General features: G+C 70.3%; 44 protein-coding genes, 1 tRNA gene and 1 pseudogene (1 of these 46 only partly in view). 27 read left to right on the top strand and 19 right to left on the bottom strand.

From position 1 onward, the window contains the following. Positions 1-224: 224 nt before the first annotated feature. The 5 genes from AC2YHJ_RS20275 to AC2YHJ_RS20255 form a co-directional block, all read right to left on the bottom strand. Positions 225-632, bottom strand: a complete 408-nt coding sequence (locus AC2YHJ_RS20275; protein ID WP_487397961.1) for an META domain-containing protein — start codon at positions 630-632, stop codon at positions 225-227. A 70-nt stretch (positions 633-702) separates the two neighbouring features. Further along, positions 703-1,173, bottom strand: a complete 471-nt coding sequence (locus AC2YHJ_RS20270) for a hypothetical protein (protein WP_487397960.1) — start codon at positions 1,171-1,173, stop codon at positions 703-705. A 9-nt stretch (positions 1,174-1,182) separates the two neighbouring features. Further along, a complete protein-coding gene (locus AC2YHJ_RS20265) occupies positions 1,183-2,487 on the bottom strand; it encodes a sulfite oxidase (protein WP_487397959.1) in 1,305 nt (434 codons plus the stop codon). Positions 2,488-2,576: 89 nt separating this feature from the next. After that, positions 2,577-3,266, bottom strand: a complete 690-nt coding sequence (locus AC2YHJ_RS20260) for a J domain-containing protein (protein WP_487397958.1) — start codon at positions 3,264-3,266, stop codon at positions 2,577-2,579. Continuing rightward, positions 3,263-3,973, bottom strand: a complete 711-nt coding sequence (locus AC2YHJ_RS20255; protein ID WP_487397957.1) for a vWA domain-containing protein — start codon at positions 3,971-3,973, stop codon at positions 3,263-3,265. Before AC2YHJ_RS20255 ends, AC2YHJ_RS20260 begins: the two co-directional genes overlap by 4 nt. 136 nt (positions 3,974-4,109) lie before the next feature. On the opposite strand from AC2YHJ_RS20255, the gene AC2YHJ_RS20250 reads away from it, so the two are divergent. Then, complete coding sequence (locus tag AC2YHJ_RS20250; RefSeq protein ID WP_487397956.1) at positions 4,110-5,621, top strand: hypothetical protein; 1,512 nt, start codon at positions 4,110-4,112, stop codon at positions 5,619-5,621. A gap of 31 nt (positions 5,622-5,652) precedes the next feature. On the opposite strand, the gene AC2YHJ_RS20245 is transcribed toward AC2YHJ_RS20250, so the two are convergent. Continuing rightward, entirely contained in the window at positions 5,653-7,926 is a 2,274-nt protein-coding gene (locus AC2YHJ_RS20245; protein ID WP_487397955.1) for an NADP-dependent malic enzyme, read from the bottom strand. Positions 7,927-8,043: 117 nt separating this feature from the next. Here AC2YHJ_RS20245 and AC2YHJ_RS20240 point away from each other — a divergent pair, with 117 nt between their 5' ends. The 7 genes and pseudogenes from AC2YHJ_RS20240 to AC2YHJ_RS20210 all read left to right on the top strand — a co-directional run. After that, positions 8,044-9,480, top strand: coding sequence for a tetratricopeptide repeat protein (locus tag AC2YHJ_RS20240; protein WP_487397953.1), 1,437 nt, complete (start codon positions 8,044-8,046; stop codon positions 9,478-9,480). A gap of 153 nt (positions 9,481-9,633) precedes the next feature. Then, positions 9,634-10,143, top strand: a complete 510-nt coding sequence (locus AC2YHJ_RS20235; RefSeq protein WP_487397952.1) for a c-type cytochrome — start codon at positions 9,634-9,636, stop codon at positions 10,141-10,143. A gap of 27 nt (positions 10,144-10,170) precedes the next feature. Then, entirely contained in the window at positions 10,171-10,824 is a 654-nt protein-coding gene (locus AC2YHJ_RS20230; protein ID WP_487397950.1) for a hypothetical protein, read from the top strand. Positions 10,825-10,837: 13 nt separating this feature from the next. Next, positions 10,838-11,503 (top strand): glutathione S-transferase family protein, encoded by a 666-nt coding sequence (locus AC2YHJ_RS20225; RefSeq protein WP_487397949.1) that lies wholly within the window; start codon positions 10,838-10,840, stop codon positions 11,501-11,503. Then, positions 11,503-12,003 (top strand): VOC family protein, encoded by a 501-nt coding sequence (locus tag AC2YHJ_RS20220; protein WP_487397963.1) that lies wholly within the window; start codon positions 11,503-11,505, stop codon positions 12,001-12,003. Before AC2YHJ_RS20225 ends, AC2YHJ_RS20220 begins: the two co-directional genes overlap by 1 nt. A gap of 80 nt (positions 12,004-12,083) precedes the next feature. After that, entirely contained in the window at positions 12,084-12,827 is a 744-nt protein-coding gene (locus AC2YHJ_RS20215) for a hemerythrin domain-containing protein (protein WP_487397947.1), read from the top strand. Between the two features lie 94 nt (positions 12,828-12,921). Next, positions 12,922-13,806, top strand: a pseudogene (locus AC2YHJ_RS20210) (glycosyltransferase family 87 protein); the annotation flags it as partial. Positions 13,807-14,135: 329 nt separating this feature from the next. On the opposite strand, the gene AC2YHJ_RS20205 reads toward AC2YHJ_RS20210, so the two are convergent. After that, a tRNA-Leu gene (locus AC2YHJ_RS20205) sits at positions 14,136-14,221 on the bottom strand. Positions 14,222-14,251: 30 nt separating this feature from the next. Here AC2YHJ_RS20205 and lipB point away from each other — a divergent pair. Both lipB and AC2YHJ_RS20195 read left to right on the top strand, forming a co-directional pair. After that, entirely contained in the window at positions 14,252-14,920 is a 669-nt protein-coding gene (lipB, locus tag AC2YHJ_RS20200) for a lipoyl(octanoyl) transferase LipB (RefSeq protein WP_487397946.1), read from the top strand. A 135-nt stretch (positions 14,921-15,055) separates the two neighbouring features. Next, entirely contained in the window at positions 15,056-16,120 is a 1,065-nt protein-coding gene (locus tag AC2YHJ_RS20195) for an exo-alpha-sialidase (protein WP_487397945.1), read from the top strand. A 162-nt stretch (positions 16,121-16,282) separates the two neighbouring features. Here AC2YHJ_RS20195 and AC2YHJ_RS20190 read toward each other — a convergent pair whose 3' ends face one another. From AC2YHJ_RS20190 to AC2YHJ_RS20175, 4 genes are all read right to left on the bottom strand, one after another. Beyond that, positions 16,283-17,701, bottom strand: coding sequence for a DEAD/DEAH box helicase (locus AC2YHJ_RS20190; RefSeq protein WP_487397944.1), 1,419 nt, complete (start codon positions 17,699-17,701; stop codon positions 16,283-16,285). A gap of 312 nt (positions 17,702-18,013) precedes the next feature. Then, complete coding sequence (locus tag AC2YHJ_RS20185) at positions 18,014-18,976, bottom strand: Bug family tripartite tricarboxylate transporter substrate binding protein (protein WP_487397942.1); 963 nt, start codon at positions 18,974-18,976, stop codon at positions 18,014-18,016. Positions 18,977-19,021: 45 nt separating this feature from the next. Beyond that, positions 19,022-19,966 carry a Bug family tripartite tricarboxylate transporter substrate binding protein gene (locus AC2YHJ_RS20180; protein WP_487397941.1) on the bottom strand — a complete coding sequence of 315 codons (945 nt, stop codon included), beginning with the start codon at positions 19,964-19,966 and terminating at the stop codon, positions 19,022-19,024. Between the two features lie 75 nt (positions 19,967-20,041). After that, positions 20,042-21,019 (bottom strand): tripartite tricarboxylate transporter substrate binding protein, encoded by a 978-nt coding sequence (locus AC2YHJ_RS20175; RefSeq protein ID WP_487397940.1) that lies wholly within the window; start codon positions 21,017-21,019, stop codon positions 20,042-20,044. 39 nt (positions 21,020-21,058) lie between these two features. Between AC2YHJ_RS20175 and AC2YHJ_RS20170 the strand changes: the two genes are divergently transcribed. After that, entirely contained in the window at positions 21,059-22,426 is a 1,368-nt protein-coding gene (locus AC2YHJ_RS20170; protein ID WP_487397939.1) for a replication-associated recombination protein A, read from the top strand. Here AC2YHJ_RS20170 and AC2YHJ_RS20165 read toward each other — a convergent pair whose 3' ends face one another. Next, a complete protein-coding gene (locus AC2YHJ_RS20165; RefSeq protein WP_487397938.1) occupies positions 22,427-23,089 on the bottom strand; it encodes a hypothetical protein in 663 nt (220 codons plus the stop codon). A 212-nt stretch (positions 23,090-23,301) separates the two neighbouring features. On the opposite strand from AC2YHJ_RS20165, the gene AC2YHJ_RS20160 reads away from it, so the two are divergent. Then, positions 23,302-23,670 (top strand): fluoride efflux transporter FluC, encoded by a 369-nt coding sequence (locus tag AC2YHJ_RS20160; protein WP_487397937.1) that lies wholly within the window; start codon positions 23,302-23,304, stop codon positions 23,668-23,670. Here the strand turns inward: AC2YHJ_RS20160 and AC2YHJ_RS20155 are convergent. Then, positions 23,660-24,814 carry a 4-oxalomesaconate tautomerase gene (locus tag AC2YHJ_RS20155; RefSeq protein WP_487397935.1) on the bottom strand — a complete coding sequence of 385 codons (1,155 nt, stop codon included), beginning with the start codon at positions 24,812-24,814 and terminating at the stop codon, positions 23,660-23,662. The two genes, AC2YHJ_RS20160 and AC2YHJ_RS20155, sit on opposite strands and share 11 nt — an antisense overlap. 173 nt (positions 24,815-24,987) lie before the next feature. Here AC2YHJ_RS20155 and AC2YHJ_RS20150 point away from each other — a divergent pair, with 173 nt between their 5' ends. The 6 genes from AC2YHJ_RS20150 to AC2YHJ_RS20125 all read left to right on the top strand — a co-directional run bounded on the left by AC2YHJ_RS20150 (position 24,988) and on the right by AC2YHJ_RS20125 (position 32,679). Further along, positions 24,988-26,487, top strand: a complete 1,500-nt coding sequence (locus tag AC2YHJ_RS20150; RefSeq protein ID WP_487397934.1) for a DUF1254 domain-containing protein — start codon at positions 24,988-24,990, stop codon at positions 26,485-26,487. Positions 26,488-26,528: 41 nt separating this feature from the next. Continuing rightward, positions 26,529-28,079 (top strand): DUF1254 domain-containing protein, encoded by a 1,551-nt coding sequence (locus AC2YHJ_RS20145; protein ID WP_487397933.1) that lies wholly within the window; start codon positions 26,529-26,531, stop codon positions 28,077-28,079. 122 nt (positions 28,080-28,201) lie between these two features. Further along, positions 28,202-29,176: an RluA family pseudouridine synthase gene (locus AC2YHJ_RS20140; RefSeq protein WP_487397932.1), complete on the top strand. Its 975-nt coding sequence runs from the start codon at positions 28,202-28,204 to the stop codon at positions 29,174-29,176. A gap of 10 nt (positions 29,177-29,186) precedes the next feature. Further along, on the top strand, positions 29,187-31,637 hold the full coding sequence (locus AC2YHJ_RS20135; RefSeq protein WP_487397931.1) for an AsmA family protein: 2,451 nt from the start codon (positions 29,187-29,189) through the stop codon (positions 31,635-31,637). Between the two features lie 62 nt (positions 31,638-31,699). Then, positions 31,700-32,407, top strand: a complete 708-nt coding sequence (locus tag AC2YHJ_RS20130; RefSeq protein ID WP_487397930.1) for an ATP12 family protein — start codon at positions 31,700-31,702, stop codon at positions 32,405-32,407. After that, entirely contained in the window at positions 32,404-32,679 is a 276-nt protein-coding gene (locus AC2YHJ_RS20125; protein WP_487397928.1) for an acylphosphatase, read from the top strand. Before AC2YHJ_RS20130 ends, AC2YHJ_RS20125 begins: the two co-directional genes overlap by 4 nt. A gap of 49 nt (positions 32,680-32,728) precedes the next feature. On the opposite strand, the gene AC2YHJ_RS20120 is transcribed toward AC2YHJ_RS20125, so the two are convergent. Beyond that, a complete protein-coding gene (locus AC2YHJ_RS20120) occupies positions 32,729-33,805 on the bottom strand; it encodes a branched-chain amino acid aminotransferase (RefSeq protein WP_487397927.1) in 1,077 nt (358 codons plus the stop codon). A gap of 239 nt (positions 33,806-34,044) precedes the next feature. Here AC2YHJ_RS20120 and AC2YHJ_RS20115 point away from each other — a divergent pair, with 239 nt between their 5' ends. From AC2YHJ_RS20115 to AC2YHJ_RS20100, 4 genes are all read left to right on the top strand, one after another. Beyond that, a complete protein-coding gene (locus tag AC2YHJ_RS20115) occupies positions 34,045-34,590 on the top strand; it encodes a MarR family winged helix-turn-helix transcriptional regulator (RefSeq protein ID WP_487397925.1) in 546 nt (181 codons plus the stop codon). Beyond that, positions 34,587-35,297 (top strand): response regulator, encoded by a 711-nt coding sequence (locus tag AC2YHJ_RS20110; protein WP_487397924.1) that lies wholly within the window; start codon positions 34,587-34,589, stop codon positions 35,295-35,297. Before AC2YHJ_RS20115 ends, AC2YHJ_RS20110 begins: the two co-directional genes overlap by 4 nt. 142 nt (positions 35,298-35,439) lie before the next feature. Beyond that, positions 35,440-36,777: an ATP-binding protein gene (locus AC2YHJ_RS20105; RefSeq protein ID WP_487397923.1), complete on the top strand. Its 1,338-nt coding sequence runs from the start codon at positions 35,440-35,442 to the stop codon at positions 36,775-36,777. A gap of 114 nt (positions 36,778-36,891) precedes the next feature. Next, on the top strand, positions 36,892-37,584 hold the full coding sequence (locus tag AC2YHJ_RS20100; RefSeq protein ID WP_487397921.1) for a CBS domain-containing protein: 693 nt from the start codon (positions 36,892-36,894) through the stop codon (positions 37,582-37,584). A gap of 30 nt (positions 37,585-37,614) precedes the next feature. Here AC2YHJ_RS20100 and AC2YHJ_RS20095 read toward each other — a convergent pair whose 3' ends face one another. Genes AC2YHJ_RS20095 through AC2YHJ_RS20085 form a run of 3 tightly spaced genes read right to left on the bottom strand, consistent with a single transcriptional unit; the run spans position 37,615 to position 40,601 of the window. After that, positions 37,615-38,589, bottom strand: coding sequence for a tripartite tricarboxylate transporter substrate binding protein (locus AC2YHJ_RS20095; protein ID WP_487397920.1), 975 nt, complete (start codon positions 38,587-38,589; stop codon positions 37,615-37,617). 36 nt (positions 38,590-38,625) lie between these two features. Next, a complete protein-coding gene (locus AC2YHJ_RS20090; protein ID WP_487397919.1) occupies positions 38,626-39,591 on the bottom strand; it encodes a tripartite tricarboxylate transporter substrate binding protein in 966 nt (321 codons plus the stop codon). Positions 39,592-39,602: 11 nt separating this feature from the next. Next, positions 39,603-40,601: a Bug family tripartite tricarboxylate transporter substrate binding protein gene (locus tag AC2YHJ_RS20085; RefSeq protein WP_487397918.1), complete on the bottom strand. Its 999-nt coding sequence runs from the start codon at positions 40,599-40,601 to the stop codon at positions 39,603-39,605. Positions 40,602-40,770: 169 nt separating this feature from the next. On the opposite strand from AC2YHJ_RS20085, the gene lpdA reads away from it, so the two are divergent. Then, entirely contained in the window at positions 40,771-42,162 is a 1,392-nt protein-coding gene (gene lpdA, locus AC2YHJ_RS20080) for a dihydrolipoyl dehydrogenase (RefSeq protein WP_487397917.1), read from the top strand. Between the two features lie 112 nt (positions 42,163-42,274). Here the strand turns inward: lpdA and AC2YHJ_RS20075 are convergent, their stop codons facing one another. Continuing rightward, the gene (locus tag AC2YHJ_RS20075) at positions 42,275-44,038 is read right to left on the bottom strand and encodes an arylsulfatase (protein ID WP_487397916.1); all 1,764 of its coding nucleotides are present in this window, start codon (positions 44,036-44,038) and stop codon (positions 42,275-42,277) included. Between the two features lie 433 nt (positions 44,039-44,471). Between AC2YHJ_RS20075 and AC2YHJ_RS20070 the strand changes: the two genes are divergently transcribed. Further along, positions 44,472-45,443: a formylglycine-generating enzyme family protein gene (locus tag AC2YHJ_RS20070; RefSeq protein WP_487397914.1), complete on the top strand. Its 972-nt coding sequence runs from the start codon at positions 44,472-44,474 to the stop codon at positions 45,441-45,443. Positions 45,444-45,586: 143 nt separating this feature from the next. Further along, entirely contained in the window at positions 45,587-46,459 is an 873-nt protein-coding gene (locus AC2YHJ_RS20065) for a transporter family protein (RefSeq protein ID WP_487397913.1), read from the top strand. A 49-nt stretch (positions 46,460-46,508) separates the two neighbouring features. Here AC2YHJ_RS20065 and AC2YHJ_RS20060 read toward each other — a convergent pair whose 3' ends face one another. Further along, positions 46,509-47,852 carry an aminotransferase-like domain-containing protein gene (locus AC2YHJ_RS20060; protein ID WP_487397912.1) on the bottom strand — a complete coding sequence of 448 codons (1,344 nt, stop codon included), beginning with the start codon at positions 47,850-47,852 and terminating at the stop codon, positions 46,509-46,511. A gap of 83 nt (positions 47,853-47,935) precedes the next feature. Here AC2YHJ_RS20060 and AC2YHJ_RS20055 point away from each other — a divergent pair, with 83 nt between their 5' ends. Both AC2YHJ_RS20055 and AC2YHJ_RS20050 read left to right on the top strand, forming a co-directional pair. Further along, positions 47,936-49,201, top strand: a complete 1,266-nt coding sequence (locus tag AC2YHJ_RS20055) for an aspartate aminotransferase type Ic (RefSeq protein ID WP_487397911.1) — start codon at positions 47,936-47,938, stop codon at positions 49,199-49,201. Then, positions 49,198-49,340: the beginning of a glutathione S-transferase family protein gene (locus AC2YHJ_RS20050; RefSeq protein WP_487397909.1), read on the top strand. The gene runs 487 nt beyond the window's last position; 143 of the gene's 630 nt are visible here — the first part of the coding sequence; the start codon lies at positions 49,198-49,200; its stop codon lies beyond the right edge, outside the window. Before AC2YHJ_RS20055 ends, AC2YHJ_RS20050 begins: the two co-directional genes overlap by 4 nt.

Below are 49,340 nucleotides of genomic sequence, written 5' to 3'. Positions count from 1 at the left end.
CGACGACGCGGCGCAGCAGGCCGTCCTGCGTGCCCCAGGGACGGGCCTCGGCCTGGTGCTCGCGACGCGGTGACGTAGCCATGCGCGCAGTGAGCACGGGCTTTGGTGAAGGAAGCCTTGCCGCGAAGCCCTGGCCTTGGGATCGGCGACGCGTCAGCCCGCAGGCATTCGAGCCCCTGCCGAGGTCGCCGCCGAACCATCGGGCGGCGCGCCTCGGGGAAGGATCATCCCGCGCCGCCGCGCACCAACCGCAGCACCGCAGCGCCCGTGCCATCGGTCAGCAGCAACGCGTCCCCATCCGCCCGCCAGCCGCGCACTGCCTCCAGAGCCTCATGGAAGCGCCGTTCCTGTTCCATCGCCGGCGGCGGGCAGGCCATGCGCGTGCCGGCGGCCGGGCCGAAGCGCAGGGACGCGCCATCCAGCGTGAAGCCGCCGGTGAAGCGATTGCAGCCCGTGGTGCCATGGGCGCGGCCCTCGGCGGTGAAGGTGATGTCGGCACGCGGCGCGCCGGCCAGGGGCGTCGCGCCGATGGCCTCGACGACCCAGGCGCCGGCGGGGCTGGCGCTGCCCTGGGCGAATGCGCCCGGGGTCGGGAGGGCGAGGCAGGCGAGCAGGGCGGTGCGGCGGGTCATGTCCATGCGTCCATGATAACGGCGCGTCGCGGCAAAGACGTGGCGAAAGCAGGGGGTCTCGCCGCCCGCCTCAATTCAGGAAGGGATTGCCGCCGCGCGGCCCGCGCTGCCGCGGCCCGTACTGCCTGGCCAGGTAGTCCACGATGGTCTGGCGCATCTCGCCTTCCAGCGGGTTCATACCGTGCTTCTCGGTCATCCAGTCCATCAACTCGTCCCAGCGGTCGCGCGTGAAGGCGCTGCGCCGGATCAGCACGGTGTTGTGGCAGGCGGTGCAATAACCGAAGACCTCCGCCCGGCCGGGGCCTTCGGCAAGGACCGTCTCCTCCTCGGTGCGCGCCGCCGCGGCGGCGGCGGCCTCGGCCTGGCGGCGGGCGGTCGCCGCGGTCTGCTCGGCCGCCCGCTGCGCCTGCTCGAAGGCCAGGCGGGCCGGCGTGGGCGGATATGGGAGCGGGGGCGCGCGTCCGAGCAGCCTCGCCTGGTGCGCGGCGAGGCTCAGCGTCAGGACGATGAAGCCCACCGCCATCACTCTCGTCAACGACATGCCGGCGCGTCAGCCGACCAGGATCGCGGCGCGGCTGATCGGATTGGCCCCGTAGCCCTGCGGGTTCCAATTCGCGGCGGCATGCGGCTGCATGCGCCCGTTGCTGTCGGTGGCGCGGTACCAGATCTCGAAATAGCCGTCTGAGGGCAGGGTGATCCGCCCCGACCAGCGCTGCCAGGAATGGCTGTTGGGCGGCGGGTTCACGGTCGCCGCCTGCCAGGACGCGCCGAAATCCACCGAGACATGCACGGCTGATACTGCCAGGTCGCCGGCCCAGGCCTGCCCGCGGAGATCGAGGCCGCGGGTGCCCGCCGGCAGGCGCGTGCCATGGGCGTGGCTGGTCAGGACGGAGCGTACCGGCATGCTCGTCATATCCGCGAAATCCGCCCCGTTGTTGCGGCTGCCGGGCACGATCGGGCGTACCGGCATGCGGTAGGAGGTGCCGCCCATGCCGCGGCCGGTATGTGGCTCGGGCTTCAGTTCGATGCGGTTGAACCATTTCTGGCTGAGCGAGCCCGGCCAGCCCGGCACCAGCAGGCGCGCCGGCGCGCCATGCAACTGCGGGATGGGCCGGCCGTTCATGCGCACGGCGATCAGCGTGTCGTCGTCCATCGCCTTGGCGACCGGCATGCCGCGGCTGATCGCCTCGCCCTGGGCCGAGAGGTGGCTGTCCGCCCCATGATGCCCGGTGAACTTGGCAGTGTCCTTGAGGCCCGCGGCGCGCAGCACGTCGCGCAGGCGCACGCCGGTCCATTCGGCGTTGGAGATGGCGCCATTGCCCCATTGGTTGCCTGCCGCCTGCGGCGAGAAACCGGACCGGCCATTGCCGCCGCATTCCATCTGCAGCCGGCGCGTCACGACCTCGAAGCGCGCCTCGAGGTCCCCCAGCGAGAGTTCGAGGGGCGTGTTCACCTCGCCCTCGATGCGGATCTTCCAGGCGCGCGCGTCGGCCACCGGCTCGGGCACGCTGCCGTTGTTGCGGATAAAGAACTTCTCCGCCGGGGTCACATCGTCGTCGAGCAGGTGTTCCGGCGTCTCTGCATTCAGCGGCCGCTCACCCTGCAGGATGAGGCGCGCCTTGCCTTCCATCTCAAGGAATTGCGGCCCGCCGGTGCCCTGCGCCAGGGCCGCGGGAAGCAGGCCCTGCGGCATCCGTGCCGCGAAGGGGATCGCGCCGCCGAGGGCGGCGCCCATCGCCGCCAGCGCCGCGCCCTTCAGCGCGCCGCGCCGGCCCCACACCAGGGCATCCGCGCGTTCCGCATCATCGGCGTAGAGTTCCGCGAGAGACCGTTCCCCACCATCGCGCCCCGGCATTGCTGGCTCCATTCGGGTTTGCGAAATGAGTCTAGTTATCGTGCAGGATGCCGGTCAATCGTGCAGTCCTGTGGCCGTGCGGCGTAGCCCTACTCCCCCAGCAACAGGTCCCGTGCGGCATTGAGCCGTGCCGCAAGCCAGGCGCTGCCGCCCTGGTCCGGATGCGCGCTGCGCATCAGCCGCCGATGCGCGGCCTTGATCTCGGCCTCCGTCGCGCCTTCGGCCAGCCCCAGCACGGCCAGCGCCTCGGCGCGGTCCATCGGTGCCTCGGCGGTCAGCGGCACGGCCTCCCGCCAATCGGGGTGGGCGCGGTCGAGCCAGGCTTCCAGCAGGGGCACGCTGTCCGGGTCCGCCCCCGCGCAGTCGTCGCGCAGCGCCAGTATGTCGGCCAGCGACAGCGCGGCGAGGTCAGCACCCGCGAAGCGCCCGCGCGTGACCGTCCCGGTCATCCGCCCGCTGTCATGATGCAGCACCATGTTCAGCGTCGCGGTCTCGACGCGCGTTTCCTGCCCCGGGCTGGCCTGCCCGCCGCGCGAGAAGGTCCGCGCGCTGCGCCAGGACCGCCAGGCCTGCAGCAGCAGCGGGGCGAAGAAGGCGGTGGCCCAGATCGCCTGCAGTCCTCGCCCGCTGAACAGCAGCGCCGCCAGCAGCGCGGCGCCGATCCCGCCGGCCATCCAGGCGAAGGCGACCTTCACCGTGCGGACCGGCGCATTGGCGAAGGCGCGCAGCGCGATCACGACCGCCACGAACGCGAGGCCACCGAGTGCCAGCCAGGTCATCGCGCACCACCCGGTGCGGGCAATTGCCCGGCGATGCGGGTGGCAACGGGCCCGCCAAGCCGTGCCAGCGCACCGCGCCCGCCCGCGACGAAGACCGCGACGGCGCGCAGCAGGTCGCGCAGCGTCTCCGCCGCCGAGGAGTCGAAGGGCGCATAGGCGCCGCCTGAAACCTTGGCGATCTGGCGGAGGGCATTGCCGGCGACCGCGTTGCCGCCTTCATGGAAGCAGAAGACCGGCGTGCCGCGCAGGCCGAGTTCCCCCGCCGCCTGGCACAGCACGTCCACATCCTCCTCAACCGCGTCGCCCACCAGCACCAGCGCGCCGACCTTCTCGCGCTGCGTCTCGGCCAGCGCGAAGCGCAGCGCGCGCAGGATCTGCGTCTGCCCACCGAGGCAGCTCACGCCCGACATCCGCCGCGCGAGTTCCGCTCCATCCGTCAGGAAGGGCGTGGCCGCGAATTCAAGGTAGCCGCGCCAATAGGCGAGCGAGACCGCGAGGCCGCCGAGGTCGCGGGTGGCGAGGAACATCTCCCCGGTCAGGGCGCAGGCACGGTCCCAGCTCGGCTGGCGCGAGGCGGTGGCGTCCACTGCGAAGACGAGCCGTCCCGGCCGTGCGCTCGCGGCACGCACCGCCGGCATGCGCGCCACCTTGTCGAGGAAGGCGGCCACTTCGGCTGTCGGGCCCGGGGGCGCTGGGGGGCGGGGCATGGTCGGATCCGATGCTGGCATTCGTTGTCTGTGATGTGAAATGCCTCACTCGCCATGCCAAGGGCCGGCGGGCGATGCTGGCGGCGATGGGGGCCGTGGGCTTTACTGCGGCGCCGCAACAGGAAGGGGCGTCGGGATGCACGCAGCACGCAGCACGGGGTTCAGGGCGCTTGCGCTCGCGACGGTTGCGGGGCTGACGCTGTCCGGCGTCGCGCTGGCGCAGAAGCCGCCGGCGGCCGGCGCGCCGCGGCCGGCCCTGCCCACCGCCAAGCCACCGCCGCTCAGCGCGCCGCAGCAGGCGCAGCCAGCGGTTCCCGCACAGCCCGCGCCGCCGGTCGCGCAAGCCCCCGCGCCCACGCCGCCGCCCGCCCTCGCGCCACAGGTCATCCCGCCCAATGAACCGGCGGCGATCGGCCGGCTGCGCGGGTTGTTCGGCGCCGACACGCGGCTGTCCTATGCCTCGGCGCAGGCGCTGGATGGCGCCGGCGAGCAGGTGCGCATGACCGGCGTGGTGCTGGAACGCCCCGGCAAGCGTGCCACCATCGAGGATGTGATGATCAACGGCCTGCGCAGCGATGGCGTGGCCGAGGCGGTACTGCGCGGCTTCGTCACCGAGGAAGCCGGCGCCAGCGTGCGCATCGCCATGCTGCGGCTCGGCGGGCTGACGGTGCAGCGCGACGCCGCCGGCGCGCCGCCGCAGCCCGAGCAGGTGCGCCTGGATTCGCTGCGCATCGAGAACCTGCAGGCGAGCGGCGGCACGTCGCTGCGCCTCGCCTTGGTCGAGCTCGAAGGCTGGAACGCCGGCCAGCCCTCGCGGCTGGTGGTCGAAGGGCTGGAAAGTTCGAATTTCGGCGGCGGCATGGTCGATGGCCTGCGCATCGCGCGCTTCGCCATGGCGGGCATGGATGCCGCGCGCGTGCTGGGCGCGGTCATCCGCCGGGAACGCGTGCCGAGCCTGGTCGGCCGCTCCAGCCTCGAGATGCTGCGGATGGAATTGCTGGATGGCCGCCAGCCGGTCGGCGGCATCGCCGAGATGCGGATCGCGGCGGACATCACCGCCACCGACGGGTCGGGCAGCGGCACCATCGCGCTGCGCGGCATCCGCGTCGAACCGGTGCCGGCCATCGCCGATTGGATGACGCGCTTCGGCTACCAGGCAATCGAGGGCGAGATCACCGCTACGACCGGGTATGATGCCGCGGCCGGGCGCACCGAGATCCGCGACCTGACCATCGCGGCGCGGGAGGCTGGCACGCTGACCTTCTCGGTCAACCTCGACGGGCTGACGCCCGAACGCGTGCAGGCGGCGGATTTCGCGCAGGCGCGGCTGATCTCGGCCGCACTCGGCTATGCCGATGCCTCGCTGTTCCGCCGGTTCATCGCCATGCAGGCGGCGCAGACCCGCACGCCGGAAGCGCAGCTGCGGGAACAGTTCGCGGCGATGGCCGGCGGTGCGCTGAGCCAGCCGGGCGCGGTCGCGCTCGACCCGATCCGCGATGCGGTGCTGTCCTTCATCCGCGGCCAGGCACAGGCGGTGGAGATCCGCGTGAACCCGCCGCAGCCCATCGGCATGGAGCAGATGCAGTCCGTGCCGCCGAGCCCGGCCGAGATGCAGCGCGTCCTCGGGATCAGCGCCACGGCGCGGTAAGTCGGGGGAGGGGCCGGAGAGCCCCTCCTTCTCAACTCCCGGCGTTGGCCTGCGCCACGGCGAGCGCTGTCACGTTCAGGATGCCGCGCGCAGTGACCGATGGCACCAGCACGTGGATCGGCTTGTTCATCCCCAGCAGCAGCGGGCCGAGCTGCAACCCATCGGTCGCCGCCTTCACCAGGTTGAAGGCGATGTTGGCGGCGTCGATCCCTGGCATGACCAGCAGGTTCGCCGCCCCCTCCAACCGGCTGTCGGGCACCGCGCGGGCGCGGATGGCCGGGATCAGCGCGGCATCCGCATGCATCTCCCCATCCACTTCCAGTGCCGCGTTCTGCCGGCGGATCAACCCCAGCGCCTGGCGCATGCGTCGCGCCGACGGCGCATGCGACGCGCCGAAGGAGGAATGCGACAGTAGCGCGACCTTGGGCGTGATGCCGAAAGCCTGCACCTGCTCAGCAGCGAGCAGCGTCATCTCGGCGATCTGCTCGGCCGTCGGGTCCAGGCAGAGATGCGTGTCCACGACGAACAGGTGCTCGCCTGCCCGCGTGACGAGGCCCGACAGCGCATAGACGCGCCCGACATCGTCCCGCTTTCCGATGATGTCGAGCACATGCTTCCACTGGCCCATCCAGTCGCCGAGCCCGCCGCAGATCGCAGCGTCGGCAAGGCCGGCCTCCAGCAGCATCGCGGCGGCGACACCCGGGCGCGTCGTGACGCGGCGTTCGGCGGCATCGGGCGGCGAGCCGCGGCGGCCGACCTTGACGCGGTAGAGATCGGTGAGCCGGCCGAAGATCTCCGTATCGCGCGCGGGATCGAGGATGCGCACGCTGTCGCCCAGCGCCATGCGCAGGCCGAGCGCCTTGACCTTCGCTGCGATGACGTCGTGCCGGCCGACCAGGATCGGCTCCGCGATGCCCTCATCCACCACGGATTGCACGGCGCGCAGCGTGCGCTCGTCCTCCCCTTCTGCATAGGCGACGCGGCGGGGACGCTTGCGCGCGGCCTCGAAGACTGGGCGCATCAGGTTGCCGGAGCGGAAGACGTTGCGTTCCAGTTCCCGGCGATAGGCGTCGAAATCGGCGATCGGGCGCAGCGCGACGCCGGATTCCATCGCCGCCTTCGCCACCGCCGGCGCGATCTCCAGGATCAGCCGCGGGTCGAAGGGCTTGGGGATGATGTAGTCCGGCCCGAAGACCGGTGCGACGCCGCCATAGGCCGCGGCGACGACCTCGGACGCCTCGACCCGCGCCAGCGCGGCGATGGCGTCGGCCGCGGCGATCTTCATCTCCTCGTTGATCGTGGTCGCGCCCACATCGAGCGCGCCGCGGAAGATGAAGGGGAAGCACAGGACGTTGTTGACCTGGTTCGGGTAGTCGGTGCGCCCCGTGGCGACGATGGCGTCGGGCCGCGCGGCGCGCACCGCCTCTGGCAGGATCTCCGGCTCGGGATTGGCGAGTGCCAGCACCAGTGGCTTCGGGGCCAGCAGCTTCAGCCATTCGGGCTTCAGCACGCGCGGCGCCGACAGGCCGAGGAAGATGTCCGCGCCGGGCAGTGCATCTTCCAGCGTGCGGGCATCCGTCTCCCGCGCATAGCGCGCCTTGTAGGGATCGAGGTCGTTGCGCCCGGCATGGACCACGCCGCCGATGTCGCAGACCGTGACATTCTCCCGCTTCAGCCCCATCGACACCAGCAGGTCGAGGCAGGCGAGCGCGGCCGCGCCGCCCCCGGTGTTGACGAGCTTCACATCTTCGATGCGCTTGCCCTGCACCAGCAGCCCGTTGCGCACGGCGGCGGCGACGATGATGGCGGTGCCGTGCTGGTCGTCGTGGAAGACCGGGATCTTCATCCGCTCGCGCAGCGTGCGCTCGATGACGAAGCATTCCGGCGCCTTGATGTCCTCGAGATTGATGGCGCCGAAGGAGGGTTCGAGCGCGGCGACCACCTCGATGAACTTCGCGGGGTCGCGTTCATCGACTTCGATGTCGATGGAATCGATGCCGGCGAACTTCTTGAAGAGGACCGCCTTGCCTTCCATCACCGGCTTGGAGGCGAGCGCGCCGATGGCGCCGAGGCCAAGCACTGCCGTGCCGTTGGTGATGACCGCGACCATGTTGCCGCGCGTCGTGTAGTCGTAGGCCGTGGCCGGGTCGGCGGCGATCGCCTCGCAGGCCGCGGCGACGCCGGGGGAATAGGCGAGCCCCAGGTCGCGCTGCGTGGCCATGCGCTTGGTCGGTTCGACCGCCAGCTTCCCGGGCCGTGGGAGCCGGTGGTAGTCGAGCGCAGCGCGGCGGAAATCGTCGTCCATCAGGGCACCTCCGGGGCGGAGGGTAGAAGGTTTCTCGCCATCGGGGCAGGGGCTGGCGGCGTTTCCCGCTCGCCAGCGGCGCGCAGTGGGGGAATTATCCCGACGCGGGGATGGCGTATGGACGAACGGAAGCAGGTCGCGGGAAAGGTTCGGGACTGGCTCGCGCGGGAACGCCTCTCGCGGGAGGAATTCGCGTTTCGCAGCCGCCTTGGCCGTTCCACCGTGGACAAGCTGCTGGTCGGGCTGTTCTCCGAACGCACCTTGGCGGTGGTGGAAGGCACCACGGGGCTGGTCCTGCGCGGGCCGGTCGCCGCGCCGGCCCTGCCCGATGCCGGCCCCGGCGTGGTGCCGCCCGCCGGGGAGGAGGGGGCGGCCCCCTCCATCGCCGTGCTGCCCTTCACCTTCATGGGTGACAACTCGACCCAGGACTGGCTCGCGGACGGCATCACCGAGGACATCACGACCGATCTCGCCCGGCTGCGCTGGCTGTTCGTGATCGCTCGCAACTCGACCTTCACCTACAAGGGCCGCGCGGTGGATGTACGGGAGGTCGCGCGCGACCTTGGCGTGCGTTATGTGCTGGAAGGCAGCGTGCGGGTCGCCGGCGGGCGCATCCGTGTCACCGGGCAGCTGGTCGATGCCGGCACCGGGCGGCACATCTGGGCCGAGCGGTACGACCGCGAATTGTCCGACATCTTCGCCGTGCAGGACGAGATCACGCGCAACGTGGTCGCGGCGATCGAGCCGCATCTCTATGCCGAGGAAGGCTTCCGCGCCGCCGCGCGCCCGACCGCGAACCTATCCGCCTGGGGCCTCGCTGTGCGCGCCATGGGCCTGATCAGCAAGGTCGGGCGTCGGCAGAACGAGGAAGCGCGGCGGCTGCTGCAACAGGCCATCGCGCTGGAACCGGGCTATGCGCGGGCGCATGCGCTGCTGGCCTGGGCCGCCTGGTGGGCGGCGCTGTGCTACTGGTGGCCGGACAACGCCGAGGGCTACCGCATCGCAGCACGCCAGGCGGCGGAGGCGGTGGCGCTGGACGCGGCCGAGCCCTGGGCGCGCATGACCCATGGCATCTGCCTGTCCTCCGCCCGACAGCATGAGGCGGGGCTCGCCGAGCTGCGCGCCGCGCTCGACCTCAATCCCTGTTTCGCGTTGGGGCGCACCCTGCATGGCTGGGGGCTGCTGCGCGCCGGACGGATGGAGGAAGCGATCGAGGAGACCGGCCTCGCCCTGCGCATGAGCCCGATGGACAGTTTCGCGGGCATCTACACGGCGATCCACGGCCTTGCCCTGCTCGGTGCGAGGCGCTTCGAGGATGCGCTGCCGCATCTGCGCGCCTCGGTCGCCGCCTTCGCCGAGTATCTCGGCCACTACAACACGATGATCTCCTGCTGCGGCCATCTCGGCCGCATCGAGGAGGCGCGCGACTACATCGAAGCACGCAACCGCATGGGCCCGCCGATCCGCCTTGGCTTGCTGCGGAAGAACCTGGCCGGCTTCGCCCATGCCGAGGTCTTCGTCGAAGGGCTGCAGAAGGCGGGCGTGCCGGAATAGGACCGCCAGGACGGCGGCCGGATGTGATACGCATCACCGCCGGGAAAACTTCCGGAAAGACCCGGAAAACTCCGGCGATGGCTCCGGAAGGTTTCGATCGCGAATGTGGCGCCGACGCGAGGGCCCAAGCCTTCGCCCCGAGGAGCGACTTCGATGATCCATGTCCTGCGCAGGGTGGCCCTGGCCGCCGCCCTTTTCGCCACCACGCCCGTCGCGGCGCAGCAGCAGCCCGGCGGTGGCCCGAACGCGCGCGGCGAATACCTCGCGCGCATCATGGATTGCGGCGGCTGCCACACCGGCGGCGCGCTGGCTGGGCGGCCTGACCAGCGGCTGCATCTGGCCGGGTCCGGCATCGGTTTCGGCATTCCCGAGGTGGGTGTCTTCTATCCGCCCAATCTGACGCCGGACCGTGAGACCGGCCTCGGCGCCTGGAACGAGGCGGACATCATCCGCGCGGTGCGCACCGGCGTGCGTCCCGATGGGCGGGTGCTGGCGCCGGTCATGCCCTGGCACGCCTATGGCGCGCTGAACGATGCCGATGCACGGGCTCTGGCGCGCTACCTGCGCAGCCTGCCGCCGGTGCGCAACGAGACCCCGCGCATGGTCGGCGCCAGCGAGACGCCCCCCGCGCCGTACCTGACCGTTGTCGTTCCCGGGCGCTGAGCGCGCCCCAGCCGAGGGAGGATCACCATGAGCAACGCCAACGGCACCGGCATCCGCAGGGGGATGCTCATTCTTGGCACGCTGCTCGCGACGGGGCTCGCCGGAAGCGTGATCACCACCGCCACGGGGCATGAGGGGCACGCCAACCGGCATCGCAACTCGACACAGACACGCGCGCCGAACCTGCCGCCCGAACTCGCCGCGGTGCGCGATGCGCTGGCGCGCTTCCAGGACCCGCGCGTGGCGATCCGCGAGGGCTATCTCTCGACGCTCGGCTGCGTGGCGTACCCGGTCGGCGGCATGGGGGTGCATTTCCTCAACCCCGCGCTGATCGGTCCGACGGTGGATCCGATGCGCCCGCAGATCCTGGTCTATGAGCCAGGCCCGCGCGGCACGCTGCGCCTGGTCGCGGCCGAATGGTTCGTCCCGCTCGCCACCGGCATCGCGGAACGTCCGACGCTGTTCGGCCGCCCCTTCGACGGGCCGATGGCGGGACATGAGCCGCTGATGCCCGCCGGTCTGCACCACTACGACCTGCATGTCTGGCTGTGGAAGGAGAACCCGGCCGGCATGTTCAACGCCACGAACCCCGGAGTGGGCTGCGCCGGCCATCCCTATGCCGAGATGGAGCAGCCGCCGCCGACGGTTGCGCATGTACACCCGGCCACGCCGGCCCGGTGAGGGAGGAACGACAATGAAGCTGTATTATTTCGACGGCTCGACTGCCTGCCGCCCGGTCGTGATGCTGGCGCATGAGGCCGGCATTCCGCTGGACCTCGTGCCGGTGAACCTGTTCGCCGGCGAGCACATGCAGCCGCCCTACCTGGCGATGAACCCCAACGGCAAGGTGCCGCTGCTCGACGATGACGGCTTCCTGCTGTCGGAGAGCTCCGCGATCCTGAAGTACCTCGCGGAAGTCTCGGCCTCGCCGGCCTATCCGTCCGATCCGAAGGGCCGGGCGCGGGTGAATGCGCAGATGGACTGGTTCAATACCGGCTTCTACCGCTGCTTCGGCTATGGCGTCGTCTACCCCGTCGTGCTGCCGCACACGGCGCATGCGGCCGAGGTACAAGAGGCGGTGACCGGCGCCTGCCGCAAGGAGGCGCAGTCGCTGCTGCGCATCCTCAACGACCACATGCTGACCGATGCCGGGGCCTATCTCGGCGGCACGCAGCCGAACCTCGCGGATTTCCTCGGCGTTGCCTTCACCACGATCGGCGAGATGGTCGGCGAGGATTTCGGCGACTTCCGTCGCATCGTGCGCTGGATCGCCGCGATGAAGGCGCGCCCGTCCTGGGCCGTGGCGAATGGCGGCTTCGAGGCCTGGCGCGACGCGGCGCTGGCGAAGAGGGTCGCGTGATGGAGGCCGCAGCGCCCATCCGCGCCTTCCACCACGTCGCCTATCGCTGCAGCGATTCCGGGGCGACGCGGCGCTTCTACGAGGACTTCCTCGGCCTGCCGCTGGCCGAGGCCTTTGCCATTGAACAGACGAAGACCGGGCGCGCGACATCGGTGCTGCATTCCTTCTATCGCCTCGGCGACGGCACCTTCCTCGCCTTCTTCGAGGCGCCGGGCAGCCCCTTCGACTTCAAGACGCAGCATGATTTCGACCTGCATGTCGCGATGGAGGTCGCGCCGGACGCGCTCGAGCCCATGCTCGCGCGCGGCCGGGCGATGGGGATCGAGGCGCGTGGGCCGGCCGACCACGGCGTGATGCGATCGATCTACTTCCGCGACCCGGATGGCTACGTCGTCGAGCTGACGGCGAAGACCCCGTCCCATGACGCGGCTATGGACCCCACGCGCAACGGCGCGCGGGAGAAGCTTGACGCCTGGCAGCGAGGCAAGGGCGCGTCCTGACAGGACGGATACCTGCCCCCCGCGACGTGCGGCGCGGGGGACGGGGACGGCACCCGCACGGATGCCCCAGGAACCCAGCCATGCTGATGACCAATGACAATCGGCCCGCGCCGACGCGGGAAGACCTGTTCGGCCCGCTGCCCGCCCCGCGGCGGCCGGCCTCCTTCGATCTCTACGGCCCCGCCCACAAGGGGCTCCGCCTCGCGCTGACCGGGCTGCTGACGAGGCTCGGCGCGCAGGATTGGATGGAAGGCGAGAGCACCGCCGCGCTGCTCGACGCGATGCGCGCGCAGCTCGAGATCTCGGCGGCGCATCTGCGGCATGAGGAGGTGCACATCCACCGCCTGCTCGACGCCAGGCTGCCGGAAGGGGCCATCCGCCCGCGCCACCAGCATGAGGCGCATGACGCATCCTTCAGCGACCTCGCGCTGATGATCGAGACCATCGCCGCGGCGCCGACCGAGGCGCGGCCGGCACTCGGGCGCCACCTGTACCTGCGCTTCAGCACCTTCGTCGCCGAGGATTTCGAGCATATGGCCGAGGAGGAGCAGGCGGTGCAGCCGATGCTCCAGGCACTACTGACGGATGAGGAGATGCAGGCGATCGAGGCCGGCATCCTCGCCGCCATCCCGCCGGCGCGCGCGCAGGCCTTCCTGCGGCTGATGCTGCCGGCGATGAGCGGTCCGGAACGCGCTGCCTTCGTCGCCCGTGCGCGGACCCATGCCCCGGCTGGGGCCTTTGCGATGATCGAGGGATCGGCGAAGCAGAGCCTGTCGCCGGTCGAGTGGCACGACCTGCAGAAGCGCCTGGCGCCGGCGGCCTGATCAGCGCGGCGCGGCGCGCTTGCGCAGCGCCGACGTACTGCGTCATGCATGCACGACGCCGCACGACGCGGTGATCCGACGCCCAGGGATCTGCATGCCGACCCACCGACGATTGCCGATTCTCGTTCTGGCCATCGCCGGACTGATGCCGAGCCTTGCCTATGCCTGGTGGATCTGGCGCCGCTATCCGGCACATTTGCTGTCGGAGAGTGGCGCGCTGGTGGTCGGCGACTATGTGAACCTTTGGGCCGGCGGGTCCCTGGCGCTGGCCGGCCGCCTGGATGTCGTGTTCGATCCGGCCGCCTATCAGGCCTGGATGGAGGGCACGTTCGGCCGCGGCCTCGACCAGTATCTGTTCGCCTATCCGCCGACCATGCTGGTGCTTGCGCTGCCTTTCGGGCTCTTGCCGCTGGTGCCGGGGTTCTTTGTCTGGTCGGTGGCCTCGCTGGCGGCGCTGGCGGGGGCGTTGCGCACGGCCGGGCTGCCCATCGTCATGGTCGCCGCGATCTTGGTCAGCCCGGCGGCAGTGGAGAACCTGGTCACCGGGCAGACCGGCAGCCTGATGGCCGCGGTTCTGGCCGGCGGCCTGCTGATGGCACGGGCCGGGCGGCCCGTCGCGGCAGGGTTGCTGCTCGGGCTTCTCGTCCTCAAGCCGCAGTTCGGGCTGCTGGTGCCGGCCTGCCTGCTGGCGGCGCGGGATTGGCGCGCCACGCTGTGCACGGCCACGGCGGCGGCCCTTTATACCGCGGCCACCCTGCCCCTGTTCGGCATCGACGCCTGGCGAGCCTATCCCGAGGGCTCGGGCGCCCTCATGGTGACGTTGCTGCAGGCCCCCTTCGGGCTCGCTTTCCAGTACGAGATGCCGTCCCCCTTCATGTCATTGCGGGCCATGGGGCTCGGGCTCGCGACGTCCTATGCGGTGCAGGCCGTCGTCACGCTGGGCTGCATGCTGCTGGTCGCCGGCGCATGGTGGCCGAGGGCGGCGGCGGGGACGGCGCGCACCAACGCGGTCGCGCTCGCCTTGCTGCTGACGCCCATGGCGACGCCCTACGGCCATGCCTATGACCTTGTGGTGACGGCGGTCGGGATTGCGTTGCTGGCGCCGGCCGCTCTCGCGTCCGAAGCGCCTTCCGGCTGGTATTGGCGGCGTGCGCTGGCGATCGCCTGGCTGTGGCCCGGCATGGCGATGCTGGTCGGTACGATGGCGGTGCCGGGGCTTTCGCCGCTGATGCTGGCGCCTGCGATCGCCTATGCCGCGCTGCGGGCCTTCGGGTTGTATGAGACCGGCTGCGCCGAGGCTGCAGGTATTGGTGCGGTCGAGAAGATTCGAACTTCCACAGGGTTGCCCCTACCAGCACCTCAAGCTGGCGCGTCTACCATTCCGCCACGACCGCAAACCGGGTAGAGGGCGCGGCGTATAACCCATGACCGCGCCGCCAGCAACACACCCCCTCGAATGGATCGTCACCGACGGTCGCACCCCCTATGCCGAGGCGCTCTCGGTCATGGAAGCCCAGGTCGCGGCCATCCGCGCCGGCACCGGGTGGGAACGCGTCTGGCTGGTGGAACACGATCCGACCTACACCGCCGGGACCTCCGCGAAGCCCGAGGACCTGCGGGATGCCCGATTCCCGGTGTTCAATGCCGGGCGCGGCGGGCAATGGACCTATCACGGGCCGGGGCAGCGCACCGGCTACGTCATGCTGGACCTGCAACAGGCCCACGGGTCGGTGCCGGCACGCGACATCCGGGCCTATGTCCACGGCCTCGAGGAATGGCTGATCCGCGCCATCGGCCGCTTCAACGTGAAGGCGGAACGACGTGAGGGACGCATCGGCCTGTGGGTGGCGAATCGCGCCACCGGCGGCGAGGACAAGATCGCCGCGATCGGGGTGCGCGTGACGCGCTGGGTCTCCTGGCACGGCGTGGCCCTGAACGTGGACCCGGACCTGTCGCATTTCGGCGGGATCGTACCCTGCGGGATCAGCGAATTCGGCGTGACCAGCCTCCATGCGCAGGGGGTGCTGGCGACGATGGAGGAGGCCGATGCGGCGCTGATGGCCTCGTGGGCGGAGGTCTTCGGCACCACCTGATCGGGCATGCCGGCCGGGTTCCGGGCGCCCATGCGAACGGGACCCGGCCTGGAACGAAGGGGCGCGGCAGGCGGCGGATCAATGCGGCGCGTGAGGAGCGGCGGCAGGCAAGTGGGACGCTACGGCGGAGCGCTCGTGCTCCTGCTGGCGGCCGTCGCGCCCTCCGGCGCCGCGTCCCCCGGACCGCCGCATGCGACGCCGCTGCCGACCCCCGCCGGGAAGACCAACCATGGGCCGGCGGCCGCCGAGCTGTCGTCCGGCACGCTGCTCGCCTGCTGGTATTCGGCATCGGCCGAGGCATCGCCTGATGCCGTCATTCTCTGCGCGCGCAGCGGCGACGCAGGTGCCAGCTGGTCGCCGGCCTCGGTCGCGGTCGCGTCCGGCGATCGTGCCGCCGGCGCGCGGGAGGCGAACAAGAGCCTCGGCAACGTGGTGCTGTTCCCCGAGGCCCCGGGCCGGCTGTGGATGGTGCATGGCGTCATACAGCGCTGGGATGTGCCGCCCTTCGGGACGCTGTGCACGACCTGGCGCTGTGGGCGCGTGGATGCGCGGCTTTCGGGCGACGAGGGCCGGAACTGGTCGGAGGCGACGCGGCTCGACGACCGTGTGGGGGCGCTGCCGCGCGGCGGCGTTCTGCGCCATCCGGCGCTTGGCCTGCTGCTGCCGCTCTATCTCGAAGGGGCGGAGACCGCGGGGGTGCGCGCGTTCTCGCTGGTCGAGGGCCGGCCGGCGCTCGGCCCGTGGCTGGCGATCCCAACACAGCGCGTGATCCAGCCGACCCTCGTTCTGCAGCGCGACGGCGCGGTGCGCGCCTTCCTGCGCGATCCGACGGCCGTGGCGGTGCGGACGGCGGTGCTGGACCCCGTCACGCGGCAATGGAGCGCCGCCGTGCCCACGGATCTGCCCAATCCGGGCAGCGCGGTCGAGGCATTCGCGGCGCCCGATGGACGCTTCGTCGTGCTGCACAACCCGTCGCGCCACGAGCGCGCGGCGCTGCGGATGTCCGCATCGCTCGACGGGACACATTTTGCGCCGGGCTGCGATTTGGTCCCGCCCGGCCGGGAAGGTGCGGTCGCCTATCCGAGCGTGATCCGGACGACCGACGGCGATTGGCACGTGGTCTGGTCCGCCGCTGGCAAGCGCCAGATCCGGCACGCGCGCTTCGATGCGGCATGGTTGCGCGCTTGCCTGGGCGGCTGATCCCCGGCGGCGAGGCGGGCCGCGGCTATGGGCCCGGCCGCCCCGCGCGTGGCGTGGCCCAGAGCCGTTCCCGTGCGCCATGGCTCACGGGAACGTCTCTGGCCGATTGTTCTGGCGAGCATCTTCACCCGATCAGGTGATCCCACCCGATCGGGATCTGCTCTAACGCCCGCGCCGCAGGAACGCCGGCGCCGCCGACCCGTCACGGAAGTCGCCTTCCCGCCAGGACCGGTCCCGCCGCGGTTCGTCATGCGACGCGGCGGCCGCCGGGCGACGCCGCGCCTGGTCGCCGCCGTGCGCGGCCGGCTTGGCGCCGTTGCTATGCGCCTTGCCAGAAGGCGCGCTGTGCCCCGCCGGACGGTGCTGCGTCTGCCGCTGTGGCTTGCGCTGCTGCTGCTGGCGCGGCGGGCGTGGGGCCTCGGGCGGCCGGGCGGCGAGTTCTTCCGCCGTCGCACCCGGGCGCTGTTCGGAGGGGATGGTCTGGCGGATCAGCTTCTCGATCGCGCGCAGCTTGTCGCGGTCCTCATGGCTGCACAGCGCCACGGCCTCGCCCGAGGCGCCCGCACGCGCGGTGCGGCCGATGCGGTGGACGTAGGTCTCGGGCACCTCCGGCAGGTCGAACTGGATGACGTGGGTCACGCCGTCCACGTCGATGCCGCGCGCGGCGATGTCGGTCGCCACCAGCACCGGGGCCGAGCCGTCGCGGAAGGCGGCGAGGGCGCGCTCACGCGCGTTCTGCGCCTTGTTGCCGTGGATGGCGTTGGCCTTGATGCCGTCCTGGTCGAGCTGCTTCACGATGCGGTCGGCACCGTGCTTGGTGCGGCTGAACACGAGTGTCCGCCCGACGCCTTCGCCCTTCAGCAGTTCGGCGAGCACGCGGCGCTTGCCGGAAGCCGGGACGTTGATGACGCGCTGGGCGACCTTCTCGGCCGTCGTCGCCACGGGGGCGACGGCGACGCGCGCCGGGTCGGTCAGCATCTCGGCCGCGAGCTTGTTGATTTCCTGCGGCATCGTCGCGCTGAAGAACAGCGTCTGGCGCTGCGCCGGGATCGCCTTCAGCAGGCGGCGGATGGCCGGCAGGAAGCCCTTGTCGAGCATCTGGTCGGCTTCATCGAGCACCAGCGTGCCGACATGGTCGAGCCGGCCGGCACCCTGGTCGAGCAGGTCCTGCAGGCGGCCCGGCGTGGCCACCAGGATATCGACGCCGCGCGCGAGCGCGGTGCGCTGCGGGCCGAAGCCCACGCCGCCGAAGATCACCGCGACGGACAGGCCGAGGTGACGGCCATAGGCCTTCACGCTGTCGGCGATCTGGGACGCCAGTTCGCGCGTCGGGCTCAGCACCAGAACGCGGCAGCCGCCGCGCGGCGGGCGGCCGGGCGTGGCGGCCAGGCGGTGCAGGATCGGCAGGCTGAAGGCCGCGGTCTTGCCAGTCCCGGTCTGCGCGATGCCGAGCAGGTCGCGCCCTTCCATCACGATCGGGATGGACTGCGCCTGGATGGGGGTTGGGGTGGAATAACCCTCCTCGGCAAGGGCCTGGAGGATGCGAGTGTCGAGGCCAAGCGCCTCGAAGGTATTGGTCAAGATACGTCCTATGGCACGCGCGCGGCGATGCTCGCGGCGCACGTCGCTGCGGTAAGAAAGCCCCGCGGGATAGGGACAGTCCGGTGGGTGGCGCGCCAATTCCCGGCCCGGGCCCGCACCGCGCTCGTGAGCGCCGGGGACCGATCACGCGGCCGGGCGGCGCGTGGCGCACGGGCGATCCGCGCGATGGAGGGTGTATGGGCCTTCGCGGGTGCAAAAACAAGAGAAAGCAGTGAGGCGGTGCTGCTTGTTGTGATCTCGCTGCCGGTTGGAGGGGGCAGAGCCGCCCCTCCAATCGGCATGCGACGCGCCTCAGCCGATCTCGATGCGCGCCTCGCGCACGATGCGCCCCATCAGCGCCCGCTGTTCGGCAACATAGCGAGCGAAGGTGGCCGGATCGGTGCCGAGCGGCAGCGCGCCCAGCGCATCGAGGCGCTGGCGCACCGTCGCATCCGCCAGTGCGTTCTGCGCCGCCTCGTACAGCCGCTGCACCACCGGCGCCGGCGTGCCGGCCGGGGCGTAGAGGCCGTTCCATTCGTTCAGTTCGAAGCCGTCGAAGCCCTGCTCGGCAATGGTCGGCACCTCCGGCAGCGGCGCGATCCGCTGCGTGGTGCTGACGCCGAGTGCCACGAGCCGCCCGTCCCGCACCAGTTGCAGCGTGGAGGAGACGGTGCCGAAGACGAAGGCGATGTTGCCGCCGAGCAGGTCCTGCAGCGCCGGCGTGCCGCCGCGATAGGGCACATGGGTCAGTTCCAGCCCGGCGCGGTTGAGCAGCAGCGCCGCGGCCAGGTGCGCCGCCGTGGCATTGCCCGAGGAGCCATAGGACAGCGAGGCCGCGCGCGGCCGCGCCCAGGCGATGAAGTCCTGCACCGTCTTCGCGGGGCATTGCTGCGGGTTCACCGCCAGGATCTGCGGCAGCACCACGACCTGGCTGACCGGCGCGAAAGCCGTCGCGTAGTCGAAGCCGAGGTTGCGGATCAGATGCGGGTTCACCGTATGGGCCATGGCATCGACCATGATGGTCTGCCCGTCCGGCGCACTGCGTGCGAGCTCGCCCGCGCCGATCGACCCCCCTGCGCCGCCGCGGTTCTCGACCACGACAGGCTGGCCGAGGAACGCCCCCATCGGCACTGCGAGCAGGCGAGAGGTGGTATCCACCCCGCCGCCCGGCGGATAGGGCGCGATCAGGCGGATCGGCCGCGCCGGTGTCCAGGGCGCCTGAGCGAATGCAGGCGAGGCGACGGCGGTGGCGAGTAGGGCGCGGCGCGGCAGCATGTGGTTGTCCTCCCGGTTTCGGGCGGATGCTTGCCCCGCTGGCGCCTAGCTGTCGAGGCGGATGCCCTCGCCCTGGATCAGCGCCTGCATCTGTGCGCGTTCCTCGGCGAGGAAGCGGGCGAAGGCGGTGGGCCCCTCGGCGGCGGGCAGCAGGCCGAGATCGTCAAGGCGCGGGCGCAGTGCCGGCTGGTTCACCGCATCGGCTGCCGCCGCGGCGATCCGCGCGATGGCCGGCCCCGGCGTGCCGGCGGGGGCGAGCAGGCCGAGCCAGTCGCCCATGGCGAAATCCGCGAAACCCTGCTCGGCGACGGTCGGCACATCGGGAAACACCGCATTGCGCGCCGCGGAGGAAATCGCGACCGCACGCACGCGCCCGTCTCGGACCAGCGGCGCAGCGAGCGCGGCCGAGGTGAAACCCATCGGCACGTCGCCGCGCAGCAGCCCGGCGATCTGGTCGGCGCCGCCGCGATAGGGAATGTGCTCGCCACGGATGGAAGCACGCCGCAGCAACTGCGCCATGGCGAGATGCGTGCGCGCGCCGACACCCACGCTGCCATAACGCGCCTGGGCGGGTTCGGCGCGCAGCCGCGCCAGCAGGTCGGGCAGCGTCGCCGCGCCGAATTCCGCGCGCACCACCAGCAGCAGCGGCAGCGTGGCAAGCAGCGTCACCGGCGCGAGGTCGCGCACATAGTCGAAGGACAGGCCGCGCATCAGGAAGGGATTGACCGTCTGCCCGCCGGAATCGAGCAGCAGCGTCGTCCCGTCCGGCGCCGATTGCGCGACATGGCCCGCACCGACCGCGCCCGAGGCGCCGGAGCGGTTCTCCGGCGTGACCAGGGTGCCGAGCACCTCCCCCATGCGCGGCGCGATCAGCCGGCCGAGGATGTCGGTGGAACCGCCGGGCGGGAAGGCGATGACCAGCCGCACCGGCCGGTCCTGGGCCAGGGCCGGGGTGGCGAGAGGCAGGGCGAGAAGCGCACGGCGAAACATGGCGTTTCCGTGATCCCGCTGCCGGGCGCCGTCAAGCGACGGATCGATGACGGCGTTATCAGCCGGGCGCACCGCTCATTCCAGCCGAATGTTCTCGACCCGGATCAGCTCCGTCAGCCGCGCCCGCTGCTCCGCGGCGAAGGCGGCGAGCTGCGCCGGCGTGCTGCCGACCGGCAGGATGCCGATCTCCGCATAGCGGCGCTGCACCGCCGGTTCCGCCAGCGCGGCAGCCGCCGCTTCGTGCAGGCGCGCGACGATCGTGGGTGGCGTCGCAGCCGGCACCCACAGCGCGACCCATTCGTTCAGCTCGAAGCCGGGGAAGCCCTGCTCGGCCACGGTCGGCACGTCCGGCAGGGCGGCGAGGCGTTCGCGCGTGGACACCGCCAGCGCGCGCAGCCGCCCTTCCTGCACCAGCGGCGAGGCCTGCGGGATGGTCGAGAAGTTGAACGACACCTGCCCCGACAGGACATCGGCCATCGCCGCGGCGGAACCGCGATAGGGCACATGCACCACCTCGATCCCCGCCTGGCGGGCCAGCATGGCCGAGGCCAAATGTGGCCCCGCGGCGATGCCGGAGGACGCATAGGTCAACTGCCCGGGCCGCTGCTTCGCCATGGCAATCAGTTCGGCCAGCGTGCGGGCCGGGAAATCCGGCTTCACCACCAGCAGATGCGGCAGCACCGAGACCTGCGTGACCGGAGCGAAAGCGGTGCTGTAGTCAAAGGACAGTCCCCGCATCAGGCTGCCATTGCTGACATGCGCCGCGGCATCGGCCAGCACTGTGTAGCCATCGGCCGGCTGCTGCGCGACGAAGGCCGCGCCGATGGAACCGGACGCGCCGCCACGGTTCTCGACCACGATGGGTTGGCCCAACACCTCCTGCATCTTGGGCAACAGCAGGCGGATCGGCACGTCCACGCCGCCGCCCGGCGTCCAGGCGACCAGGATGCGCACCGGCCGCGTCGGCCAGGGTGCCGTCTGGGCCTGTGCGATGGCGGGGGCGGCAAGGGCCGCGAGCGCGGCACGGCGCGTCAGGGCAAGGGCGGCCGGCATGTTTCTCTCCCCGAGGGTCGGCGTTGTATCCTTGTCTCCATGGCCGTTCGCCGCCCCCAGGGCAATCCCGCACCCGCCGCCGACCTGTTCGGCTCGCCCGTCGATTCTGCGCCCGAGGCAGAAGCGGAGGCGGCGGGCCGTCCGCTCGCCGACCGCCTGCGCCCGCGCGTACTGGCGGAGGTGGTCGGCCAGGAGCAGTTGCTGGGGCCGGAGGGCGCGATCGCCCGGATGCTCGACCGCGGCTCGCTCGCCTCGCTGATCCTGTGGGGGCCGCCGGGGGTGGGCAAGACGACCATCGCACGGCTGCTGTCCGAGGCCGCCGGGCTGCGCTTCACCGCGCTGTCCGCCGTCTTCTCGGGGGTGGCGGATCTCAAGCGCGCCTTCGACGAAGCGCGCGCGCGCAAGTCGAACGGGCAGGGCACGCTGCTGTTCGTGGACGAGATCCACCGCTTCAACCGGGCCCAGCAGGACGGCTTCCTGCCGGTGGTCGAGGACGGCACCGTCACCCTGGTCGGCGCGACGACGGAGAACCCATCCTTCGCGCTGAACGGCGCGCTGCTGTCGCGCTGCCAGGTGATGGTGCTGAAGCGCCTGGACGACGCCGCGCTGGAATTGCTGCTGACGCGCGCCGAGGCGCTGACCGCCCGCCCCCTGCCGCTGGACGATGCCGCGCGGGCGACGCTGCGCGCCATGGCCGATGGCGACGGCCGCTACCTGCTCAACATGGCGGAGCAGTTGTTCGCGCTGAAGGACCAGGCGAGCCCGCTCGACACCGCCGGGCTGTCATCGCTGCTCGCGAAGCGCGCCGCGCTCTACGACAAGGACCGCGAGGAGCACTACAACCTCATCTCCGCGCTGCATAAGTCGATGCGCGGATCGGATCCGGATGCCGCGCTGTACTGGTTCGCGCGGATGCTCACGGGTGGCGAGGACCCGCGCTACATCGCCCGCCGCCTGACGCGCTTCGCCGCCGAGGATATCGGCATGGCCGACCCGCGCGCCCTGCCGCTCGCCATCGCGGCGTGGGAAACCTACGAGCGCCTGGGATCGCCGGAAGGCGAACTCGCACTCGCGCAGCTTGTCGTGCACCTCGCCACCGCGCCGAAGTCGAACGCGGTCTATGCCGGCTTCAACGCGGCGATGCGCGCGGCGAAGGAAACCGGGTCCCTGATGCCGCCGAAGCACATCCTCAACGCGCCGACGAAGCTGATGAAGGAGATCGGCTACGGCACCGGCTACGAATACGACCACGATGCCGATGAAGCCTTCTCGGGCCAGGACTACTTCCCCGAGGAGATGCGACGGCAATCCTTCTACCGCCCGACCGATCGCGGCGCCGAGGCCGCGATCGCCGAACGCATGGCGCGGTGGGACGAGTTGCGCCGGCGCAAGTCGCGCCGCGGCTGATCAGCCGCGCTCGACCTGGAACTGGTCGAAATAGTTCACGCCCAGGAAAGTGCCCTCATAGGCGTCCAACACGCCGCGCAGGAAGGCCTGCATGTCGTCCACGCCGATCTTGTATTCGCCCATGTTCGGGTCGAAGAAATAGAAGCTTCGGTTGAACCCGAGCCCGAAGGTCCCGTGCGAGGCGTAGGACGCGACCATGTGCGCCGCGCCGCCACCCGCCGTGCTCAGGCCCATGTTGTAGAGGCAGTAGGTGCCGGCCGACGTCGCCCCGTTCACCAGCGCGGCCAGCGAGACGGGCTGCGGATTGTCGATGACCGAACCGCCGACGATCCGCAGCACATAGGTCGCGAGCGAATCTCCGAACCAGCCGCGATAGAGGTCCTCGACGCCGCCATCCGCGTCGCCCTTCGCCATCATGATGTCCTGGCTGCGCCCGCCGAAGCGGAAGCCACCATGGCCGACCAGCGCCTGCTTGCGCTGATCCGCGGTTTCGTCGTGGTACATCATGCGCCGCGCCGCCCAGATCATCGACAGGCCGCAGCAGATGCCCTGTCGCTTCCCATCGGTCAGCGGCGCGTTGAACAGCGCCTGGAACTCCTGGTCGTTTCCGAGGATCGCGCCCTGATCCATCGCGAAGGTCTTGGTGTAGCCCTTGACATCCATCGCGCCGATTCCTTGCCCTGCCGAGATGGGACGCTAGCCGTGACATGCCGGATCGGCAACGAGGCATGTGATCCGCCGCCGGCGGGGTGGCGCCAGCGAAACGGTGCAATCGCGCGTGCGTCCAGTGACGAAGCGCATTATGCAACAGTTCGGAGCGTCTGTTGCCGGGCGGCGCGGATGCACAGCGCGGGTCGCCGCGAGGGGGAGCATCCGTGCACGTTGTCACGCCTGCGTCGCTGATGCTCGTCGCCCTGGGCGGCGCCCTGGGCTCGGTGCTGCGCTACCTCACCTCGGTCCTGGCGATCGAATGGCTCGGCGCGGGCTTCCCCTGGGGCACCCTGGCGGTGAACGCGATCGGCAGCCTGGTGATCGGCGCGATGGCCGGTGCGGGAATCGAAGGCGGGACGCGGCTGCTGTTCGTCACCGGCCTGCTCGGCGGCTTCACCACCTTCTCCGCCTTCTCGCTCGAGGCGACGATGCTGTGGGACCGCGCGCCGGCGTTGTCCATCGCCTATGTCGCCGCCTCGATCATTCTTGGCGGCGCACTCTGCCTCGCCGGCTTCTGGCTGTTCAGGCGGTAGGCCTGCCGCCCCAGACGCGGGCGGGGATGAACACCTCGCCCGCCATCAGCTTGCGCGCGGTGCGCAACGTGCCGCCGCCCAGCACTTCGACACCGTCATTGCCGGTGCGGCGCGTGCTGATCACCGCCTCCATCTGTCCGCTCGGGTGTTCCAGCACGACGGTCTCGCGTTCGTTCGGCCCGATGCGCGCGAGCCCATCCGCCACCGTGTCCGGCAGCATGCAGGCGGTGGCAATGCAGATGCCCCCCGTCACCGCCATCGCCTCATGGCAGGCGAGTGGCGTGAAGTAGCGTGCCGCGACGCCCGTGCCACCCGCCGGTTCGGCGACCATGGCGAATTTCGGCATCACCTTGCCCGCCGCGTCCCCCATCCCCATCGCGAAGCTCGCGGCGCGGCGGATGCGTTCGATCCGCGCCATGAAGTCGCGATCGGCGTCGAGTTCCTTCGCACTCTCCCGCGCCGTCTTGCCGAGGTCCTTCGCGCGGGCGATCACCACCGGCATGGCGACGTCGAGGCAGGTGACCTCCACGCCCTCGATGGCGTCGCGGGCATTGCCGGTCGGCATCAGCCGCCCCGTCGCCCCGCCCACCGCATCGGCGAAATTCAGCACGATGGGTGCGGCGGTGCCCGGCACGCCCGCGATCGCCGCGTCGCCGTCATAGGTCACCCGCCCACCCGGCGTCTGCACCACGGATTCGATCAGCGCGCCCGTGTTCAACGCGCGGATCAGCACGGAGGTCTCGCCATCCGTCGCCGGCACCAGGCCCTTCTCGATGGCGAAAGGACCGATGCCCGCCAGCATGTTGCCGCAGGTCGGACCGAAATCGACGAAGGCCTTGTCCACCGACACCTGGGCAAACAGGTAGTCGACCTGCTGCTTCTCCCCCTTCGCGGCCGGGGAGACGATGCAGACCTTGCTGGTCAGCGTGGTCGCCCCACCCAGCCCGTCGATCTGCCGCGCATCGGGCGACCCCATTGCGGCGAGCAGGACCTGCGCGATTCCCTCCCGGCTGTCGGGCAGGTCGGATGCGAGGAAATACGGGCCGCGGCTGGTGCCGCCGCGCATCAGGGTGCAGGGGATCGCGGTCTGGGTCATGGCGGCATTGAAGCGCGAAAGGGCACGGCTGTGCAGGGCACTGGACATGGGATATAATTCCTGTCATACCAGACGCTACCAAGGGACGGCTCTGCCCGGGGCCGCGGCCCGCTGGCCGCCCGATGATGTCGTGTACCAAACTCGTGGCTTGATCGCGCAATGCGCGCGCCGATAGTGCGCGGCGCGGGGAATCCTGACCACGGAAGTAGGGACAGCACGTCATGCCGATCGAACGCAGAAGCCTTGCCGCTGCGTCACTCGCCGCAGTGGCCGCGCTGCCCGAATCCGCGGAGGCACAGCCGGCGCAGCGACGCCCCGCCGCCGCGACGCAGCCGCAATCCGCTGCGCCGGCCTCCTTCGCTCAGGTGACGAAGCCCGCCGACGGCGTGGTCATGCCCGAGGCCTATGTCCGCGCCATGGCGCAGTTCGCCTACATCTGGGGCTGGCCGCTGGTGAACCAGATGAACCGCCGCGCCCTCGTCACCAGCGCGCCGCGGCCTGGCCTCAACGGTGGCGTCATCCCCGTCGCGCCGCGCGGTCGGATCGCCATGCTGCAGGACTACATTGCGCCGCAGCAGACCTTCATCGCCTGCCCGAACCAGGATGTGGCCTACGGGAATGGCTACTACTCGCTGGGCCAGGAACCGGCGGTGATCCAGGTGCCGGATTTCGGCGACCGTTTCTGGGTCTATGCCCTCTATGATTGGCGCTCCGACCAGTTCGGCCAGCTTGGCAAGCCCTATGGCACGCGGCGGGGCTTCTACCTGCTCGCCGGCCCACGCTGGCAAGGCCGGGTGCCGGCGGGCATCACCGCAGTGGTGCGCAGCCCGACCGAGCTCTGCAACTCCATTCCGCGCATCTTCCTGAACGACACCGCGGAGGATCGACGGGCGATCCGTTCGGTGATCAACCAGGTCGTCGCCTATCCGCTCGCGGAATTCGATGGACGCATGAAGACCGTGGACTATTCGGCTCTGCCGCATTTCCCCGTGGCGGCCTCCGCCGACGGCGCGGAGACGCACTGGGTCGATCCGGAGCGATTCTTCGGGCAGCTTTCCACCGTGCTCGACGCCGTGTCGCCGCTGCCGGGCGAGGAGGCGATCTATGCCAACCTGCGGCAGTTGCTGAACGCCGCGAAGGCCGACCCGGCCATCGCGCGCCTGCTGACTGAGACCGCCGTCGCGTCGGAACGCGATATCGTCGGACCGTTCTTCCAATGGCGGCACAACGGCGTGCCCGCCGGCAACAACTGGAACCGCTCGAAGAACAACGCGCAGTTCGGCGTGGACTACTACAACCGGCTCGGCACGGCGCGGTCGAACATGTTCGACAATCGCCCAACCGAGACGCAGTATTTCTATACCGACCTCGACAGCACAGGTGCGCAGCTCCAGGGCGGGAGCAGCTACGCCATCACGTTCCCCGCGGGCCAGACGCCGCCAGTGCGGGGCTTCTGGTCAATCACGCTCTACAACGAGCACCACCTGTTCCACGCCAATCCGCTGAACCGCTACTCACTCGGCACCAAGAACACGAACCTGGTGCGGAATGCGGACGGCTCGCTGACGCTTTACGCCGGGAAGGACAACCCGGGTCAGGGTCGCGAGGCGAACTGGCTGCCGGCGCCCGATGGCCCGTTCTCGCTCTACATTCGCGCCTATTGGGGCCAGCAGGCGATCCTCGACGGTTCCTGGCAGCCGCCGAAGGTCGAGAAGCGGTAGCGCTTCCACACCCCTCAACGAAACCGCAAGGAAGTCCGCCGATGGCCGAAGCTTCATCGATCTCGCGTCGCGCCGCGCTGGCCGGCGGCGCGCTGCTGCCGACGACAACGTTGGCCCAGGCCCAGACCGGCGGCAGGGCAGCAGCACCCGCCGCGCCGGCTCCCGCGCCAGCCGCAACAGCACCGGGCGGCGTGCTCACGCCGCTGATGGCGCAGATCAACAACGGCAACTGGCTCGCCCAGGCCGAGGCGGAATCGCTGCGCGACGAGCTGTTCCTCCAGCACGCCATCCACGCCTACATCATGACGCTGTCGCTGCTGAACGTGATCGGCATGCGCGACGGCTCCGAGGCCGCCTTCGGCAAGGGCTACAACATCCTGCCCATCTGGAAGGACCGGATGGACAGCTTCTGCCAGGTGCCGACGCCGAATGCCGACGTGATCTATTCCATGAGCTACCTGGACCTGAAGGAGACGGGTCCGCTGGTGGTCCATGCGCCGGCCAATGTCATCGGCATGTTCACCGACTTCTTCCAGCGCACCATCACCGATGTCGGCTCCGTCGGGCCGGACCGCGGCCAGGGCGGGCTCTACCTGCTGCTGCCGCCGGGTTACGCCGGGCCAGTGCCGGGTGGCTACTTCGCCTTCACCTCCTCCACCTACAACGTCTTCCTGTTCTTCCGCACGCTGATGCGGCAGGGCGACAATGGGCCTGATCCGGCGCCGGCGGTCGCGAATGCCGAGCAGACGCGCGTCTATCCGCTATTCGAGGTCGAGCGCCGCGTGAAGCCCATGCAGTTCCCGAACGGCTCGGGCAAGCGCGTCAACATGATGTATCCCGTGGACAACAGCTACTGGACGAAGCTGAAGGCCTTCGTGGACTACGAGCCGGTGGAGTGCATTCCGCTGGAAGTCCGCGGCGCGCTAGCATCCATCGGCATCGTCAAGGGCCAGCCCTTCGCGCCGAATGCGCGCCAGCAGGAATTGCTGCAACAGGCCGTGCGCAAGGCGCCGCGGATGATCATGGCGACGCGGCAACTCGGCCGCGCCGACGGGCGCCAGCTCTACTACGAAGGCCGCCAATGGGAGACGGCCTGGGCGGGTGCCACGGCGGAGTGGCTGCAGGAAAGCTACCTCGACATCATGCAGCGGGCGGGCTTCTTCCAGATCGCCTATTCCTCGGCGCCGGCGATGGTGATGCGCACGACCGGCGCGGGATCGAAATACCCGCTCGCCGTGCGCGATGCCGACGGCAACTTCCTCAACGGCGCGAACACCTATCGCCTGCGCCTGTCGCCCGGCATTCCCGCGGGGCTGTTCTGGGCGGTCACCGCCTATAACATCACCGACGGCACCATGCCGGAGACGCCACAGCGCCTGCCCTCGATCAACGGCTACAACAAGGTCGCCAAGAACGCCGATGGGTCGATCGACCTGTTCTTCGGCGCGGCGCGTCCGGCCGCGGCACCGGAGTCGAACTGGATCCAAGTGCAGGAGGGGCGCAATTTCCTTGTCACCCTGCGGCTCTACGGCACCGGGATTGAGTTCTACGACCAGAGTTGGAAGCCCGATGATGTCGTGAGGCTTGGCTGATGCAGCACGCGATGCATGGGCCTGGGCGAATAAAGCGATAAAGGCCTAAAATCCTAAAGTGATAAAGCAACATTGTAACATCGCCTCGGACGCCCGGCGCTGTCTGTGCTAGATCGGCCATCATGCCCGTCACGACCCGTACCGTCCGCCCCGCCGATGGCGAGATCCGCCTCGACCGCTGGTTCCACCGCCACTTCCCCCAACTGACCCAGGGCGCGCTGCAGAAGATGCTGCGCACCGGCCAGATCCGCGTGGATGGCCAGCGCGCGGAAGCCAATACCCGCCTGCTGCCCGGCCAGGCCATCCGCGTCCCACCGATGCCCGAGGGCCAGGCCCCGCTGGCCGAACCGAAGCCGGTCGACCCGCGCGAGGCCGCATCGCTCGAACGCCTGGTGATCTATCGCGACGACAGCATCATCGCGCTCGACAAGCCGCAGGGCATGCCGGTGCAGGGCGGCCCGGGCATCGCCAAGCACCTCGATGGCATGCTGGACGCGCTACGCTTCGGCAATGAGGACCGGCCGAGGCTGGTCCATCGCCTCGACCGCGACACGACCGGCGTGCTGGTGCTGGCCCGCACCCCGGCGGCGGCGTCGCGGCTCGCCTCGGCCTTTCGCGGCCGCGACACGCAGAAGACCTACTGGGCCATCGTGGTCGGGCGGCCGCATCCGCTGGAGGGGCGGATCAGCATGCCGCTCGCCAAGCATGCCGGCGGTCATGGCGAACGCGTCGTGCCGTCGGATGCGAAGGATGCGGCGCATGCCGTCACGCTCTACCGCACCATCGACACCGCGCAGAAGCAGGCGGCCCTGCTGGAATTCACGCCGCTGACCGGGCGCACCCACCAGCTGCGCGTGCATGCCGCCTCGGCGCTGAAATGCCCGATCCTGGGCGATGGCAAGTATGGCGGCGCGGCCGCGCATCCCGACGGTTTCGGCGACCGCACCCTGCACCTGCACGCCCGGGCGCTGCGCCTGCCGCATCCGGAAGGCGGGACGCTGGAACTTGCTGCCCCGCTGCCGCCGCACATGAAGGACACCTTCACCTTCCTCGGCTTCGACAAGCCGCGCACACCGCCCTGCCGGCGGGTCCGCTGAGGCGCAGCCCGTGCGCGCGCTGAAATGGGCGGCGGGCCTGCTGGGCGGGGCGGTGCTGCTGCTCGGCGGCGGGGTGGTCGCGCTGGCCTACGCCCTTGATGCCGGGGCGCTGACGCCGCGCATCACCGCTGCGATCGAGGCGGCGACGGGACGCGCCGCGACGCTCGGCCACGTTTCGATCGGGCTTGGCCTGACGCCGCGCGTCACCATCGCGGATGCGACCATCGCCAACCTTCCCGGCGGATCGCGGCCCGACATGGCGCGCATCCGCCGCATGGAAGCGAACCTCGCTTTGCTGCCGCTGCTGCGCGGCGATATCGCCTTCCGCGCCATCGCGATCGAGGGCGCGGACATCCTCCTCGAACAGCGCGCCGACGGCACGCCGAACTGGGTGTTCCAGCCCGCGCCGCGTGACGCCGCGCCGGCCACCGCCGCGCCCGGCGTACAGCCCGCAGCCGAGCGTCCGCGCCGGCGCCTCGCCATCGGCACTGTCACCCTCGCCGACAGCCGCGTCACCCTGCCCGATCCGCGCCTCGGCACCGTGACGGTCCAGGCGGCGCGGTTGCAGGGGATCGGCGATGATGGGCTGGATGCCTTCACGGCCCGGCTCGGCATCCATGGCGTGACCCTCGCTTTGATCGGGGAGGCGCCGCCGGCCCCGGCGCCGATCCACGCGACACTCGCCATCGGCGGCAACCGCCTGGCCGCGCGGGGCCGGCCCGGCGAGGGCATCGCCTTCGAGGCCGCGATCCCGGATTACGCGGCGCTGCGCCCACTGCTCGCTGCCCTGGCCCCGGATGCGCCGCTGCCCGCGACGCTGCCGCAGGTGGCAGCCAGCCTGCGCCTCGGCGCCGATCTGCGACCGTTGGGCGGCGCGCTGCAGGCCGGGGCGGCGGATCTCGCGGCGATACGGCCGGGGCTGCGGCTCGCGCGGCTCGACGTCGGAGCGCCGGGCCTGGACCAGCCGGCCGAGGTGACGATCGAGGCCAGCCAGTCGGGCCTGCCCTTCACCGCCGTGCTCAATCTGGAACGCCTCGGCCCGCTGCTGCCCTGGACCGCCGAGACGCCGGTCGCCGTGACCCTGCGCGCCGAGGCCGCGGGCGCGCGGGCCGAGGCCTCCGGCCGCATCGAACGGCCGCGCACGCTGCAAGGCATGGGCTTCGACATCCGCGCGGCCGTGCCGGACATGCTGGCGCTTGCGCCCGTGCTGCCCGACCCGTTGCCGCTGCGCGACGCGACCTTCGCCGCGCGGGTGACCGCGGATGACCTCCTGCGCGGCGCCCTGCGCATCGAGGCGCTGCGCATCGCCGCACCCGCCCTGGCGGCGGAGGGAGAGATGCTGCTCACCCCCGGCAAGCCCTTCGGCATCGAGGGTCGCCTGGAGGCCGAACGCATCGACCTCGACGCGCTGGCACGGCGTGCGCCGGTGGCGGACCCGCCAACGGCCGCGCCCACCACCGCCGCGCCGCCCGCCGCGCCCGCCACGCCACCACCACCTGCCGCCGCTGAGACGGCCGAGCGGCGCGTCATCCCCGATATCGCGCTGCCGCTCGCCGGCCTCGCCACCTGGCATGGCCGCATCGACCTGCGTGCCGGCCAGGCGCGGATCGACGGCATGGATTGGCGCGACCTGCACGCCGCCATCGTGCAGGAGGACGACGTGCTGCGCGTTGCGCCGTTCACCGTTACCAGTCCGGGCGGCGTGCTGCGCGGCGAGGCACGCATCGACCGGCGCGCCAACCCGCCGGCGCTCGCGCTGACCCTGCGCAGCGAGGGAAGCGGCATCGACCTCGCCGCGCTGCGCCGCGCCCGCGACGAGCCGCCGGGCCTCGAAGGCCGCGCGCAGGTCGCCATCGATGTGACCGCGCGCGGCGCCACCACCCGCGCGCTCGCCGCCAGCCTCAGCGGACAGGCGGGGCTCGCCATGGTCGATGGGCGGGTCGCCGGCGCGGGGCTGATGCGCCTTGGTCCCGACCTCGTCGCCCTGCTGCTGCCGGGGGCGCCGCGGGACGGGCTGGCGCTGCGGTGCCTCGCGCTGCGCATCGCCGCCGAGGACGGCATCGCCACCACCAGTGCGCTGCTCGCCGAAACCGGTGTCGGGCAGATCACCGGCACGGCGGCTGCGAACCTCGGGACGGAACGGCTGGCGGCGCGGCTGCTGCCGGATGTGCAGTTGCTCGGCGTGACGGTGCGCGCGCCGGTCGGCGTCGGCGGCACGCTGGCCGCGCCGCGGATCGGCGTCGATGCCGGGCGCGCCTTCGCCCAGGTGTTCGGTGAGGCGGCGGCGAGCCGGCCCTGGCGCGAGCCGGCCGGGGATTGCGCCGAGCAACTGCGCCTGGCCCGCATGGGGGCGGAGGGGCCGCTGCCGACGCCGCGGACGGAGGCGCCGGGGGTGCCGCGGGACTTGCAAGGGCCGGCGCAGGACCTGCTGCGGGGGCTGTTCGGCGGGCGGCGGCGGTGACCAGGGCGCCTCGCGCATCGTGCTGATGGAACGTCGCGCCGCCTGCGCTACATAGCCTCCCGATGAAGCGTTTCTGGACCCATGCCGTCGCCGTCCCGCGTCAGGAGGGCGGCCATGCGGTGCTGCTCGATGGACGCCCGCTCCGCCTGCCGGGTGGGGCGCCGCTGGCCACCCATTCGGCCGCGTTGGCCGAGGCGATCGCCGCCGAATGGCAGGCGGCCGGCGGCGAGAAGGGCGGCGAGATGACGATGGAAGCGGTGCCGCTGACGCGCCTGCTCGGCACCGCGCAGGACCGCATCGCGCCGGATCCCGCGGCCATGGTCGCGGGGTTGGCGAAGTACGCGGAGACCGACCTGCTCTGCTACCGCGCCGAGGACCCCACGCTGGCCGAGGAGCAGGCGCGCGAATGGCAGCCGCTGCTCGACTGGGCGACGGCGGCGCATGGCGCACCGCTGGCTGTCACGGCGGGGCTGATGCCGGTGCCGCAGCCGGCCGAGAGCCTCGATGCGCTACGCGAGGCGATCGCCGCGCATGCGACGGAGGAACTCGCGGCACTTGGCCTTGCGGTGCCGGCGCTGGGCAGCCTGGTGCTGGCCCTCGCCATGTCGGCGGGGCGGGTCGACGCGGCGGAGGCACATCGCCTCGCCGTTCTCGACGAGATCCACCAGGAGAAGCGCTGGGGCACGGACTGGGAGGCCGAGCAGCGCCGCGCGCGGGCCGCCGCCGATCTCGACCTGGCGCAGCGTTTCCTGGCACTGGTGCGGCCATGAAGGCACGGCGCGTGGTCATCGCCGGCCGGGTGCAGGGCGTCGGCTACCGCGACTGGATGATGGAGGAGGCGGTGCGCCTCGGCGTACATGGCTGGGTGCGCAACCGCCGCGACGGCACGGTGGAGGCGCTGGTGGCCGGCGAGGAAGCCGCGGTGCAGGCGCTGCTGTCGGCCTGCCGACTTGGCCCGCCGCTGGCCTCGGTGCGCGAGATCACCGAGGATTTCGCCGACCCGCCGGAGGAGCCGGGCTTCCGCCGCCTGCCGAACGGGTAAGGCGGTATCCCGTGCGCCGCGCGGAAGCCGCGCGGCGCATTGGCGGCGTTCAGCCGACCGCCGGCACCACCGAGGTCCAGCCATGCGGATCGTTGGTGCGCCCGTACTGGATGCCGACGATCGCGTCGTAGAGCTTCTGCGTCACCTCGCCGGTCTCGCCCTTGTTGATCAGTACATCCTCGCCCTTGTAGCCGAGCGTGCCGACCGGGGAGACCACCGCGGCCGTGCCCGTGCCCCACATCTCCTTCAGCGAGCCGTTGCGGCCGGCTTCCATCACCTCGTCGATCGTGATCGCGCGCTCGCTGACCTTGAGGCCCCAGTCGCGCATGAGCTGGATGGCGGAAGCGCGCGTCACGCCATCGAGGATGGTGCCGGCGAGCGGCGGGGTGATCACCTCGTCGCCGATCTTCACCATGATGTTCATGGTGCCGACCTCATCGAGGTACTTGCGGTGCACGCCGTCGAGATACAGCACTTGGGTGTAGCCGGCCTTCGCCGCGTCCATCTGCCCGGCGAGCGACTGCGCGTAGTTCGCCGCCGTCTTGGCTTCGCCCGTGCCGCCCTTCACCGCGCGCACATGCGCGTCGGAGGCGAGGATGCGCACCGGCTTCACGCCTTCCTTGTAGTAGGACCCGACGGGCGAGAGGATCAGGAAGTAGAGATAGCTGTGCGAGGGATGCACGCCGAGCATCACATCCGTCGCGATGATGGTCGGGCGCAGATACAGCGACGTACCCGCCTTGCGCGGCACCCAATCGGCGTCCACGCCCACCAGCGCGTCGAAGGATGCGCGGATGATGTCCACCGGCAGCGCCGGCATGGACATCAGCCTGGCCGAGCGGTCGAAACGCTGCGCGTGGCGATCGGCGCGGAACAGCCGGATCTGCCCGTCATCGCCGCGGAACGCCTTCAGCCCGTCGAAGATCGCCTGGCCGTAGTGCAGCACCGAGGTCGCCGGATCGAGGCTGAGCGGGCCATAGGGGACGACACGCGGATCAAACCAGCCCTTCCCCTCCTCATAATTCATGAGGAACATGTGGTCCGTGAGGACCTTGCCGAAGGCGAGCGAATCGTCCGCCGGCTTGGCCTTCGGTGAGGTCGTGCGGGTGATCGGGAACTGGCCCATGCTGCGTATCCTTCCAGTGTTTCTTATCTTAGGCGCGCAACCCGGCGCGGCAGATGCGGAACGATCCCTGGCGGCGGCGCCGCTGCGCGGACGGCGGCTGCGTCATGGGATATCCTCCTGTCCGCCCGCAATGCCGGCGCCATATGTGACGAAAGAAAATTGCTTCAGATGGCCATAAGTTAAAATGACGCGTCGGATGCGTCAATGATACTGACCCAAGCGGAGGGCCACGCCTGAACATGCCAGCCAAGAGCAGCGCGCAGATCACCGACACCCCGGAACGCAGTTCGCTGCCCGCCGGGCGCAACCTGCTGTTCCTGCGGGAGGAGGAGCTGCGCCTCGCCCAGGACCTGCTGTTCTTCGGCTACCGCGACTTCACCGCCGGTGCCGACGAGATCCTGGCCGAGCTCGGCATGGGCCGCGCGCATCACCGCGTGCTGCATTTCGTCGGCCGCCGGCCGGGCATCACCGTGGGCGACCTGCTCGGCATCCTCGCCATCACCAAGCAGAGCCTCGGCCGCGTCCTCCAGCCCCTGGTCGAGGAGGGCTACGTGACCCAGACACCGGGCCGCAACGACCGCCGCCAGCGGCTGCTGACCCTGACGGACAAGGGCGCGGCGCTGGAACGACGCCTGTTCGAACGCCAGCGGGAGACGGTGATGCGCGCCTATCGCGAGGCCGGTCCGGTCGCCGTCGAGGGCTTCCGCCGTGTCATGCGCGGGCTGATGGGCGACCAGGCGCGTGCGGCCTGCGACACGCTCGGCACGCCGGACGCGCCGCGATGAACGCCACGGCCGAGACGGCGCATCTCCTTGTCGTCGATGACGATGCGCGGTTGCGCGCGCTGCTGCAGCGCTTCCTGACCGACCAGGGCTTTCGCGTCACCGCCGTGGCGGATGCCGCCGCGGCGCGCGCCGCCATCGCGGCGATGACATTCGACCTGATGGTGCTCGACGTGATGATGCCCGGCGAGTCCGGCTTGTCTCTCGCCGAATCCCTGCGGCGCGACGGCGATGAGGTGCCGATCCTGATGCTGACCGCGCGCGGCGCGCCGGAAGACCGCATCGCGGGGCTCGAGCACGGGGTGGACGACTACCTCGCCAAGCCCTTCGACCCTCGGGAACTGGCGCTGCGGATCCGCACCATCCTGCGCCGCGCCGCGCCGGCCGCGGCCAGCCAAGCGCTGCCGAGCGCACCGGTGCAGCTCGGCCCCAGCTGGTTCGACGTGGAACGCGCCGAGCTGCGCGGCCAGGAGGGCATCATCCGCCTGACCGGCGGGGAGGCCGCGCTGCTCCAGGCGCTGGCGCGCCGTGTGGGCGAGGTGCTGAGCCGCGAGGAGATCGGCACCGCGCTCGGCACGCCCGAGGCCGGTGAACGCGCGATCGACGTGCAGGTGACGCGGCTGCGCCGCAAGGTCGAGACGGATCCGCGCGAGCCGCGCTTCATCCAGACGGTGCGGCACCGCGGCTATGTGCTGAGGCCCGGGCCGTGAAAGAGAAAGATCGGGGGAGGAACACCTCCCCCGAATCCCCCACCGTTTTTTGGCACTTGGGAACTGACCCTGGCGGTCGGTCTCCAAAAGACAGAAAAAGGAGGGGGATCGGGGGAGTTCTCTCCCCCGACCTTCCTTCCCCATGACCCTCGGTGGACTGTTCCGCTATCTGGTGCCGCGCGGGCTGCTCGGCCGCGCGCTGCTGATCATCCTGGTGCCGCTGGTCGCGCTGCAGATCATCTCGCTCTACCTGTTCTACGGCAGCCATCTCGACGTGATCTCCCGCCGGCTGGCGGGCGGCGTGGCCGGGGACGTCGCGATGGTGGTCGAGTTGCTGGCGCGCAACCCGAATCCCGCCGATCGCGGCTGGATCTTCCGCGAGGCGGCGTGGCGGCTCGACCTGTCCCTCGCCTTCGAAGCGGGCGCGGTGCTCGGCCCCACTGGCAATCGGCGGGCCTCCATGCCGCTGCTGCCACTGGAGGAGGACCTGGACGACGCGATGCGCGAACGCGTGCGCCTGCCCTTCGACACCGATTGGCAGACCGACCCGCGCAGCATCGTCATCCGTGTGCAGCTGCCCGACGGCGTGTTGCACGTGGAAGCCGCGCGCAAGCGTCTGTTCAGCGGCACGCTGTATCTGTTCGTGATCTGGGTGGTCGGCTCCTCGCTGCTGCTGTTCCTGGTCGCCGCGCTATTCATGAAGAACCAGGTGCGCGCGATCCGCCGGCTGGCGGAGGCTGCGGAAGCCTTCGGGCGCGGCCGCGACCTCGGCCCGATGAAGCCCGAAGGCGCTGCCGAGGCGCGCCAGGCGGCCATCGCCTACAATTCCATGCAGTCACGCATCCGTCGCTTCGTCGAAAGCCGCACGGAGATGCTGGCCGGCATCAGCCACGACCTGCGCACGCCGTTGACCCGCCTGCGCCTCGGCATCGCCATGTTGCCGGCCTCGGTGCAGGACGATGCGGCGGCGATGACGCAGGATGTCGAGGAGATGGACCGGCTGATCGCCGCTTACCTGTCCTTCGCGCGCGGCGAGGGCACCGAGCAGGCCGCGCCCGCCGACCTCGCCGAACTGGTCGAGGAAGCCGCGGCCAAGGCGCGGCGCGATGGCGCGCAGGTCGATCTCGACGTGCCGGAGGAACCGCTGGTGCTGCCGGTGCGCGCCGACGCGCTGCGCCGCTGCCTGGGCAACCTGCTCGACAATGCGCGCCGGCACGCGCGGCGCATCGCCATCGGCCTGACGCGCGTGCCGCGCGGGGAGGCTGGTGCCTGGGCCATGGTGACGGTGGACGACGACGGCCCCGGCCTGCCCGAGGACCAGCGCGAGGAAGCCTTCCGCCCCTTCGCCACCTTCTCCGCCGGCGGCACCGGCCTCGGCCTGGCCATCGCGCGCGACATTGCGCGCGCCCATGGCGGGGACATCGTGCTGGAGGACAGCCCGCTGGGTGGGTTGCGGGCGCGGATCCGGCTGCCGGTGTAGGCGGCGGAGACCAGAGAGGCGCGTCGCCCCTCGGGGTAGAAATTCTTGATTCGCGTCAATGCGCCGGGCCGGCTGCGGCACCATGTTCCGGGCACTGGATCCGGAGGAGAAGCCATGCGTGCCCGTGACATCATGACCCGGAACCCCGTGACGGTGCCGCCGGAAACCCCGCTTGAGGCGGTGGCGGCGCGGATGGCCGAACGCGGCATCTCTGGCCTGCCAGTGGTCGATGCGACGGGGAAGCTGGTCGGCCTGGTGACGGATGGCGACCTGATGCGGCGGCTGTCGGCGAAGGAAGACAAGCCTGCCTCCTTCTTCGCCGCGCTGCTCGGCGCCAATGCCGACCAGGCGATCGCCTATGCCCGCGCCCATGGCCGCCGCGTGCACGACGTGATGAGCACCGACCTCGCCACGGTGCAGGAGGACGCGACGGTCGAGGAAGTTGTCCACATCCTGGAAGGTCACCGCATCCGCCGCGTGCCGGTGCTGCGCGGGGAGCAACTGGTGGGCATCGTCTCCCGCGCCGACCTGCTGCGCGCGGTGATGGCGCCGGTGGCCTCGGGCGCGGAGGAGGAGGCGTCCGACCCGCGCATCCGGCGGGACCTGTTCGCCCGCATGGCCGCGGAATCCTGGGTCAGCACGCGTTTCGTCTTCCCCACGGTGAAGGACGGCGTCGTCACCTTCCACGGCTTCCTGGGCACGCAGGCGACGACCGCCCTGCGCGTGCTCGCCGAGGGGGTGCCGGGGGTGAAGCAGGTTGCGTTCGATACCGTGTCGCCGCCGGCCATGATGATCGGCGTGCCGTGAGGTGGAGGGGCGGCGCCCCTCCAGCCGATTTCAATCGATCGACAGCCCCAGCCGCGCGACTGTCGCCCGCTCATAGGCGGTGCGCTCGGTGGCGAAGGCGAGGTATTCGCGGGGTCCGAGATACTCGTCCGGCAGTTCCCAGCGCCGCATGATCGCCTGCGTCTGCTCGTCGAGCAGACCCTTTCGGAAGCTGGTGTGCAGCTTGTCCACGATCTCCGGCGGCAGTCCCTTCGGGCCGACGAAGCCGTAGGGTGAGGTCACGGACATGTTGTAGCCGAGGTCCATCAGCGTCGGCGCGTCTGGGAAGGAGGGCAGACGCGTCCGCGTCCAGACGCTGAGCAGGCGGAACTCGCCGGTCTCTACCTGCGGTCGCCAGGCCTGCGAATCCGCGACCATGCTGATCTGCCGGCCAAGCAGCGCGGTGACACCCTCCTGCGACCCGCGGAAGGGCACATGCGTCATGTCGCAGCGTTCGCGCGCGATGAGATCCTCCATCGCCAGGTGGTTGGTGGTGGCGATGCCTGAGGTTGAGTAGGTGAGCCGCCCAGGCTGGCGCCGCGCATCGGCGAAGACATCGGCGAGCGTGCGCCACGGGCTGTCCGCGCGCACCACGGTGCCGAAGATGAAGCCTGAGAACTGCATGATGTAGCTGAAATCCGTCACCGGATCCCAGGTCGGCTGCTTCGTCAGGAAGGGGTGGCGGATGATCGACAGATGGTGATGCGCGAGGGTGTAGCCATCCGGCTGCGCCTGCTGCGTCAGCAGGATGGCCGCACGGGTGCCGCGGGCGCCCGGCATGTTCTCCGATACGATCGACACGCCCATATCGCGCCCGGCGATCTCGAAGATCGAACGCTGCAACGCGTCCAGCGAACTGCCCGGCGGCCAGGGCGTGACGATGCGGATCGGCCGGTTGGGATATCGCGCCTGGCCGAAGGACGGGCGCGCGAGCAGCCCGGCTGCGCCGGCGGCGAGACCCGCGCGGCGCGTGATGCGTGACGTCATGCTTGTTTCCCCTTGGCGCACCGTGTCTCCGGCGCTTCAGTCGATGCTGAGGTTGAGCCGCGTCACCATGCGCTGTTCGTAGACGGCGCGTTCGCGGGCGAAGGCGGTGTAGGCCGCCGGGCCGAGATACTCGTCCGGCATGTCGTTCTGCGCCATGTAGGCCTTGATGCGGTCGCTCTCCTGCATGCGGTGAAAGGCCTGGTGCAGGAACTCCGTCACTTCCGGGTCCATCCCCTTCGGTCCGGCAATGCCGTAGGGCGAGGTGACCACCATGCCGTAGCCGAGTTCGGTCAGGGTCGGCGCATTGGGGAAGGCGCGCAGCCGCGTGCGTGTCCAGACGGAGAGCAGGCGCAGCTGCCCAGCCTCGACATTCGGCGCCCAGGAATTGGCGTTGGCGATGACGTCGAGCTGCCGGGCGAGGATCGCGGTGATGTTCTCCGAGGTGCCGCGATAGGGAACGTGCAGCATCTGCACGCCTTCCTTCTCGCAGAGTTCCTCCATCGCGAGGTGGTTGGTGGTGGCGACACCGGAGGTGCCGTAGGTGAGCTGCCCGGGCCGCGCGCGCGCCGCCGCCCACATGTCGGCCATGGTGTTCCAGCCGGATGCCGGGTGCACGACATGGCCGAAGACGAAGCCGGTCTGCTGCATGATGTAGGTGAAGTCGTTGACCGGGTCCCAACTTGGCTGCTTCGTCAAGAACGGATGGCGGATCACCGAGAGATGATGATGCGCGATGGTGTAGCCATCCGGCCGCGTGCCCGAGATCAGCGCGCGCGCCGCCAGCGTGCCGCGTGCGCCGGGGCGATTCTCGATGATCAGGGGCTGGCCGAACTCCTGCTGGAACATCTCGCCCTGCAGGCGGATGAAGCCATCGAGGACGCCGCCCGGCGCCCAGGGGATCAGGAAGCGCACGGGCCGGTTGGGGAAGCGCCCCTGGCTGAGCGAAGGCCGTGCCAGCAGCGGCAGCGCCGCGCCGGCCAGGAGGATGCGTCGCGTGATCATGACTTGCCTCCTCAGCCGTCGAGCGTCAGGCCGAGGCGGCGCACCATCGCCTTTTCGTATTCGACGCGCTCGGCGACGAAGGCGCGGTAGGATTGCGTGTCGAGATAGACGAGCGGCATGTCGAATTGGGCGCGGACGCGCGCATTGTCGGGCGACATCAGCGCTTCCTTCATGGCGTCGTGCAGCACCCGCACCAGACCCTCATCCATGCCCTTCGGACCGCTGACGCCGTAGGGGGAGGTGACGACGAGGTCGTAGCCGAGTTCCTTCAGTGTGGGCGCGTTGGGGAAGCGCTGCACGCGCTCCGCCGTCCAGACCGAGAGCACGCGCATCTGCCCGTTCTCGACGAAGGGCGCCCAGGTGGAACTGTCGCAGACCATGTCCACCTGCCCGCCGATGACGGCGGTTACCGCCTCGTTCGATCCGCGGAAGGGAACGTGGGTGAGCTGCACGCCGTCCTTCTCCTGGACGGTTTCCATCGCCAGGTGGTTGGTCGTGCCGATGCCCGATGTGGTGTAGTTCAGCTTCCCCGGATTGGCCCGGGCATAGGCGATCATCTCCTGCCAGGTCTGGAAGGGGCTGGTGGCCTTGACGGCGCAGCCAAACAGCCAGCCGGTCATGCCGATGATGTGGGTGAAGTCCCCCACGGGGTCCCATTGCGGCGTGCGCATCATCCACGGCCGGCGCAGCACCGACAGATGCATCTGCGTCAGAGTGTAGCCGTCGGGCCGGGACTGCTGGGCGACCGTCATGGGTCCGAGCGTGCCGCCGGCACCGGGACGGTTCTGGATGACCATGGGTTGGCCGAGCGCCCGGCCGACGATCTCCCCGATCGAGCGGAGCTGGAGGTCGGCCGAACCGCCCGCCGGCCAGGGCACGACAAGCTGGATCGGGCGGTCGGGGAAGCGCGCCTGCGCGCGGGAAATGCCAGGCATGGCAAGGGTTGCGGCACCGGACAGGATCAGCAGGCGTCGGGTCGTGCGCAGCGCACGGGGGTCCCGGATGGTCATCAGACATTCCTCCTCGGGCGGCACGTCTGGCGGTGCCTGCCCATATGGACGAAAGGATAGGCAAGCCCCGGCAGCGTTCCCAGTGCTTTTCCAAAGCCTTGATCCCGCCCCGCCGGAGGGGCAGTTTCCGGCCGCCTCAACCGAACCCTGATCGCAGGACCCCCGATTCATGTCCGAAACCTTCGATGTCATCGTCATCGGCGCCGGCCCCGGCGGCTATGTCTGCGCCATCCGCGCGGCCCAGCTCGGGCTCAAGGTCGCCTGCGTCGAGAAGCGCGAGACGCTGGGGGGCACCTGCCTCAATGTCGGCTGCATCCCGTCCAAGGCGCTGCTGCATTCGTCGGAGGTGTTCGAGGAAACGTCGCACCATCTGGCCGAGCAGGGCATCATCGTCGGGCAGGTCGGGCTCGACCTCACGAAGATGCAGGTGCGCAAGGCCGATGTCGTCGGCGCGAACGTCAAGGGTGTCGAATTCCTGTTTAAGAAGAACAAGGTCACCTGGCTGAAGGGTGAGGGGAAGATTTCCGCCCCCGGCACCGTGCAGGTGAACGGCACCGACTACACCGCGAAGCACATCGTCATCGCCACCGGCAGCGACAGCACCCCGCTGCGCGGCGTCGAGGTGGATGAGACGCGCATCGTCACTTCGACCGGTGCGCTGGAACTGTCCGCCGTGCCGAAGCACCTGGTGGTGATCGGCGGCGGGGTGATCGGGCTCGAGCTTGGTTCCGTCTGGCGGCGCCTCGGCGCCGAGGTCACGGTGATCGAATTCCTCGACGGCATCCTGCCCGGCATGGATGGCGAGATCCGCAAGCAGTTCGAGCGCATCCTGGCCAAGCAGGGCGTGAAGTTCCGCCTGAAGTCGAAGGTCACCAGCGCGGTTGCCGACGACACCGGCGTGACGCTGAAGGTGGAGCCCGCCGAGGGCGGCGCGGCCGAGGAACTGCGTGCCGACGTCGTGCTGCTGTCCATCGGACGCCGGCCCTATGTCGAGGGCCTCGGCCTCGATGCCATGGGCGTGGCGCTGGATGAGCGCGGTCGTGTGAAGACCGACGCGCATTTCGCCACCAACGTCCCGGGCATCTACGCCATCGGCGACGCCATCGCCGGTGCGATGCTCGCCCACAAGGCCGAGGACGAAGGCTACGCGCTCGCCGAGATGCTGGTCGGGCAGAAGCCGCACATCAACTACGATGCGATCCCCGGCGTGGTGTACACATGGCCGGAAGTCGCCGCCGTGGGCGCGACCGAGGAGACGCTGAAGGCCGCCGGCACCGCCTACAAGGTCGGCAAGTTCCCCTTCACGGCGAATGGCCGCGCGCGAGCGATGGGCGCGACGGACGGTTTCGTGAAGATCCTGGCCGACAAGGCGACGGACAAGGTGCTCGGCGCGCACATCATTGGGCCGGATGCCGGCACGCTGATCGCGGAGATCGCGCTTGCCATCGAATTCGGTGCGAGCGCCGAGGATGTGGCACGGACCAGCCACGCACATCCCTCACTCAACGAGGCCGTGAAGGAAGCGGCCCTCGCGGCGTGGGATAGGGCGGTGCACATCTGACACGGCGCCGGAGAGCCGGGCGGTCAGCCGGCCTGCGGCTCCGGAACAATGAGGGCGGCGCCCATTGCGAGGCGCCGCCTGCGTATTGGCATTCTACGCGTCCTGCGCGGTCTCAGTCGCCCGCGTGGCGCGCGCCAGCGCGGATCTGGTCCATCACCTGCGTCAGGTTGTAGCTCGCCGGTGCCTGCATCGGCGGGAAGGCCTGCAGCGTCTCGAACCAGCGCAGCCAGAGCTGCTGGCCGATCGGCAGCATGTTCCAGTCGTATTGGAATGCCGTCATCGGCGCGCCGATCGCGCCGCCGAGGCCCATGGCCGTCTTCTGCGCAGGTCCGACCGCCTGCTCGAATGGATCGCGCCGGAGGTTCGTCACCAGGGTGAAGTAGAAGGTGGTCAGCGGGTTGATCCAGCCATCCGCGCCCGGCTGCGACATGCTGTAGTACATCTTCCAGTTCCGGTAGCGCACGGCGGAGGGCGTCGCTCCCGAGAAGTAGTAGAAGAAGTCGCGCGCCGATTCCGTTGACCGGCCAGTCAGATAGTCGAACTGGTTGACCCCATCGAGCGTCGTACGGACGATGCTCGGATAGGCACCCTGCTCGAGCCGGCCGCGCAGGTCGTTGCCGGTCGGGCCGCCGGCGATCTGAACAAAGGTTGGCAGCCAGTCGAGCGACGAGAACAGCTCGGTGAACAACGTGCCCGGCCGGATCACGCCGGGCCAGCGGATCAGGGTGGGGACACGGTAGCCACCTTCCCACGCCTCGCCCTTCTGGCCGCGGAACGGCGTGATGCCGCCGTCGGGGAAGGAGATCGTCTCGGCGCCGTTGTCGGTGGTGAAAACGATGATGGTGTTGTCGAGCTGGCCCATCTCCTGCAGCCGATTGAGGACCAGGCCGATATTGTCGTCCAGCTGGGCCATGCCGGCCTCGTTCACGCCCCAGTCGCGGCGACCGCCGCGCGTGCCGAGCATCGCCTCGTAGCGCGGCGGCAGCACGGTGGTGACGTGCATGCGGGCCGGGTTGTACCAGGCGAAGAATGGACGATTCGTCTGCCGCGGGTCGTTGCGGTTGAGCCATTCGATCAGCCGTCCGGAGATCTCCTCGTCAACGGTGCGCGAACGATCGAGCGTCAGCGGGCCTTCGTCCCGGCAGGTCTGGTTCGCCGCCCTGCCATCCGACGAGGTGCAGAAAAGGATGTTGCGTGGCGGCGTCAGGCAGACCGTCGTCCGCGGGTCAACTGCGCCTGGAACTTCCGGCACGCCGGGGATCGGCGTGTTCCGGCACGGCGGCGCGATGGCCTGCGTCGTCGGGTTGCTGTTGATGTCCGGGAAGCTCACCTGCTGCATGGCGTCCAGGTGGTAGAGGTAGCCCCAATATTCCTGGAAACCATGCGCGGTCGGCAGCGAGTCCGTGTGGTCGCCCAGATGGTTCTTGCCGACCTGGACGGTGTTGTAGCCGAGGTCATAGAGAAAGCGCGCCAGGGTCGGCGTGCCCGGCCGGAGGTAGCTCGGGCTGCCCGGCAACTGCGGCGGGATCATGCCGGTGCGCAGCGGATACATGCCGGTGAAGAAGGCGTTGCGCCCGGAGGTGCAACTCTGCATCGCCACCGAATCAGTGAACATCCCACCTTCCAGGCCGATCCGGTCGATGTTCGGCGTTGCGCCGACGCCCAGGCCGCGGTGGTAGATGCCCGGCTGCATCCAGCCGATGTCGTCGCCCATGATGAAAAGGATGTTCGGCCGCTGCGTGGTCGGGGGTACCGCCGGCGCCCTGGGCGCCGCCGCTGCCTGCGCGGGGGTCGCGGGTGGCGCGGCCGGTTGGGTCTGCGCCAGGACGGGCGCGGCCAGGGCGACGGACGCGCCGAAGACGGCGGTCATGCTCATGGTTCGCGCGCGAATACGAAGCTCTTGAAGGTAGCTCATGGGATCCATGGCGCTCCGCTCCGTGCTTTTTTTGGTGGCGCTGGCGTCGCGAGGTGACGCCGGCGCCTGACGCTAGCTGGACGCCCGCAGCGCGATCTACGTGATTATGGTAACTATTTCGTGTTAATAATAACAGCTATTTAATAGTTTGCGGCCGCCTTCGTTTACTTCGATCCGTGCCGCGCATCGTTGCGTCTGGTCTCTGGTGTCTGCAATGCGCTGATCGCAATATTCCTTAATCTATGGCGGCAGGGGGGCATGGCTCCTCAAGTTGTCTCCGTTCGTCCTGCGGGCGGCGGCGGCTGGAAATTCCCGCCCCGCATCTGCATGCTCCATCTGCCGAGCCAACCGATTGGGCACGACGCAGCCAGAAGGCGCGATGATGTCGAATACCTTGAATGACGTTCACGCTGAGACGGCACCCGCCGCGATGTGCCACATCCCTGGCGGCGTGTTCCAGATGGGCAGCGACCGGCATTACCCCGAGGAAGCGCCCGCGCATCCTGTCCGTGTCGGCGCCTTCTGGATGGACGCGACGACCGTCACCAACGCGCAATTCGCCCGCTTCGTCGCCGCCACGGGCTACGTCACCGTGGCGGAGCGGCCGCTCGATCCCGCGATGTACCCTCACGCGACGCCTCAGCAGCTCAAGCCCGGCTCGGTGGTTTTCCGCAGGACATCGGGACCGGTCCCGACCGATGATTTCCGCCGCTGGTGGGCCTGGACCACCGGTGCCTGCTGGCGCCATCCGGAGGGGCGTGGCAGCGGCGTCCAGAGTCGCCCGGATCATCCCGTGGTGCAGGTTGCCTTCGAGGATGCCGAGGCCTACGCCGCCTGGGCCGGCAAGTCCCTGCCGACCGAAGCGGAATGGGAGTTTGCCGCGCGTGGCGGCCTGGACGGTGCGGAGTTCGCCTGGGGCGATGAACTGACCCCTGGCGGCGTGCACATGGCGAACACCTGGCAGGGCGCCTTCCCGTGGCGGAACAGCGCCGAGGACGGGTTTACGGGCACGGCCCCGGTGGGCTCGTTTCCGGCCAACGGCTACGGGCTCTACGACATGGCCGGCAATGTCTGGCAGTGGACGACGGATTGGTTCGCCCCGCGTCACGCAGCGGACCCGCAGAAGTCATGCTGCATGCCGACCGATCCGCGCGGCCCCGCCATGGAGGGATCCTTCGACTACACGCACTCCGCCGTGCCGATCCCGCGCCGGGTGGTGAAGGGGGGTTCCTTCCTCTGCGCGCCGTCCTATTGCCGGCGCTACCGCCCCGCCGCGCGCCACGCGCAGATGGTGGACAGCGGCATGAGCCATATCGGCTTCCGCTGCATTGTCCGCGGCACGTCCGGGAACGCGGGCCAAGCCTAGCGAGTGCCAGGCCATGGACGCCTTTCTGACGAACCGGATGAACCTTTGTGCATGGCTGGGCCAATCACTCCCGCAATCGGAATTCGAAGGCCGAGACGGCGAGTGGCTAGCCAACATGGCGAACATGTTGAAAGGAGCCTGCCATGATGACCGTGTTCCGCCGGATGCCTCTGGCATTCGCGATGGTCGTCCTTACCGCAGCCATTGCCGCGGCACAGCAGGCGCCGACCGCACCTGAGGTTCGGCCGCGCGCCGGGCTGGCGCCGACCGCGCAGGACTCCAGCGACACCGAACTCGCCAAGAAGCTGCAAAACCCGGTAGGCGACCTCTACAGTTTCCCCTTCCAACTGAACACGAACTTTGGCGTCGGCCCCAACAATGGCACCCAGCCGATCCTCAACGTCCAACCGGTGATCCCGATCCATGTGAACGAGGATTGGAACATCATCACCCGTACGATCCTGCCGCTGGTGTGGAACCCCTCGTTTCAGCCGCAGGCCGACACGGTGCCCTTCGGCACGGGCCCGATCACCTTCTCGGCTTTCCTGTCACCGGCGAACCCGACCCATGGATGGCTCTGGGCGGTGGGGCCGGTCGTGCAAATCCCGACCGCGAGCGACCGTTCGCTGGGATCCTCCGTCTGGGGCGGTGGGCCGACCGCCGCACTGGTCTACATGCAGGGCCCCTGGGTCGCAGGCGGGCTCGTCAACAACGTCTGGTCCTTTGGCGGGACTTCCGGCCGCGGCGGCACGCGGTACAACAACTTCCTGTTGCAGCCTTTCGTGAACTACAATTTCGGCGAGGGCTGGTATGTCGGGACTGCGCCCATCATCACCGCGAACTGGCTTGAACGGGGCAGCAATGCCTGGACCGTGCCGGTCGGTGCGCAGATCGGTCGCGTCATGCGGCTCGGCAAACTGCCGGTCAACCTGCTGGCTGGCGCCTACTACAACGTGGTGCGTCCGGATGAGGGCGCGACCTGGCAGTTGCGGACGCAGATTACCCTGATCTTCTGACGTCGCGCCGCCGCCGCGATCTGATAGTCGGTGGGGGATGCCGACCGTTCTACTCGGACAGACTTTCGGGTCCCGCCGCAAGAAGTTCGGCGATGATCCGCACACCCTGTTCCATCGCCGCCGTGGATGGCGAGGAGAACGCGATGCGCACCCCGTTCGGCGCATGCCCTGGCTGGGTCGCGAAGGCGCTGGATGGTGTCACCGCCACCCCGCGCCGCGCGGCGGCCGTGGTGAAGGCGTCGGACCGCCAGGGCTCAGGCAGTTCCAGCCACAGGTGATAGGCACGGCGATCGCCATGCAGCGCCTGCCCCGCGAGCCCCGCGCGCAGCACCGCCTGGCGCGCTTGCGCATCCTCGCGCTTCTGCGCCTCCAGCCGGCGTAGAAGCCCACTCTCCATCCAGGCCGTCGCGGCGGCGAGGCCAATGGGTGAGGCATGCCAGGCCCCCGCGCGGATCGCCGCCGTGACCTGCCGGCGCAGCGCGGCTGAGGGCGCGGCGATGAAGCCGCTGCTCAGCCCCGGCGAGGCGCGCTTCGACATCCCATCCACCAGCAGCACGCGATCGGGGGCGAGGGCGATCAGCGGTGGCAAGTCGCCCTGATCCAGGAAGCCGAAGACGGCGTCCTCGATCACGACGAAGTCCTCCCGCACGGCGAGGGCGGCGAGCGCCTCGCGGCGGGCAAGACCCATGGTCGCGCCCGTCGGGTTGTGGATGACGGGCTGGAGATAGACGGCCTTGAGTGGCCCGGAGCGCGTGGCGGCCTCGATGGCTTCGGGCGTGACGCCCTCGGCATCCATGGCGAGCGGCACCGCCACCAGGCCGAGGCGCGTCACGGCCGCCTTCACTGCCGGGTAGGTCATGGCCTCGATGCCGATGCGATCCCCGGCGGTCCCGCAGGCAGCGAGTGCGGCGGCGATGGCCTGCCGCCCGCCGCCGGTGAACAGCATGTGGTCCGGCACCGGCGCCCAGCCGCCGCGGGCGAGGTGCCGGGCGGATGCCAGTCGCGCGGCGGCAGTCCCCGGCGCGCCGACAGGGCGCATGGCCTCGGCCGCGCGGTCGGGGGCGAGGGCGTCGCGCAGGACCTCGGCAAGGGCTTCGGCCTGGCCGGGGACGGTGGGGAAGTTGAACTCGAAATCGATGACGCCGGGGCGGCCGGGCTCGGCCAGCGGCGGCGGCGTCAGCCCGGCACGGACATAGGTGCCGCGCCCGACCTCCCCGGCCACCAGCCCGCGGCGGGCCAGTTCGGCATAGACGCGATTGGCGGTGGAAACGGCGATGCCGCGGCCATAGGCGTATCGGCGCACCGGTTCCAGCCGCGTGCCGGGGCGCAGCCGCCCGGCGGCGATCTCGGCGGCCAGGGTGTCGGCGAGGCGGCGGTAATCGGTTTCGGGCATATTGTTCTCAGGACAATATCACGATTGATCCGAGGCAATGTATCGCACAATTTCGCGCCCATGTCTTGATCGGAGCCATCGCTGTGTCCGCTGCCGTCGCCCTTGCCCCCGAAGCCCTGGCCGCCGAGGCGCGCGCGGCCTACGCCACGCTGCAGAAGGCGGGGCTGAAGCTCGACATGACGCGCGGCAAGCCTTCCGCAGCGCAGCTTGACCTCGCGGAGGGGATGCTCGCCCTGCCGGGCAATCGCGACCATTTCGCCGAGGATGGGCAGGACGTCCGCAACTATGGCGGGCTGCAGGGCCTGCTGGAGGCGCGGCGGCTGTTCGGGGCGATGCTCGGCGTGCCGGCGGAACAGGTGGTGGTGGCGGAGAATTCCAGCCTCGCCATCATGCATGACTGCATCGTCTGGGCGCTGCTGAAGGGCGTAGCGGGCGGCGCGGCGCCATGGTCACAGGGCGATGCCGCCTTCATCTGCCCGGTGCCGGGATACGACAGGCATTTCGCGCTCTGCGAGGGCTTCGGCATCCGCATGATCCCGGTACCGATGCGCGACGACGGCCCCGACATGGAGGCCGTCGAGGCCGCCGCCGCCGACCCCGCGGTGAAGGGCATGTGGTGTGTGCCGACCTACTCCAACCCGACCGGGGCGACCTACTCGGAAGCGGTCGCACGGCGGCTCGCGACGATGCGCACGGGCGCGCCGGATTTCCGGCTGTTCTGGGACAACGCCTATGCGGTGCACCACCTGACGGACAACCAGCCGGCGCCGCTCGACATCCTCGGCCTGTGCGAACGGGCGGGGCATGCGGAACGCGCCTTCGTCTTCGCCTCGACGTCGAAGATCACGCTGGCGGGGGCCGGGCTCGCCTTCTTCGGTGGCTCGCCGCTGAATGTGCGCTGGTACCTGGAACACGCCGCGCGGCGCACCGTCGGGCCGGACAAGCTGAACCAACTGCGGCATACGCGCTTCCTGCGCGACCTCGATGGGCTGAAGCGGCACATGGCCGGGCATCGGCGGCTGCTGGCACCGAAGTTCGACGCGACGATTGCCGCACTGGAACAGCGCCTCGGTGGCCTCGGCGTGGCGCGCTGGCTGCGGCCGGAGGGCGGGTACTTCATCACCGTCGAGATGATCGAAGGCTCCGCGCGGCGTGTCGTCGAGCTAGCGCGCGGCCTTGGCATCGCGCTGACGCCGGCGGGCGCGACCTGGCCGCACGGACAGGACCCGAACGACAACATCCTGCGTCTGGCGCCGAGCTTCCCGTCGCTCGACGACGTGCGCGGGGCGGCGGAGGGCATCGCGCTCTGCATGCTTCTCGCGGCGTTGGAGGCGCGCGGCGTCGCATGACGGCGCCGCTGCGCATCCTCGGCAAGGCGTCCTCGATCAACGTCCGCAAGGTGTTGTGGACCTGCGACGAGGCCGGCATCGCCTTCTCGCGCGAGGATTGGGGCCGCGGCTTCTCTGACACTGCCACGCCGGACTTCCT

This window comes from Roseomonas sp. SRI_022 (assembly GCF_057586215.1).
Note: the sequence above shows the minus strand (reverse complement) of the source record. Positions and strands in the feature narration are given on the sequence as shown.

What these genes read in the sequence shown, in the direction of transcription:
- lipB (WP_487397946.1), top strand. Translation starts at nt 14,252, where the DNA reads ATGACCGCGCCGCCAGCAACACACCCCCTCGAATGGATCGTCACCGAC.
- AC2YHJ_RS20220 (WP_487397963.1), top strand. Translation starts at nt 11,503, where the DNA reads ATGGAGGCCGCAGCGCCCATCCGCGCCTTCCACCACGTCGCCTATCGC.
- AC2YHJ_RS20170 (WP_487397939.1), top strand. Translation starts at nt 21,059, where the DNA reads ATGGCCGTTCGCCGCCCCCAGGGCAATCCCGCACCCGCCGCCGACCTG.
- AC2YHJ_RS20175 (WP_487397940.1), bottom strand. Translation starts at nt 21,019, where the DNA reads ATGCCGGCCGCCCTTGCCCTGACGCGCCGTGCCGCGCTCGCGGCCCTT.
- AC2YHJ_RS20215 (WP_487397947.1), top strand. Translation starts at nt 12,084, where the DNA reads ATGCTGATGACCAATGACAATCGGCCCGCGCCGACGCGGGAAGACCTG.
- AC2YHJ_RS20075 (WP_487397916.1), bottom strand. Translation starts at nt 44,038, where the DNA reads ATGAGCATGACCGCCGTCTTCGGCGCGTCCGTCGCCCTGGCCGCGCCC.
- AC2YHJ_RS20095 (WP_487397920.1), bottom strand. Translation starts at nt 38,589, where the DNA reads ATGACGTCACGCATCACGCGCCGCGCGGGTCTCGCCGCCGGCGCAGCC.
- AC2YHJ_RS20140 (WP_487397932.1), top strand. Translation starts at nt 28,202, where the DNA reads ATGCCCGTCACGACCCGTACCGTCCGCCCCGCCGATGGCGAGATCCGC.
- AC2YHJ_RS20150 (WP_487397934.1), top strand. Translation starts at nt 24,988, where the DNA reads ATGCCGATCGAACGCAGAAGCCTTGCCGCTGCGTCACTCGCCGCAGTG.
- AC2YHJ_RS20125 (WP_487397928.1), top strand. Translation starts at nt 32,404, where the DNA reads ATGAAGGCACGGCGCGTGGTCATCGCCGGCCGGGTGCAGGGCGTCGGC.
- AC2YHJ_RS20225 (WP_487397949.1), top strand. Translation starts at nt 10,838, where the DNA reads ATGAAGCTGTATTATTTCGACGGCTCGACTGCCTGCCGCCCGGTCGTG.
- AC2YHJ_RS20105 (WP_487397923.1), top strand. Translation starts at nt 35,440, where the DNA reads ATGACCCTCGGTGGACTGTTCCGCTATCTGGTGCCGCGCGGGCTGCTC.
- AC2YHJ_RS20275 (WP_487397961.1), bottom strand. Translation starts at nt 632, where the DNA reads ATGACCCGCCGCACCGCCCTGCTCGCCTGCCTCGCCCTCCCGACCCCG.
- AC2YHJ_RS20265 (WP_487397959.1), bottom strand. Translation starts at nt 2,487, where the DNA reads ATGCCGGGGCGCGATGGTGGGGAACGGTCTCTCGCGGAACTCTACGCC.
- AC2YHJ_RS20115 (WP_487397925.1), top strand. Translation starts at nt 34,045, where the DNA reads ATGCCAGCCAAGAGCAGCGCGCAGATCACCGACACCCCGGAACGCAGT.
- AC2YHJ_RS20110 (WP_487397924.1), top strand. Translation starts at nt 34,587, where the DNA reads ATGAACGCCACGGCCGAGACGGCGCATCTCCTTGTCGTCGATGACGAT.
- AC2YHJ_RS20130 (WP_487397930.1), top strand. Translation starts at nt 31,700, where the DNA reads ATGAAGCGTTTCTGGACCCATGCCGTCGCCGTCCCGCGTCAGGAGGGC.
- AC2YHJ_RS20120 (WP_487397927.1), bottom strand. Translation starts at nt 33,805, where the DNA reads ATGGGCCAGTTCCCGATCACCCGCACGACCTCACCGAAGGCCAAGCCG.
- AC2YHJ_RS20060 (WP_487397912.1), bottom strand. Translation starts at nt 47,852, where the DNA reads ATGCCCGAAACCGATTACCGCCGCCTCGCCGACACCCTGGCCGCCGAG.
- AC2YHJ_RS20230 (WP_487397950.1), top strand. Translation starts at nt 10,171, where the DNA reads ATGAGCAACGCCAACGGCACCGGCATCCGCAGGGGGATGCTCATTCTT.
- AC2YHJ_RS20085 (WP_487397918.1), bottom strand. Translation starts at nt 40,601, where the DNA reads ATGACCATCCGGGACCCCCGTGCGCTGCGCACGACCCGACGCCTGCTG.
- AC2YHJ_RS20155 (WP_487397935.1), bottom strand. Translation starts at nt 24,814, where the DNA reads ATGTCCAGTGCCCTGCACAGCCGTGCCCTTTCGCGCTTCAATGCCGCC.
- AC2YHJ_RS20240 (WP_487397953.1), top strand. Translation starts at nt 8,044, where the DNA reads ATGGACGAACGGAAGCAGGTCGCGGGAAAGGTTCGGGACTGGCTCGCG.
- AC2YHJ_RS20090 (WP_487397919.1), bottom strand. Translation starts at nt 39,591, where the DNA reads ATGATCACGCGACGCATCCTCCTGGCCGGCGCGGCGCTGCCGCTGCTG.
- AC2YHJ_RS20100 (WP_487397921.1), top strand. Translation starts at nt 36,892, where the DNA reads ATGCGTGCCCGTGACATCATGACCCGGAACCCCGTGACGGTGCCGCCG.
- AC2YHJ_RS20270 (WP_487397960.1), bottom strand. Translation starts at nt 1,173, where the DNA reads ATGTCGTTGACGAGAGTGATGGCGGTGGGCTTCATCGTCCTGACGCTG.
- AC2YHJ_RS20235 (WP_487397952.1), top strand. Translation starts at nt 9,634, where the DNA reads ATGATCCATGTCCTGCGCAGGGTGGCCCTGGCCGCCGCCCTTTTCGCC.
- lpdA (WP_487397917.1), top strand. Translation starts at nt 40,771, where the DNA reads ATGTCCGAAACCTTCGATGTCATCGTCATCGGCGCCGGCCCCGGCGGC.
- AC2YHJ_RS20165 (WP_487397938.1), bottom strand. Translation starts at nt 23,089, where the DNA reads ATGGATGTCAAGGGCTACACCAAGACCTTCGCGATGGATCAGGGCGCG.
- AC2YHJ_RS20065 (WP_487397913.1), top strand. Translation starts at nt 45,587, where the DNA reads ATGATGACCGTGTTCCGCCGGATGCCTCTGGCATTCGCGATGGTCGTC.
- AC2YHJ_RS20245 (WP_487397955.1), bottom strand. Translation starts at nt 7,926, where the DNA reads ATGGACGACGATTTCCGCCGCGCTGCGCTCGACTACCACCGGCTCCCA.
- AC2YHJ_RS20255 (WP_487397957.1), bottom strand. Translation starts at nt 3,973, where the DNA reads ATGCCCCGCCCCCCAGCGCCCCCGGGCCCGACAGCCGAAGTGGCCGCC.
- AC2YHJ_RS20180 (WP_487397941.1), bottom strand. Translation starts at nt 19,966, where the DNA reads ATGTTTCGCCGTGCGCTTCTCGCCCTGCCTCTCGCCACCCCGGCCCTG.
- AC2YHJ_RS20250 (WP_487397956.1), top strand. Translation starts at nt 4,110, where the DNA reads ATGCACGCAGCACGCAGCACGGGGTTCAGGGCGCTTGCGCTCGCGACG.
- AC2YHJ_RS20145 (WP_487397933.1), top strand. Translation starts at nt 26,529, where the DNA reads ATGGCCGAAGCTTCATCGATCTCGCGTCGCGCCGCGCTGGCCGGCGGC.
- AC2YHJ_RS20185 (WP_487397942.1), bottom strand. Translation starts at nt 18,976, where the DNA reads ATGCTGCCGCGCCGCGCCCTACTCGCCACCGCCGTCGCCTCGCCTGCA.
- AC2YHJ_RS20260 (WP_487397958.1), bottom strand. Translation starts at nt 3,266, where the DNA reads ATGACCTGGCTGGCACTCGGTGGCCTCGCGTTCGTGGCGGTCGTGATC.